Below are 57671 nucleotides of genomic sequence, written 5' to 3' on the forward strand. Positions count from 1 at the left end.
CGCGCCAGGGCCTCGCCGCCGCCGTCACGGCCGGCGCGGCGGCCTACGGCCCCGCCTTCGCCCGCAAGGCTGACGCCTTCGCGCAGGCGCTCGACGGCCTGGACGCGCAGCGCAACGCCGTCGACGCGCTGAAGCCGACGGCGCCCCAGGCGGCCGCCGCCTATACCGGTCTGATCGGCGAAGGCCTCGGGCTGGTCCGCGCCCTGTCGGGCGTGATCGGCCCCGTCGGGATCGCCAACCACGCCGCCTCCTACGCCGCCTTCCTGACGATGAAGGAATATGCCGGCCAGGAGCGTGCCGCCGCCTCCGCCGCCTTCGCCGCCGGCAGCCTCGACCTCGCCGGGATCCGCCGCCTCGCCACCCTCCAGGCCGACCAGGCCACCTACGAAGGCCTGTTCCGGACCCGGGCGGAGCCGGCGCAAGGAGCCCTGCTCGATGCCGCGGAGGCCGCCGCCCCGGCGCGGGAGGTGGCGCGCCTGCGCAAGGTCGTTCTCGAGACCATGCCCGGCGAAGCCCTGGCCTTCCGCGACGCCCCGCTTTGGTTCCGACTCGCGACCCAGCGCATCGACGGCCTCAAGGCGGTCGAGGACCACCTCACCGCCGACCTCGCCGCGGAGGCCGGCGGCGTTCGCGCGACGGCCGAACGGGCGCTCGCGATCTGGTCGGGGGCGGCGCTCGCGATCTTCCTGCTGTCGGGCGCCCTCGCCTTCGGCCTCGGCACCGCGGTGGCCCGGCCGCTGATCCGGATGTCGCGGGCGCTCACCGCCATCGGCCGCGGCGACGACGACGTGGCGATTCCCCAGGGCGGCCCGATCGAGGTCCGCGCCATCGCCGCCGCGGCGATCGAGTTCCGCGACAACGTCGCCGAGCGCCGCCGCAGCCGCGCGGCGCAGGAGCGGATGTCGGCCGACGCCGAGCTGGCCCGGCGCGCGGCGGCGCTCGAGCTCGCCGACGGGTTCGAGGATCGGGTCGGCGGCATCGTCGAGGCGGTCTCGGCGGCGGCGATCCAGCTCGAGGCGGCGGCCCACGGCATGACGCGGGCGGCCGGGGATGCCTCGTCGCTGAGCCTTCAGGTCGCCCGCGCGTCGCACGAGGCGGCGCTCTCGGCCGACACGGTGGCGGCGGCGACCGAGGAGCTTTCGGCCTCGGTCGCCGAGATCGGCACCCAGGTCACGGCCTCGGCCGACCTCGCGGCGGCGGCCGAGCGCGACGCCGAGGGCATGGCCGGCGAGGTCCGGCGGCTCGCCACAGCGGCCGGCAGCATCGCCCAGATCGTCGGGCTGATCTCGCAGATCGCCGACCAGACCAACCTGCTCGCCCTCAACGCCACCATCGAGGCGGCCCGTGCGGGCGAGGCGGGACGCGGCTTCGCGGTGGTGGCGCAGGAGGTGAAATCGCTGGCCGGCCAGACCGCCCGGGCGACCGAGGAGATCACGGCCAAGGTCGTCGAGATCAGCGCCTCCACCGACGCCTCGGTCCGGGCGATCAGCGGGATCACCGACGTGATCCGGCGCTTGGCCCAGATCGGCGGCGACATCGCCGCCGCGGTCGAGGAGCAGGGGGCCGCGACCGGCGAGATCGCCCGCACCACGGCCCAGACCTCGCAGGGCACCCGCGCGGTGTCGGAGCATATCGGGGGCGTCAGCGAGGCGGCCGGGACGGCGAGCTCCGGCTCGGCCCAGGTGCTCGCCGCCGCGCGCGCGCTGTCGAGCCAGGCCGGCGACCTGCGCGGCGCGGTCGACCACTTCCTGGCCGGCGTGCGGGCGGCCTGAGGCCGCCCTCCCCCGTCGCCAGACTGCGCCAAAGGAAAAGCCCGCCCCCTCCGCAGGGGACGGGCTTTTTTGGTGTCGCCGGCGATCTCGGGCGCGAGGCTACGGAACGTGGATCACCATCGCGGTGAAGGGATGCACGTAGGCCTGGAGCATCACCAGCCCGCCCACCAGGCAGGCGAGCGCGATCGAGTGCCAGAACACGAAGCGCAGGATCTTGCCCTCCTGGCCGAAATAGCCGGTGGCGGTGGAGGCGACGACGATCGACTGGGCGTCGATCATCTTGCCCATCACGCCGCCCGACGAGTTGGCCGAGGCCATCAGCACGCCCGACAGGCCGAGCTGCTCCGAGGTGATCTTCTGCAGGCCGCCGAAGAGCACGTTGGAGGCCGTGTCGGAGCCGGTCAGCGCGACGCCGAGCCAGCCGAGCAGCGTGCCGAAGAACGGGTAGAGGATGCCGGTTCCGGCGAACGCCAAGCCCAGCGTCGCGTCGACGCCGGCGTAGCGGGTGAGCACGCCGAGCGCGAGCATCGCCGCGATGGTGATCAGCGAGTAGCGCAGCACCCAGATCGTCTCGACGTAGGCGGTGACGAGGCGGACGGGCGAGAACCGCATGATCAGGCCCGAGATCAGCGCCGCGATCAGCACGCCGGTGCCGGTGTAAGACATGTAGGTGAACAGGAAGACGGCGCCCTCGGGATGGGCCTTGGCCACCACCGGCGGCACCTTCATGATCACGTTGTGCAGGCCCGGCACCTCGTATTTCCAGGTGAAGATCGGGTTGACGATGGCCTTGAACCAGCCGGTGCCCCAGATCGCCACGATCACCGACAGGATGATCCACGGCAGCCAGGCCAGCGCGATCTCGGAGGAGGTGGCGGTGCGGCCGGTGGCGGCCGGGGCGCGGGGCAGGTCGGAGGGAACCCCCGCGCCGAGCGCCACCGGCCGCGGCGCGCCATAGCCGATCGACGGGTCGTTGCCGCGCAGCGCCGGCGAGGTCCAGATCGTGGCCGGCTTCCAGACCTTCAGGAACAGCACCAGGGCGCCCATCGCCGCGATCGAGGCGCCGATGTCGACGATCCACGGGTTGACGTAGTTCGAGATGCCGAACTGGGCCGCGGCGAAGGCGCCGCCGCAGATCAGGATCGCCGGCCAGACCTGGACCATGCCGCGGAAGCCCGCGAACACCCAGATCAGCCAGAACGGCACGAGCAGCGAGAACACCGGCAGCTGCCGGCCGATCATCGCGCCGAGCACGTAGGGGTCGTAGCCCGTCACCGAGGCGAGGCCCTGGATCGGCGCGCCGAGCGCGCCGAAGGCCACCGGCGCGGTGTTGGCGATGAGCGACAGGCCGGAGGCCGCCAGCGGCGAGAAGCCGAGCCCGATCAGGATCGCGCCGGTGACCGCCACCGGCGTGCCGAACCCGCCCGCGCCCTCGAAGAACGCGCCGAAGGCGAAGGCGACGAGCAGCAGCTGCAGCCGCCGGTCGGTGGTGATGCCGGCCACCGATTGCTGGAGGATGGCGAACCACCCCTTCTCCACCGTCAGCCGGTAGAGGAAGATGACGTTGAGGATGATCCAGCCGATCGGGAAGAACCCGGTCACCATCCCGAGCAGCGAGGCGCGGGTCGCGAGGCCGAGCGGCATGCCGAAGGCGCCGACGGCGAGGGCGAAGGCCAGCACCAGGGCGAGCACGGCCGCGATGTGGGCCTTGACCCGGCCGCTGGCGATCATGGCGAGCAGCGCGATCACCGGCACGGAGGCGGCCAGCGTCGACAGCCACGGGTTGCCGAACGGATCGTAGACCTGGTTCCAGGTTTGGACGGGTTCCACGGGCGCATTCCTCCGATGGCCCGGGTTGATCCGCGGGCCGTTGGAGGCGGTGCTAGCAGAGCGGCGAATCCGGCTCAACGCCGAGAGATAATGTATTCAGAAGGTGTTGCGCGCCGACCGCTCCGGCACTTATCGCGAAAGCGGCCGGCGGCTCGGCTCGGCACGACGCGGTCTCGCCGCGCCGCGCGACCGGCCCGTCGTCAGACCAGCATCCCCATCGGGCTCTCGATCAGGCCCTTGAAGGCCGCGATCAGCTCGGCGCCGAGCGCGCCGTCGAGCACGCGGTGGTCGCAGGAGAGGGTCGCGGTCATCACCTGGGCGACGGCGGGCGCGCCGTCCTTGACCACGACCCGCTTCTCGCCGGCGCCGACCGCCAGGATCGAGGATTGCGGCGGGTTGATCACCGCGGTGAAGTGCTTGATCCCGAACATGCCGAGGTTCGACACCGAGGTGACGCCGCCCTGGTACTCCTCCGGCTTCAGCTTCTTGGCGCGCGCACGGGCCGCGAAGTCCTTCATCTCGTTGGAGATGGTGGACAGCGTCTTCTCGTCGGCCCGGCGGATGACCGGGGTGAACAGGCCGCCGTCGATCGCCACGGCGACGCCGACCTCGGCGTTCCTGAAGCGCAGCACCCGGTCCTCGGCCCAGACGGCGTTGGCCATCGGCACCCGGGTCAGGGCGAGGCCCATCGCCTTGATGACGAAGTCGTTGACCGAGAGCTTGAACAGCGGCTTGCCGTCCTTGTCCTTGCCGGCGCTCCGGTTGAGCTGCTCGCGAAGCGCCATCAGCGCGTCGATCTCGCAATCGACGGTCAGGTAGAAGTGCGGCGCCACCTGCATCGCCTCGGTGAGGCGCTTGGCGATGGTCTTGCGCATGCCGTCGAGCGGCACCTCCTCGTAGCTGTCCTTGGCGTAGAAGCCGCGGACCTGATCGGTGGTGAGGCCGGCGGCCCTGGCCGCGGGGGCGGGCGCGGCGGCTTGCGCCGGCGGTGCCGCCTCGGGCGCCTTCGGGGCCGCCTTGGGGGCGGGCGCGGCCTTGCCGGTGCCGGCCTCCTTGGCGGCGCGGACGTCGCGCTCGATCACCCGGCCACGCGGGCCCGACCCCTGCACGGCCGAGAGGTCGATGCCCTCCTGCTTCGCGATGCGGCGGGCCAGCGGCGAGGCGAAGACGCGCTCGCCCGCCCCGCTCGGCGGATGAGCGGCGCCATCGGACTTGGTTCTGTCGGGCTCGGCGGAGGGCCGCGCCCCGTCGGGGGCCTCGTTGACCCGCTCGTAGGACATGTGGCCGCCGCCGGGCGTGGTGTTCTCGTTCGCCGACGACGCGTCGGCCTTCGACGCCTGGGCCGGCGCCGGCGCCGCGCCGCCCGCCTGGACCCCGGCCGGATCCTCGCCGTCCACGGCGATCACCGCGATCAGGTCGTTGACCGGCACGTCGGCGGTGCCCTCGGGCACGACGATCCGGGCGAGCACGCCCTCGTCGATCGCCTCGACCTCCATGGTCGCCTTGTCGGTCTCGATCTCGGCGAGCACGTCGCCGGACTTGATCGCGTCGCCCTCCTTCTTGAGCCACTTGGCGAGGTTGCCCTTCTCCATGGTCGGCGAGAGGGCGGGCATCAGGACGTTGACGGGCATGGTTCAGGTCTCGTCCGAGGGCAGGGAGGGGGCGTCGGGTTCGGCGCGGGGATCGGCGAAGGGAAACAGGTCGTCCAGCGGAAACGGGACGGCGTCGAAAGGCGGCAGGGCCACGGTCTCGCGGCGCGTCACCGTCCCGAGCAGCAGCCATCGGGACGCGGTCAGCGCGAAGGCCTCCAGCACGCCGTCGGCGGGATCGAGCAGCCAGAGGTGCCCGACGCCGGCCTCCGCGTAGATGCGCCGCTTCGGGCCGCGGTCGAGACGCACCGTGGACGGCGACAGGATCTCGCAGACCCAGTCCGGCGGCGTCTCGACGAAGGCGGTCTCCGGCTCGGCCGGCAGCCGCTCGCGGCGCCAGCCGGCGAGATCGGGCACCACGACCTGCGCTCCGAGATGGAGCTCGGGTTCAATCATGAAGATCCAGCCGCCCGGTCCGCCGCGCCCGCGTCCGAAGGGCGCGTTCAGCTCCGCGGCCAATCCCGCCGCCGCCATCGCATGCCGCGGCCGCGGTCGCGGATGCGTCTCCAGCGCCCCGTCGATGATCTCGGCGACGAGGTGGTCGGGGACCGCTTCGAGGTCGGCGTAGGTGGCGTGCCGGAGCGCGGGTTCGGCCATGGCCAGAATCCCGTCAGTTCAGGCCGCCGGGATCGAGGCCCTCGGCCTCCCACCCCGCGCGAATGCGCTCGAACGCCTCCTCCTCCGACAGGTCGGTCTCCAGGGCGTAGGCGCGGGCGGCCTGCCGGGCGAGGTCGACCATCAGGCGGCCCCACGTGGCGGGGTCGTCGAAGGACCGGCGCAACGCCACGCTCACCGCCCCGTCGACCACGGCCGCGCGCAGCACCTCGATGCCGCCCTGCTCCAGGGCGTCGGGGGGAATCTCGAGGGCTTGGAAGGATTCACTCATACGACGTCATGACCCATCGATCGGCCCCGTTCCCGCCGGTCAGGCACGAAGGCGGATCGCATTCACCGGTAGCAGACGGCCTTGGCCGCCTCGACGACCTCGGCGACGTTGGGCAGCGCCAGCTTCTCGAGGTTGGCGGCGTAGGGCATCGGCACGTCCTTGCCGGTGACGCGCAGCACCGGCGCGTCGAGGTAGTCGAACGCGTCGACCATCAGGCGGGCCGAGATCTCGGCGCCGATGCCCGATTGCGGGAAGCCCTCCTCCACCGTGACGCAGCGGCCGGTCTTCTTGACCGACGCGAGCACGGTCTCGGTGTCCATCGGCCGGATCGTGCGCAGGTCGATCACCTCGGCCTCGATGCCCTGGTCGGCCAGGATCTGCGCCGCCTTCAGGGCGTAGGTCATGCCGATGGCGAAGGAGACGATGGTCACGTCCTTGCCGGTGCGGTGGATCCGCGCCTTGCCGATCGGCAGCACGAAGTCGTCGAGCTTCGGCACCGGGAAGGTCTGGCCGTACAGGATCTCGTTCTCGAGGAAGATCACCGGGTTCGGGTCGCGGATCGCGGCCTTGAGCAGGCCCTTGGCGTCCGACGCCGTGTAGGGGGCGATCACCTTCAGGCCCGGCACGTTGGAGTACCAGGCGGCGTAGTCGTGGCTGTGCTGGGCGCCGACGCGGGCGGCGGCGCCGTTGGGGCCGCGGAACACGATCGGGCAGCCGAGCTGGCCGCCGGACATGTACAGGGTCTTGGCCGCCGAGTTGATGATGTGGTCGATCGCCTGCATGGCGAAGTTGAAGGTCATGAACTCGACGATCGGCTTCAGGCCCGACAGGGCCGCGCCGACGCCGATGCCGGCGAAGCCGTGCTCGGTGATCGGGGTGTCGACCACGCGGCGGGCGCCGAATTCCTGCAGCAGGTTCTGCGTGACCTTGTAGGCGCCCTGGTACTCGGCGACCTCCTCGCCCATCACGAAGACGTCCTCGTCCCGGCGCATCTCCTCGGCCATGGCGTCGCGCAGCGCCTCGCGGACGGTCATCGTCACCATCTCGGTGCCGGCCGGGAACTCCTCCATCACCGGCTCGGCGGCCTTGTTGGTGATGGTGGCGGGCGCGGCCGGCGCCGCGGGCTTGTCGTCGCCGGTCTTGGCGGTGGCCGACGGGCCGGAGGCCATGCCCTCGGCCTGCATCGTCGGCGTCGGGGCGGGCTGCCCGCCCGTGTCCGCACCGTTCGGCTTCGACGAGGCCCCTCCGGCGGCGGCGGCCGCGACGTCCTCGCCCTCGCCCGCGATGATCGCGATCGGGGTGTTGACGGCGACGCCCTCGGTGCCCTCGGCGACCAGGATCTTGGCGAGCGTGCCCTCGTCGATCGCCTCGACCTCCATGGTCGCCTTGTCGGTCTCGATCTCGGCGAGCACGTCGCCGGACTTGATCGCGTCGCCCTCCTTCTTGAGCCATTTGGAGAGCTTGCCCTCCTCCATGGTCGGAGACAGGGCGGGCATCAGGATGTCGGTCGCCATGGAGGGTCTCTGATCGGTGAGGCGGGCGGGGCGGCCTGGCAGGGGATCGTCGCGGGGCGGCGGCGCGCCCTCAGGCGCGCGCTTCCAGGAGGATGTCGGTCCACAGCTCGGACGGATCCGGCTCGGGATCGTGCGTCGCGAACTCGGCGGCGTCGTTGACGGTCTCGCGGACCTTGGCGTCGGTGGCCTTGAGCTCGGCCTCGGCGACGCCGTGCAGCTCGATCAGGCGCTTGCGCACCATCTCGATCGGGTCGTGCTCGTCGCGCATCTTCGAGACTTCGTCCTTCGTGCGGTACTTCGCCGGGTCGGACATCGAGTGGCCGCGATAGCGGTAGGTCTGCATCTCGAGGATGTAGGGCCCCTCCCCGGTGCGGGCATGCGCGATCGCCCGGCCCGCCGCCTCGCGGACCGTGCGCACGTCCATGCCGTCGACCTGCTCGCCGGGGATGCCGAACGAGATGCCGCGGCGGGAGAAGTCCGTCTGCGCCGAGGCGCGGGCGACCGAGGTGCCCATGGCGTAGCGGTTGTTCTCGATCACGTAGACCACGGGCAGCTTCCAAAGCTGCGCCATGTTGAAGCTCTCGTAGACCTGGCCCTGGTTGGCCGCGCCGTCGCCCATGTAGGTCAGGCTGACCTTGCCGTTCTTGCGGTAGGCGTCGGCGAAGCCGAGGCCGGTGCCGAGCGAGACCTGCGCGCCGACGATGCCGTGCCCGCCGAAGAACTGCTTCTCGCGGCTGAACATGTGCATCGAGCCGCCCTTGCCGCGGCTGTAGCCGCCGCGGCGGCCGGTGAGCTCGGCCATCACCCCCTTCGGGTCCATGCCGCAGGCGAGCATGTGGCCGTGGTCGCGGTAGCCGGTGATGACCTGGTCGCCGTCGACCGAGGCCATCTGCATGCCGATGACGACCGCCTCCTGGCCGATGTAGAGGTGGCAGAACCCGCCGATCAGGCCCATTCCGTAGAGTTGCCCCGCCTTCTCCTCGAAGCGGCGGATCAGCAGCATCTGATGGTAGGCGTGGAGGTCTTCCTCGCGGGTGAATTGCGGCGCGTTCGGTGCGGGCTGGTGCTCGGCCGCCACGGCCTCCGGCGTCTCCGCGGCAGGGTTGGGCTGCCCCGCATCTTTCGCGGCATCCATCGGCGTGCTCCCGTGCTGGCGTCTGTTCCCTCCCGGTTTAGGACACGCGCTCCGGGAATGCGAGGGCCGACGCTCTGACAGGTGTTTGTGGTTGTCATACCCGATCCGCATGCCCGATCCGCACGCCCGATCGGCATGATCCCCTCGGGACGGCGGATGCGGGCCGCGTTCAAGCCGGGACGCGCGCGCGGGACTGGAGGCGGTGCCCGCTCACGGGTCGATGACGACCACGTCGTTGGCGTGCACCCGGCCGAGGACGACCCGGGCGCGCTCCTCCAGCAGGTCGCGGTCGATCTGCTCGCTGCGCAGCAGCGCGACGCGGTGCTCCCAGGTCGCCCGCTCGGCCTTGGCCGCCGCGAGCTCCCGGGTGAGCCCGAAGGCCTGGATCTTGAGGGCGCGCTTGGCCTCCAGGCCCCGGTTGCCGTTCTCGGCCTGGTACACGAAGTAGCCGACGACCAGCCCGGACAGGGTCCAGAGGCTGAGAGGCAAAACGACCATTCTGACGCGGCGACGGACGACCATGGCGCGACCATCGTCCGGGTCGGTTAACAAAGCCTTTGCCGCGGCCGCCGATCGTGCGCTCGGCGGTGGACGGCGGCGCCCGGATGGGTTGAACCGCGCCCCGCGGTGATGGACAGTCGGAACAAAGATCGAACATCGAGGCGGCCGCCCTGCGGTGCGGCGGTCTCGCGGAACGGGACAGCGCAGTGACCGCCCCGGTGCGGAAAGTCATCCACATCGACATGGACGCGTTCTACGCCTCCGTCGAGCAGCGCGACGACCCGGCCCTGCGCGGCCGGCCGGTCGCGGTCGGCGGCTCGCGCGAGCGCGGCGTGGTGGCCGCCGCGAGCTACGAGGCGCGGGCCTTCGGGGTGCGCTCGGCGATGCCCTCGGTGACGGCGCGCCGGCTCTGCCCGGACCTGGTGTTCGTGCGCCCGCGCTTCGAGGTCTACCGCGGCATCTCTGAGGAGATCCGGACGGTGTTCTCCGAGCACACGCCGGTGATCGAGCCGCTCTCCCTCGACGAGGCCTACCTCGACGTCACCGAGAACCTGCAGGGCCTGCCGACCGCCACCGCCGTCGCCCGGGCGATCCGCACCACGATCCGCACGCGCACCGGACTCGTCGCCTCGGCCGGCGTCTCGTACAACAAGTTCCTCGCCAAGGTCGCCTCGGACTACCGCAAGCCCGACGCGCTGTTCGTGATCACCCCCGAGATGGGCCCGGCCTTCGTCGAGGACCTCGCCATCGGCCGCTTCCACGGCATCGGCCCGGTGACGGAGGCGAAGATGCGCCGCCTCGGCATCCACACCGGCCGCGACCTCAAGGCCCGCTCGCTGGAGGATCTGACCGCCATCCTCGGCAGCGCCGCCCCCTACTATCACGGGGTGGCCCGCGGCATCGACGAGCGCCCGGTGCGGGCGCACCGCATCCGCAAGTCGATCGGTGCCGAGAACACCTTCTCCGACGACAGCGCCGACCTCGAAATCCTCGCCGAGCGCCTCGCGCCGATCCTCGACAAGGTCGCGGCGGCCTGCGCCGCCAAGGGTCTGCGCGGCCGGACCGTGACGCTGAAGGTGAAATTCTCCGACTTCGCGCAGGTCACGCGGGCGCGCTCCCTGGCGGCCCCCGTCGGCGACCGCGCCAGCCTGGAGGCGATCAGCCTGGGCCTGCTGCGCGACCTCCGCCCGCTCCGGCGCAGCGTGCGGCTGCTCGGCGTCTCGCTCTCGGCCCTCGACCACGGCGACGCCGCGGAACCGCTGCAGCTCGGCCTGGCGATCTGAGGCGTCGCCGCGATCGTTCGATCGGGATCGCCGGCGCCGCGGTCATCGGGTCGCGCCTGCGTCCGCGGCGCCGCGCCCTATCTCGATGGGAAGCGACACCGGGAGCAGCCAACCATGACCGACGATCCCCGCGAGGCCGGAGCCCGGCCCCCCTTCCCCGGCGACCAGCAGCAGGAGCGGCCGGGATTGTCGTCGCGGATGACCCCCGCCCCCGATCACGGCGAGCACAGCTACGTCGGCAAGGGGCTGCTGACGGATCAGGTCGCGCTGATTACCGGCGGCGATTCCGGGATCGGCCGCGCGGTGGCGATCGCCTACGCCCGCGAGGGCGCCGACGTGGCGATCTCCTACCTGCCGGTCGAGCAGTCCGATGCCGAGGAGACGGCGCGCTGGGTCGAGCAGGCCGGGCGCCGCGTCCTGCTGCTGCCGGGAGACCTGCGCGAGGAGGCCCATTGCCGCGACCTCGTCGCCCGCACGGTGGCCGCGTTCGGGCGCCTCGACGTCCTGGTCAACAACGCGGCCGCGCAGACGATCAACGAAGGGCTCGACGACGTAACGGCGAAGGACCTCGAGGGCTCGTTCCGCGCCAACGTCTTCGCGATGTACTACCTCGCCCAGGCGGCGGTGCCGCACATGAAGCCGGGCTCGGCGATTGTGAACTCGACGAGCCAGCAGGCCAAGGTCGCCGACAAGACGATGCTGATCTACGCCGCCACCAAGGGCGCGATCGCGAGCCTGACGATCGGGCTGTCGAACCTGCTGGCGCCGAAGGGCATCCGGGTGAACTGCGTCGCGCCCGGCCCCGTGTGGACCCCGATCCAGCCGATCGTGAAGAGCCCCGAGCAGATCGAGCAGCTCGGGGCCGACACGCCCCTCGGCCGCGCCGGGCAGCCGGCCGAGCTCGCCCCGGCCTACGTGCTGCTGGCCTCGCGCGAGGGCAGCTACATGTCCGGCGCCCTAGTGCCCGTCACCGGCGGCACGCCGATGTACTGACGCACGAGGCGCGGCGATCCGGAACGGAGCGCCGCGCCTGCGATTGACGGCGGAACCCCCGCGGGGCCGGACCGCCCCGCCATCGGAGCCAGATCCATGTCGAAGATCATCGCCGCCACGTTCGAGACCCGCCGCGACGCCGAGATGGCGGTCGAGCACCTCGTCCAGGAGCACAAGATCGACCGCAAGGCCGTGACCATCGCGCCGGTCTCGGACGAGAACAGCGCCGGCACCGAGACCGCGGGCGCCGACATCGAGGACGGCCGCGTCGAGAAGACCCACACCGACGGCGAGCCGAAGCTCGCCGGGCGCCTCAAGGTCTCGGCCGAGGTCGAGCCGGCGCTCGCCGACAAGGTCGAGTCCTCGTTCGCGACCTACGGCGGCCAGGCCGCCTGAGCCGGAACGACGCACCATGCAGCCCCCTTCGACCGCCCGGGCGACCGCACCGCGCACCGTCGAGGGCGTGAGTCCCCCACCCGTTCGGAAAGGGACAGGGTTTTCCGGAAAGGCATCTCATCGGAGCGGAACGCGATCGGCCCCCACCGGCCCCGCCCCGTCATTCCGGGCTCTGCTGCGCAGCCCCGGGATGACGGGGCAGGGCCGGATGAGTTTGGCTCGAGGCCGGGACGATGCGTGAAGACGATCGGCCTCCGTAGCGAGAAGTGGCGCTACCCGTGCGTGAACTTCGGCGCGCGCTTCTCGACGAAGGCGGCCATGCCCTCCTTCTGGTCCTGGGTGGCGAACATCGCGTGGAACACCCGCCGCTCGAAGCGCACGCCTTCCGCGAGCGTGGTCTCGTAGGCGCGGTTGACCGCCTCCTTGGTCATCATCGCGATCGGTTTGGACATGCCGGCGATGGTCTCGGCGACCCGCATCGCCTCCGCGACGAGCCCGTCGGCGGGCACGACCCGCGAGACCAGCCCGGCCCGCTCGGCCTCGGCCGCATCCATCATCCGGCCGGTCAGGCACATCTCCATCGCCTTGGCCTTGCCGACGAACCGGGTCAGCCGCTGGCTGCCGCCGATGCCGGGCATCACCCCGAGCTTGATCTCCGGCTGGCCGAACTGCGCGGTGTCGGCGGCCAGGATCAGGTCGCACATCATCGCGAGCTCGCAGCCGCCGCCGAGCGCGAAGCCGGCCACGGCCGCGACGATCGGGGTCCGCAGGGCCGTGAAGCGCTCCCAGTCGGCGAAGCGGTCGCCGGCATACATCTCGGCATAGGTCGCCGCCTGCATCTCCTTGATGTCGGCGCCGGCGGCGAAGGCCTTGGCCGACCCGGTGATCACGATGCAGCCGATCCCCGGATCGGCATCGGCGGCGGTCGCCGCCGCGATCAACGCTCTGGTGAGCTGCGCGTTGATCGCGTTCAAGGCCTTGGGCCGGTTCAGGGTGATGAGCCGGACGCGCCCGCGCGTCTCGATGAGGATCGTCTCGTCCCCGGTCAGATTCTCCGGCATGGTCAAACCTCCTCGCGCGGTCCGCGCAGCATCTGGACGATCGCCGAGAAATCCTGCCCGCCGTGGCCTTGCGCGTCGAACCGGGCATAGAGGCGCTCGGCCTCGGCGCCGAGGGGCGTCGCGGCGCCGGCGGTGCCGGCGGCTTCTTGCGCGAGGCGCAGGTCCTTCAGCATCAGGGCGGCAGCGAAGCCCGGCCGGTAGCCGGTGTTGGCGGGCGAGGTCGGCACCGGCCCCGGCACCGGGCAATAGGTGGTGAGCGACCAGCACTGCCCGGACGAGACCGAGGCCACGTCGAACAGGGCCTGCTGCGAGAGCCCGAGCTTCTCGCCGAGCGCGAAGGCCTCGCACACGCCGATCATCGAGATGCCGAGGATCATGTTGTTGCAGATCTTGGCGGCCTGGCCGGAGCCGGCCGCGCCGCAATGGAACACGCTCCGGCCCATCCGCTTCAGGATCGGCTCGGCGGCGGCGAAGGCCTGTTCCGAGCCGCCGGCCATGAAGGTCAGCGTCCCGGCCTTGGCGCCCCCGGTGCCGCCGGAGACCGGCGCGTCGATCGCGGGGCAGGAGCGCGCCTCGGCCAGGGCGTGGGCCTGGCGGGCGCTCGCGACGTCGACCGTCGAGGAATCGATCAGCAGGGTGCCGGCGGGGACCGCTCCGGCGACCTGCGACCAGACCTCGACCACGTGCCGGCCGGCCGGCAGCATCGTCACCACCGCGGACGCGCCCTCGACCGCCTCCAGCACCGAGCCGGCGACGGCGACGCCCTCGGCCCGCGCCGCCTCCAGCGAGGCCGGGGCGAGGTCGAACCCGCGGACCGCGTGCCCGGCGCGGACGAGGTTGGCCGCCATCGGGCCGCCCATGTTGCCGAGCCCGATGAAGGCGATGGTCTGGGGCCGCGTCGTCATGGGTTCCTCCCGTATGTCTCTCACGGCGGCGCTCTGCGTGGAGCACGACCGATCCTTGTTCCTTGCTCCCATCCACCCCCTCATCCTGAGGTGCCGGAGCGAAGCGGAGGCCTCGAAGGAGACATCCAGGTCGCGCTGCGATCCCTGGAGCCCTCCTTCGAGGCCCGCTGGCGCGGGCGCCTCAGGATGAGGGAGCAGGGGGGACAAGACGTCGTCCGGCACCGAAAAGACCGGGGCCGCCCGCGGCGCGAGCCAGCCGGCGATCCGTTCGGGGTCGACCGCGTCGAGGGTCGGCGGCGACCAGCGCGGCGCCTTGTCCTTGTCGATCACCGCCGCGCGGATGCCCTCGCGAAAATCCCCCTCCGCCAGCAGGGCGAGGGACGCGTGGAACTCGCGCTCCAGGCAGGCCTCCAGCGTCGTCGCCGCGCGGCCGAGACGCAGCAGGCGCAGCGTCAGCACGAGGCTCGACGGCGACTTCTCCAGCAGCGTCGCGCGCGTCCGCCCGGCGAATTCGGAGCCTTCGGCGGCGAGCGCGGCCAGGATGTCCTCGACGCGATCGTGCGCGAAGCAGCGGTCGATGACGGCTTGCGCCGCGGCGAGCGGGGCCGGCCCCGGCGTGACGGCGCGCGCGTCGATCGCCGCCCGGACGGTGGCGTGGCCGGCCTCCGGGGCGAGGGCGGCGAGCGCATCGATCAGGGCGGGCAGCGTCGCTGCGGGCACGCAGGCGTCGGCGAACCCCGCGAAGATCGCGTCGGCCGCGCCCATGGGCTCGCCGGTCAGCCCGAGATAGGTCCCGGTCTCGCCGGGCGCGCGCGGCAGCAGCCAGGTGCCGCCGACGTCGGGCAGGTAGCCGATGCCGGTCTCCGGCATGGCGATGCGGGAGCGCCCGGTGACGACGCGGTGGCCGGCATGGCCCGACAGCCCGACGCCGCCGCCCATGGTGATCCCGTCCAGGATCGCCACGAACGGTTTTTCGTAATGCGCGATCCGCGCATCGAGGCGATACTCGTCGCGCCAGAAGTCCTCGGCGGACCTTGAACCCGCGCTCTCGTAGAGCGAGCGCAGGTCGCCGCCGGCGCACAGGCCGCGCTCGCCCTCGCCGGTGAGCAGGATCGCGGCGACGCCTTCGTCGGCGGCGAAAAGATCGAGGGCGGCATCGATCGCGCCGACCATGCCGTGGGTCAGCGCGTTCAAGGCCTTCGGCCGGTTCAGGCGGATGCGCCCGAGCGTGCCGACGCGCTCGACGAGGATGTCGGGCATCAGCGCTCCCCGAGCAGCGCGCGGGCGATGATCACCCGCATGATCTCGTTGGTGCCCTCCAGGATCTGGTGGACGCGCAGATCCCGGACGATCTTCTCGATGCCGTACTCGGCGAGATACCCGTAGCCGCCGTGGAGCTGCAGCGCCTCGTTGGCGACGTGGAACGCGGCGTCCGTCACGTGGCGCTTGGCCATGGCGCAGAGCTTGGTCGCCTCCGGCGCCCTGGCGTCGAGGGCGGCGGCCGCGTGGCGCAGGAACGCGCGGGCGACCTCGAGCTCGGTCGCCATGTCGGCCAGCCGGAACTGCAGCGCCTGGAAGTCCGAGAGCTTCTGGCCGAAGGCGCGGCGGTCGCCCATGTAGGCGAGCGTCCGGTCGAGGGCCGATTGCGCGCCGCCCAGCGCGCAGGCGGCGATGTTGAGGCGGCCGCCGTCGAGCCCGGCCATGGCGTAGCGGAAGCCGTCGCCCTCGGCGCCCAGCCGGTTCTCGACGGGCACCCGGCACTGGTCGAAGCGCACCGCGCGGGTCGGCTGGGCGTTCCAGCCCATCTTGCGCTCGTCGGCGCCGAAGGAGAGGCCGGGCGTGCCCTTCTCGACGACGATCGCCGAGACGCCCTTCGCGCCCTCGCCTCCGGTCCGGGCCATGACGAGGTAGAGGTCGCTGGCGCCGGCGCCCGAGATGAACTGCTTCTCGCCGGTCAGCACGTAGGCGTCGCCGTCGCGGACCGCGCGGGTTCGGAGCGCCGCGGCATCCGAGCCCGAGCCGGCCTCGGTCAGGCAATAGCTGGCGATCCTGTCCATCCGCGTCAGCGACGGCAGCCAGCGCCGGCGCTGCGCCTCGCTGCCGAAGGCGTCGATGATCCAGGACGACAGGTTGTGGATCGAGAGGAAGGCCGCCACCGTCGGGCAGCCTTCGCCCAGAGCCTCGAAGATCAGGCTGGCGTCGACGCGGCTCAGGGCCGATCCGCCGACATCCTCGCGGATGGTGATCGCGGCCATGCCGAGAGCTGCCGCCGCGCGAAGAGTCTCGACGGGGAAGTGCTTGCGCGCGTCCCAGTCGAGGGCGTGCGGCGCGATGTGCTCGCGCGCGAAGTTCTGGGCCATCTCCCGGATGGCCACCTGATCCTCGTCGAGCCCGAAGCGCATGGCATCAAGTCCTTGGCTGGACGGTTCTCCCTCCCCCGCAGAGGGGGGAGGGTCGGTTCACCGCATCGTCGGGATCGAGAACTCCGCGCCGCTCTTGATGCCCGAGGGCCAGCGCTGCGTCACGGTCTTGGTCTTGGTGTAGAAGCGGATCGCGTCGGGCCCGTGCTGGTTCAGGTCGCCGAAGCCCGAGCGCTTCCAGCCGCCGAAGGTGTGGTAGGCGATCGGCACCGGGATCGGCACGTTGACGCCGACCATGCCGACGTTGACCCGGGCGGTGAAGTCGCGCGCCGCGTCGCCGTCCTGGGTGAAGATCGCGACGCCGTTGCCGTACTGGTGGGTGGAGGGCAGCGCCAGCGCCTCCTCGTAGTCCTTGGCCCTCACGACCGAGAGGACCGGGCCGAAGATCTCCTCCTTGTAGATCGTCATATCGGCGGTGACGCGGTCGAACAGGCAGCCGCCCATGTAGAAGCCGTTCTCGTAGCCCTGCAGGGTGAAGCCGCGGCCGTCGACGGCGAGCTCGGCGCCCTCCTGGAGGCCGGTCTCGATGTAGCCCTTCACCCGCGCCACCGCCTCGGCGGTGACCATCGGGCCGTAATCGGCCGAGCCGTCGTGCGAGGGGCCGATCTTGAGGCTCTCCACCCGCGGCACCAGGCGCTCCATCAGCCGGTCGGCGGTGCCCTCGCCGACGGGGACGGCGACCGAGATCGCCATGCAGCGCTCGCCGGCCGAGCCGTAGCCGGCGCCGATCAGCGCGTCGACGGCCTGGCCCATGTCGGCGTCGGGCATGATGATCATGTGGTTCTTGGCGCCGCCGAAGCACTGGGCGCGCTTCCCCGTCTGCGCGGAGCGGACATAGATGTACTCGGCGATCTGCGAGGAGCCGACGAAGCCCACCGCCTTGATGTCCGCGTCGTCGAGGATCGCGTCGACCGCCTCCTTGTCGCCGTTGACGACGTTGAGGATGCCCGGCGGCAGGCCGGCCTCCAGGAAGATCTCGGCGATGCGCATCGGCACGCCGGGGTCGCGCTCGGACGGCTTGAGGATGAAGGCGTTGCCGCAGGCGATGGCCGGGGCGCATTTCCAGAGCGGGATCATCGCGGGGAAGTTGAACGGCGTGATGCCGGCGACCACGCCCAGCGGCTGGCGCAGGGAGTAGACGTCGATGCCGGGGCCGGCGCCTTCCGTGAACTCGCCCTTCAGCAGGTGCGGGATGCCGCAGGCGAACTCCACCACCTCGACGCCGCGCTGGATGTCGCCCTTGGCGTCGGGCACGGTCTTGCCGTGCTCGGAGGCCAGCAGCTCGGCGAGCGAATCCGTCTCGCCGCGGATCAGCTCGAGGAAGCGCATCATCACGCGGGCGCGCTTCTGCGGGTTGGTCGCGGCCCAGGCGGCTTGCGCGTCGCGGGCGTTCTCGACCGCCGCGCGAAGCTCGGCGCGGCTCGCCAGTGCGACGCGGGCCTGGACCTCGCCGGTCGAGGGAAGGAACACGTCGGCGAAGCGGCCGCTGGTGCCCGCGACGGTCTTGCCGCCGATGAAATGCCCGATCGTGCGCATGTGCGCCTCTCCTGTGCTCGTTTCCTCAGGTCCGGCCGGCGCGACGGCCAGCCGATTTTGAGCGGACCATAGCAGCGTCGATCGGGCGATAAAGCTGGACCTGCTCGCAGCCGGTGTGCATCGATGCACAGCGCCATCCCCGTCGGACCCAAGCCCGTGACCCTCAAGAAGACCCGCAACTGGGACGACCTGCGCTTCTTCCTCGCCGTCGCCCGCACCGGCACGCTGACGGCCGCGGCGGCGCAGACCGGCACCGAGCACACCACCGTGGCCCGGCGCATCCTGGCCCTGGAGGAGGGGCTCGACCGCCGGCTCTTCCACAAGAGCAACCTCGGCTACGCGCTGACCGAGGCCGGCGAGGCGCTGCTCGGGACGGCGGAGGCGATGGAGAGCGCCTTCGTCTCGGGCTCGGCGGCCGGCGGCACCGGGCGGAGCGTCGCGGGCACGGTGCGGATCGGCGCGCCGGACGGGTTCGGCAGCGTGTTCCTCGCGCCACGGATGCACCGCCTGACCGAGGCCCATCCCGGGCTCGAGATCGAGATCATGGCGACCGCGCGGATCTTCAGCCTGTCGAAGCGCGAGGCGGACATCGTCGTCAGCCTGTCGGCGCCGCAACAGGCGCGGGTGGTGACGCGGCGGCTCACCGACTACCGGCTCTTCGTCTACGGGTCGAAGGCCTACCTCGACGCGGCCGAGCCGATCCGGACGGCGGCCGACCTCGGGCGGCACCCGTTCGTCAGCTACATCGAGGACATGCTGTTTGCGCGGGAGCTCAACTACCTCAACGTGATCGGGCCGGGCGCCAGCGCGCGGCTGCGCTCGACGAACCTGCTCGCCCAGGTGCACGCCACCCTCGCCGGTGCCGGCCTGTGCATCGTGCCGGCCTTCATCGCGGCCGCCCATCCCGGCCTCGTGCCGGTGCTGCCGGACGCGCTGTCGCTGACGCGGGCCTTCCACATGCACATCCACGAGGACCACCGGAAGGCCGCCCACATCCGCGAGGTGGCGGCCTTCATCGTCGGCGCGGTCGAGGCGGCGCAGGCGCTGTTCTCGCGGGCGGGATAGTGCGTCGCACCGGCAAGCTCAGGCAGGATACTGCGCGCCGGATGTCGCGCGACGGGCGCCGACCGGGCTTGTCCTCGCGCCCGCGCAGCCGCTAGCCTGCCTTTCGTATTCTGCGTTCATTCGCGCGCGTCCCCTCGGCGCGTCCCTTTGGAAAGACGGATCCAACGCCATGATCAGCGCCATCGCCCTGCCGCGGCTGATGCGGATCGGAGCCGGTGCGTGCGGGCTGCTGCCGGAGGTGCTGGGGCAGCTCGGGCTGTCCCGGCCGTTCGTCGTCACCGATCCCTACCTCGCCGACAGCGGCCGGGCGGGGCGGCTCGTCGAGCGCCTAGCGGCGGCCGGCATCCGGGCCGGGCTGTTCTCGCAGACCGTGCCGGACCCGACCGTGGCCTCGGTGGAGGCGGCTTTGGCCGCGCTCAAGGCCGGCGACCACGATTGCGTCGTCGGCTTCGGCGGCGGCAGCCCGATGGACACGGCCAAGGCCGTCGCGGTGCTGGCCCGCCACGGCGGCCACATGCGCGACTACAAGGCGCCTCACAGCCAGGACGCGCCCGGTCTGCCGATCCTGGCGATCCCCACCACCGCCGGCACCGGCTCGGAGGCGACGCGCTTCACCATCGTCACCGACGGGGCCACCGACGAGAAGATGCTGTGCGCCGGCCTCGCCTACCTGCCGGTGGCGGCGCTGGTCGATTACGAGCTGACCCTGAGCAAGCCCGCGCGGCTCACCGCCGATACCGGGATCGACGCGCTGACCCACGCGATCGAGGCCTACGTCTCGCGGAAATCCAACCCGTTCTCGGACGGGTTCGCGCTCGCCGCGATGCGGGCGATCGCGCCGAACCTGCGCCGGGTCTGGACCGATCCGGGCGACCGGGCTGCGCGGGAGGCGATGATGTTCGGCGCGACGCAAGCAGGCATCGCCTTCTCCAACAGCTCGGTGGCCCTCGTCCACGGGATGAGCCGGCCGATCGGCGCGCATTTCCATGTGCCGCACGGGCTCTCGAACGCGATGCTGCTGCCGGCCGTCACCGCCTTCTCGGCGCCGGGCGCGCCCGGGCGCTACGCCGCCTGCGCCCGGGCGATGGGCGTGGCGCGGGAGGGCGACGACGAGCGCAACGCGGTCTCCCGCCTGATCGCCGAGCTGCAGAACCTCAACGACGACCTGCAGGTGCCGACGCCGGGCGACTACGGCATCGACGAGGCCCGGTGGAACGGCCTGATCCCGACCATGGCGGCGCAGGCCCTGGCCTCGGGCTCGCCCGGCAACAACCCGGTGGTGCCGGACGCGGAGGCGATCGCGACGCTGTACCGCCAGGTCTGGGCCGCCTGAGCGGGACGGGACGCGCGGGCAGGCGCCTTTCCCGAACGGGCTGCCGGCTTCACGAAGCTCACAATCCCGGTTTTCGCACCCGTCCCGTCATCCCGGGGCACCGCAGGCGAGCCCGGCGATCCAGAGCCGCAGGTTGTGCTCCAGCTTGCACTGTCGGCGGCACTGGATCCCCACATCACCCTTGACCCTGAAGACAGTCGCCGGGCTCGCCTCCGGCGCTGCGGGAGGACGGTGGGGGTTTTCGAACCGAAACGCGCGAGCCGGGCGGACGTGATAGCCCCCGCAGAGGGGAAAGAGGATCCGCCGAAGCTTCAGTTCAGCAAAAGACTGATCGAACACAAGACAACGGAAAAGCCACCGAAAACCAGGGAGAACGCCGATGCCGAGCTTTCGCGAGTCCCGCGACTTTCTTCTGGCCCACCGCACCGACTACGCGGCGGCCTATGCGGGCTTCCGATGGCCGGACGCGGCGGCGTTCAACTGGGCGCTCGACTGGTTCGACGCGGACCTCGCGACCCGCCCGGAGACCCGCGACCGCCCTGCCCTGTGGATCGTCGACGCGGCCTCGGGGGCGGAGACGAAGGTTTCGTTCTCGCAGATGAGCCGGCGCTCGAACCAGGTCGCCAACCACCTGCGGTCGCTGGGCCTGCGACGCGGCGACACCCTGCTGCTGCTGCTCGGCAACGTGCCGGCCCTGTGGGAGACGATGCTGGCGGCGATGAAGCTCGGGGCGATCGTGATCCCGGCGACCACGCTGCTGACCGACGGCGAGCTCGCCGACCGGCTCGACCGCGGGCGGCCGCGGCTGATCGTGGCCGGGGCCGATCAGGTGCCGAAGTTCGAGGGCCTCGACCTGGGGCCGGTGGTGCGCCTGACGACCGGGCCGGCCGCGCCCGGCTGGCAGCCCTACGCGGCCGCATTCTCGGCCTCCGACGCGTTCGCGCCCGACGCGGCGACCGGCGCCGACGACCCGTTCCTGCTGTACTTCACCTCCGGCACCACGGCGAAGCCCAAGCTCGTGCGGCACAGCCACCGCTCGTATCCGGTCGGCAGCCTGTCGACGATGTACTGGCTCGGGCTGCAGCCCGGCGACGTCCATTGCAACGTCTCCTCTCCCGGCTGGGCCAAGCACGCCTGGTCCTCGGTCTTCGCCCCCTGGAACGCCGGCGCCACGGTGTTCGTGGTCAACCAGGCGCCGTTCTCGGCCCCGGCCCTGCTCGCGGTGCTCGGCCGCTGCCGCGTCACCACCCTGTGCGCGCCGCCGACGGTGTGGCGGCTGATGATCCAGGAGGACCTGACCGGGCACGACCTGGCGCTGCGCGAGGTCTGCGCCGCCGGCGAGCCGCTGAACCCGGAGGTGATCGAGCGGGTGCGCGACGCCTGGGGCCTGACCATCCGCGACGGCTACGGCCAGACCGAGACCACGGCCCAGGTCGCCAACACCCCGGGCCAGACGGTGAAGCCCGGCGCCATGGGCCGGCCGCTGCCGGGCTACACGGTCCGCATCCTCGACATCGACGATCAGCCGGCGAGCGAGGGCGAGGTCTGCCTCGCCCTCGGCGAGCACCGCCCGGCCGGCCTGATGCAGGGCTACGACGACGGCGCCGGCCACCTTTCCGGCGCGGACGGGCCGCTCTACCGCACCGGCGACGTCGCCTTCGTCGAGCCGGACGGAACCCTGACCTTCGTCGGGCGCGCCGACGACGTGTTCAAGTCCTCCGGCTACCGCATCAGCCCGTTCGAGCTGGAGAGCGTGCTGATCGCGCATGCGGCGGTGGCCGAGGCGGCGGTGGTGCCGGCGCCCGACGCGATCCGCTACACGATCCCGAAGGCCTTCGTGTCGCTCGTCGGCGGCGCGGAGGCGACGCGGGAGACCGCCCTCGACATCTTCCGCTTCACCAACGCGCGGCTCGCGACGTTCAAGCGGCTGCGGGCGATCGAGTTCGTCGCGGAGCTGCCCAAGACCATCTCCGGCAAGATCCGCCGGGTCCAGCTCCGGCGCCTGGAGCACGACGGCACCACCGACGACCCGTTCCGGGGCTTGACCTTCGCCCAGTCGGACTTCCTGGAGCTGAAGTCCGACGAGCGGAAACCGGGCTGAGCGGTCCGGCTCAGCCGGCCGCCCGGGGAAGCCGCCCGCCGCGGGGCGTGCGCGGCGGATCGTCGGCGAGCGCCGCGTGCGCGGGCGACGGATGGCGGACCTTGGAGGGCCGGCCGGTCTCGCGCATCCGCCGGTCGGCTTCGGGCCAGTCCGGCAGGCCCGGCGCGATCCAGTGGGCGACGGAGGCCTCGTCGCACCAGCGGCTGAGCTTGCCCATCGCCGCGCGGTGGTCGCCGGCCAGCACGTAGGCGCGCATCGCCGCCTCGTCGGCCCAGGCGGTGACGGTCCAGAAGGTCAGCTTGGCGTCGTCGAGCAGCGCGCCGTCGCGGTAGCCCGCAGCGTTGCGCGCCTGCAGGCCCGAGCGGACGCCGTACCACGCGAACCCGGGCACGAAGCGCCAGGAGCGCAGCCGCAACCGGGTGAGGCTGATCCAAAGCATGGACGGCATCTCGCGTGACGGCTGCCGCGCCCTCGCACACGCCGTGCCGTGCCATGCTCCGGCCGCGCGTCCTCAGCCGCGGCTGTCGAGGCGTGGACCGCCGAGGCTGATCCGGCTGCCCTGCGAACGGTGGCTGCCGTAGCTCGGGGCGGCGTAGGGGCGGCGCGACAGGTCGTAGAGGGTGTTGCCGACGAGGCCGGCGGCGCGGCGCAGCACCGCGCCGTCGCAGGTGGCCGCGATCCGGATGCCGAGCTCGTGGGTGTGGCTGCGGCCGTAGAGGTAGACCGCCAGCCGCGCGCGGGTCGCCTCGGGGATCTCGCAGACCATCGCCGACACGGTCTCCGGGTCGGCGCGGGAGATCCGGCCGAGCGCGTCGGGCGGCAGCGGGCACTCGGCGGTGGGGTCGTCGAAGCTGAGGGTCAGGGTCTGGGTCACCACGGTCGCTCCCGGCTTGAAGGCCACAGGATGGCGAGCGGATGGTTAACGAAGCGTAACGGCGCGTATCCGATCGTGTCCGGAGCGACGCCTTGCTGGGGCGCGCGCGTCTACGGCGCGCGGGCCTGCTCGCGCAGCACGAACTTCTGGATCTTGCCCGTGGCGGTCTTCGGCAGGGGGCCGAACACGATCCGCTTCGGCACCTTGAAGCGGGCGAGGCCGGCCCGGCAGAAGGCGACGATCTCGGCCTCGCTCGGCGGGGTCGCGCCGGCCTTGAGCTCCAGGAAGGCGCAGGGGCTCTCGCCCCATTTGGCGTCGGGCTGCGCCACCACGGCGGCGAGCATCACCGCGGGGTGGCGGGTCAGGACCTCCTCGATCTCCAGGCTGGAGATGTTCTCGCCGCCGGAGATGATGATGTCCTTGGCGCGGTCCTTGATCTCGATCTGCCCGTCGGGGTGCTGCACCGCGAGGTCGCCCGAGAGGTACCAGCCGTCGCGAAGCGTCGCGGCCGTCGCCTCGGGGTTCTTGAGGTAGCCCTTCATCACGGTGTTGCCGCGCAGGGCGATCTCGCCGACCGTGGCGCCGTCCCGCGGCACCGCCGCCAGCGTTCCGGGATCGACGACGCGCACCGCCTCGACCGTCGGCAGCGCCACGCCCTGGCGGGCCATGCGGCGGTGGCGCTCGCCGGGCTCCAACCGGTCCCAGTCGGGGCCGGGCACGCAGATCGTCGCCGGGCCGTAGCTTTCGGTGGCGCCGTAGAGGTGGGTCACCGCGAAGCCGGCCGCCTCCATCGCGGCGATCACGGTCGAGGGCGGCGCGGCGCCGCCCGTCGCGCAGCGCACCCGCTGCGGGAACGGCCTGCGCACGTCCGCGGGGGCGTTGACGATCATCGACAGCACGATCGGCGCGCCGCACAGATGCGTGACGCCGTGCTCGGCGATCGCCCGATAGATCGCAGCCGGCTCGACCCGGCGCAGGCAGACCTGGGTGCCGCCGGCCGCCACCACCGCCCAGGGGTAGGACCAGCCGCTGCAATGGAACATCGGCAGCGTCCAGAGATAGACGCTGCCCGGCGAGAGCCCGAAGGTGAGCGCGTTGCCGAGGGCCTGGAGGTAGGCGCCGCGGTGGCTGTAGACCGCGCCCTTCGGGTCGCCGGTGGTGCCCGAGGTGTAGAGCAGGCAGAGCGACTGCCACTCGTCGTCCGGCCCCGGCCCGACGAAGTCCGGGTCGCCCTCCGCGACGAGGTCCTCGTAGGCGAGGCCGCCGCCCCCGGGGTCGTCCACGGCGATCACCAGGATCGGGTTCGGGACGGCCTCCAGCGCCTCGGCGGCGAGCGCCCGGAACGGCGCGTCGACGATCAGCGCCCGCGCCCCGCCATGGGTCAGCGAGGCGGCGAGCGTGGCGGCGTCGAGGCGGGTGTTGAGCGGGTTCAGCACCGCGCCGAGCATCGGCACGGCAAAGTGCGCCTCGATCATCGCGGGCACGTTGCCGGCCAGGATCGCCACCGTGTCGAGCCGGCCGATCCCGCGCCCCCCCAGCGCCGCGGCGAGGCGGCGGCAGCGGGCGTCGAGCGCGCGGTAGGTCAGGCGCCGGTCGCCGTCGATCACCGCCAAGCGGTCGGCGAAGGCGTCGGCGGCGCGCGCCAGGAAGCTCACGGGCGTCAGCGCCGCGCAGTTCGCGGCCGAGCGGTCGAGCCCGCTTTCGAACGGGCTCATGCGCCCACCCTCCCCGCGCCTCCGCCGGCCCGGGTCACAGCGGACGCCGGGTGATCCGCGCGATCAGGCCGACGATGCCCTCGCGGAACAGCAGCACGCAGAGCACGAAGACCACGCCCTGGATGATCGTCACCCAGGCGCCGAACTGCGCAAGGTAGGTCTCCATCGTGACGATCACCAGCGCGCCGATGATCGGCCCGAACACCGTGCCCATGCCGCCGACCAGCGTCATCAGCACCACCTCGCCCGACATCGCCCAGTGCACGTCGGTGAGGGAGGCGAGCTGGAACACGATCGCCTTGGTGGAGCCGGCGAGCCCCGCGAGCGTCGCCGAGAGCACGAACACCGCGAGCTTGTACTGGTTCACCCGGTAGCCGAGCGAGATCGCGCGGGGCTCGTTGTCGCGGATCGCCTTCAGCACCTGCCCGAACGGCGAGTGGATGATGCGGTAGATCAGCAGCAGGCCGCCCATGAACACCAAAGCCACGAGGCCGTAGAGCGCGCGGTCGTCGGCGAGGCTGATCGTGCCGAACAGGGCGCCGCGCGGCACCGCCTGGATCCCGTCCTCGCCGCCGGTGAACTTGGCCTGAAGCGAGAAGAAGAACGCCATCTGCGCGAGCGCCAGCGTGATCATCGAGAAGTAGATGCCCTGGCGCCGGATCGCGAGCGCCCCGAAGACCAGCCCGAGCAGCGCCGCCGTCAGCGTGCCGCAGAGGATCGCGAGTTCCGGGCTCAGGCCCCAGACCTTGGCCGCGTAGGCGCAGAGATAGCTCGCCATCCCGAAATACGCGGCGTGCCCGAAGGAGAGCAGGCCGCCGTAGCCGAGCAGCAGGTTGAACGCGAGCGCGAACAGCCCGAAGCACAGCACCTTCATCAGGAACACGGGGTAGAGCACGAACGGCGCCACCGCGAGGAACACGGCGATGCCGAGCATGATCCTGCGATGCAGGGCGCGGTCGTCCCTGCCTTCGGAAATGACCGGGGCGATGGCGGCGTCCGCGGGAGCGAGGGCGGCGGTGTCGGCCATGTCAGAATCCGTCTGTCTGGATGGCCATCGACCGTGAACGGCCGATGGCGTCCGCCGCACCTGCGGCGACGCGCGGTCGCGCTTGCCGCCGACCGCGCGTGGGCGGGCCGGCCTCGGCGCTCGTCGGCGTGGGCTGGCGCATCAGGCCGTCCGCCCGAACAGGCCGGCGGGCTTCACCAGCAGCACCAGCACCATGATCACGAAGATCACGGTGGCCGAGGCCTCGGGATAGAACACCTTGGTCAGCCCCTCGATCAGCCCGAGGCCGAACCCGGTGATCACCGAGCCGAGGATCGAGCCCATGCCGCCGATCACCACCACGGCGAAGACCACGATGATGATGTCGGCGCCCATGTTCGGGTTGACCGAGTAGATCGGCGCGGCGAGCACCCCGGCGAAGCCCGCGAGCGCGACGCCGAAGCCGTAGGTCAGGGTCAGGAACAGGGGCACGTTGACGCCGAAGGCCTGGACCAGGGTCGGGTTCTCGGTCGCCGCGCGCAGGTACGAGCCGAGCTTGGTCTTCTCGATGACGAGCCAGGTGGCCAGGCACACGGCCAGCGACGCGACCACGACCCAGGCGCGGTAGTTCGGCAGGAACATGAACGGCAGGCGCTGCCCGCCGGACAGTTCCGGCGGGATCGCGTAGGGCAGGCCCGAGACGCCGTAGTAGTTGCGGAACAGCCCCTGGATGATCAGCGCCATGCCGAAGGTCAGCAGCAGGCCGTAGAGGTGGTCGAGCTTGTACAGCCGCGCGATCAGCACCCGCTCGAGCACGATGCCGAAGGCGCCGACGAGGAGCGGTGCCAGGGCCAGCGCCCACCAGTAGTTGACCCCGAGGTAGTTGAGCAGCATCCAGGCGACGAAGGCGCCCATCATGTACAGCGCCCCGTGGGCGAAGTTGATGATGTTCAGAAGCCCGAAGATGATCGCCAGCCCCAGGCTGAGGATCGCGTAGAACGAGCCGTTGATCAGCCCGAGCAGGAGCTGGCCGAACAGCGCCTGCATCGGCACGCCGAAGATCGTGGTCATCGCAACCCAGCCATCGTCTGCCCCGACGCCGCGGCGCGCCGTGCGCCGCGGGAGAACGCCAACCGCTCAGCCCTTTACGAGGGGGCAGCCGCCCTCGTTCAGCGGGCGGAACACCTCGTTGCCGGGGATGGTGGCCAGCAGCTTGTAGAGGTCCCACTCGCCCTTGGACTCGGCGGGCTTCTTGACCTCGAACAGGTACATGTCGTGGATCTTGCGCCCGTCGACGCGGATCGTGCCCTTGCCGAACAGCGGGTCGTCGGTCGGCATGTCCTTCATCCTGGCGACGACCTTGGCGCCGTCGGAGGCCGCCTTCAGCGCCTCGACCGCCTTGAGGTAGTGGAGCGTGCCTGCGTAGACGCCGGCATGGTTGGCGGTGGGCTTCTTGCCGCCCATCTGCTTGGCGAAGCGGTCCGAGAAGGCGCGGGTGGCGTCGGTGAGGTCCCAGTAGAACGGCTCGGTCAGGACGAGCCCCTGGGCCACCTTGGTGCCGAGCGAATGCACGTCGGAGGAGAAGACGAGGAGGCCGGCCAGCGCCTGCCCGCCCTCGGTGATGCCGAACTCGCCGGCCTGCTTGATCGCGTTGATGGTGTCGCCGCCGGCGTTGGCGAGCCCGATCACCTTGGCGCCCGACCCCTGCGCCTGCAGCAGGAACGAGGAGAAGTCGGCGGTCGGGAACGGGGTCTTGACCGAGCCGACGACCTTGCCGCCGTTCTTGGTGACGACCGCGGTGGTGTCGCGCTGGAGCGTCTGGCCGAAGACGTAGTCGGCGGTGAGGAAGAACCAGGTGTCGCCGCCGCGCTTGACCATGGCGCCGCCGGTGCCGTTGGCGAGCGCCACCGTGTCGTAGACCCAGTGCACGGTGTTGGGGGTGCATTGCACGCCGGTGAGGTCGGCGGTGCCGGCGCCGGTGTCGATGAAGGTCCTGTTCTTCTCCTTGGTGACCTGGTTGATCGCCAGGGCCACGGAGGAGGTCACGCCGTCGATGATCATGTCGACGCCGTCGCGGTCGTACCATTGCCGCGCGATCGCCGAGCCGACGTCGGGCTTGTTCTGGTGGTCGGCCGAGATGACCTCGACCTTGAGGCCCTTGTCGGCGGCCTTGAAGTCCTCGACCGCCATCCGGGCGGCCACGAGCGAGCCCTCGCCCGCGATGTCGGCGTAGACGCCGGAGCGGTCGGTGAGCACGCCGATCTTGACCGGCGTCTGACCCTGCGCGGCCGCCGCCGTCAGGGTCCCCAGCGCGGCGGCAAGCAGCATTCGTCTCAGCATCCGGTCCGTCCTCCTCGGTGCGCCGGCCGTTTTACGCGTCGGGGCCAAGTGCCCGTCCGTCGTCGGCCTCGTGCGTCGCGTTTCTCTTCGTATGAGGACTCTAGAAGTCCGTCGATGCCCGAGGTCTTCAGACCCCGAGATAGGCGTGGAGCTTGTCGATATTGGCGTCAAGCGCGTCGTTGGCGATCTCGTCGACCACCCGCCCCTGCTCGATCACCACGTGGCGGTCGGCGAGCGTCTGGGCGAAGCGGAAGTTCTGCTCGACGAGAACGATGGTGTAGCCGCGGCCCTTCAGCTCCCGGATCGTCCGGCCGATCTGCTGGACGATGACGGGGGCGAGCCCCTCGGTCGGCTCGTCCAGCAGGATCAGCTTGGCGCCGGTGCGCAGGATGCGGCCGATGGCCAGCATCTGCTGCTCGCCGCCCGAGAGCTTGGTGCCCTGGCTGCCGGCCCGCTCCTTGAGGTTCGGGAACAGGGTGTGGATCTCGGCCACCGACATGCCGCCCGGCTTCACGATCGGCGGCAGCATCAGGTTCTCGGCCACCGTGAGGCTCGCGAAGATTCCGCGCTCCTCCGGCACGTAGCCGAGGCCGAGCCGGGCGATGTTGCGCGAGGCCATCCCGATCGTCTCGATGCCCTCGTAGGTGATCGAGCCGGCGCGGCGCGCCAGGATGCCGATGATGGCGCGCAGCGTCGTGGTCTTGCCCGCGCCGTTGCGGCCGAGCAGCGTCACCACCTCGCCGGCCCGCACGTCGAGGTCGATCCCGTGCAGGACGTGGCTCTCGCCGTACCAGCCCTCCAGGCCGCGCACCGCCAGCAGGGCGTCCGAGCTCGCGCGCGGAACGGTCTTCAGCGCCGCCTCAGCCATGCCCGGCCCCGATATACGCCTCGATCACGCGCGGATCCTTCGACACGGTGGCGTAGTCGCCCTCCGCCAGCACCTGGCCGCGGGCCAGCACGGTGATCCGGTCGGAGAGCGAGGCGACCACCGACAGGTTGTGCTCGACCATCAGGATGGTGCGGTCCTTGCCGACCCGGCGGATCAGGGCCGCGGTGCGCTCGACGTCCTCGTGGCCCATCCCGGCCATCGGCTCGTCGAGCAGCAGCATCTCGGGATCGAGCGCCAGGGTGGTGGCGATCTCGAGCGCGCGCTTGCGGCCGTAGGACAGCTCCACCGCCTGGTGGCCGGCGAATTCCGACAGGCCGACCTGGTCGACGAGGTCCAGGGCCTCGGCATCGAGGCGGCGCAGCACCGTCTCGGCGCGCCAGAAGTCGAAGGAGTCGCCGTGCTTGCGCCGCTGCAGCGCGATGCGGACGTTCTCCATCACCGTGAGGTGGGGGAACACCGCCGAGATCTGGAACGAGCGCACCAGCCCGAGCCGGGCGACGTCGGCCGGCTGCAGGCGGCTGATGTCGCGGCCCTTGTAATGGATCGCGCCGGCCGTGGGGCTGAGGAACTTGGTGAGAAGGTTGAAGCAGGTGGTCTTGCCAGCGCCGTTCGGGCCGATCAGCGCGTGGATGGTGCCGCGCACAACCTCGAGCGTCACGCCGTTCACGGCGCGGAACCCCTTGAACTCCTTGGTCAACCCGGTCGTGGACAGGATGATGTCCTGTGCCAAACGCAACCCTCCCCTGCATCTTTAGCAGGATGTATCGCTGGAAGCGCCGGCGGCGTCCATCGCGTTTTCGAAGGCGGTGCGAACATTCCCCGGCCGATGACACCCCTTCCGGCAGCGGAAAGCGTGACAGTCGGGGGCAGGTTGTCCGGCCGGCGCTTGCCGGCCGCATCGCAGAATGCCAGTCTGGCCGCGTCCGCATAAAGCGATACGGGAGAGCCCAGATCGGTCCGACGACCGATCATGGCGCCGACGGAGCAACCACCCCCGGAAACTCTCAGGCACAATCACCGTATCGTTGGACGATCTGGAGAGAGGCGCCACCTGGCGCCCACCGAAGGAGAAACCTCGGAGACCGCCGACGCGGCGTCCGGGGGAAGCTCTCAGGTAACCGCGACAGATGGGGGCATCCGAGGAACGCATCCGCGTTCTTCGGCGGCTCGTCGTCGTGGAAACACCAGATGCATGCGGACCCCCTCGCGACCGTCGACACCCCCCGCGCTTCCGGCCTGCTGCGCACCCCGCTGCACGCCCTGCATCTGCGCCGCGGCGCGCGGATGGTGCCGTTCTCCGGCTACGACATGCCGTTGCACTATCCCGCCGGGCTGCTGAAGGAGCACCTTCACACCCGCGCGAACGCCGGCCTGTTCGACGTGTCCCATATGGGCCAGATCGCGCTCGCGGCGGACGACCCGGCCGAGGTCGCCCGCGCCCTCGAGGCCCTGATCCCGGCCGACATCGTCGGGCTGAAGCCCGGCCGGCAGCGCTACGGCCTGCTGACCGACGCCGCCGGCGGCATCCGCGACGACCTGATGGTGGGCAATCTCGGCGACCGGCTGGTGCTGGTGGTCAACGCCGCCAACAAGGCGGCCGACCTCGCCCATCTCCGGGCCTATCTTCCCGCCGCGGTGACGGCGACGGCGCTCGACCGCGCGCTGATCGCGCTCCAGGGCCCGAAGGCGGAAGCCGCCCTGGCGCGCATCGCCCCGCAGGTCGCGGCGATGCGCTTCATGGATGCGGCGGAGGTTCCGATCCTCGGGCATGCCTGCCTCGTGACCCGCTCCGGCTACACCGGCGAGGACGGCTTCGAGATCTCGCTGCCGGACGTCGCCGCCGAGGCCGTCGCCGAGGCCCTGCTCGCGGACGCGGCGGTGATGCCGATCGGGCTCGGCGCCCGCGATTCGCTTCGGCTCGAAGCCGGCCTGTGCCTGCACGGCGCCGATATCGGCCCCGACACCTCGCCGGTCGAAGCCGGCCTGGCCTGGGCGATCCCGTCCGTGCGCCGCATCGGCGGCGCACGCGCCGGCGGCTTCCCGGGCGACGCCCGGATCCTCGCCGAGATCGCCGCCGGCCCGTCCCGCCGCCGCGTCGGCCTGCGCCCGGAGGGGCGCAGCCCGGTGCGGGCGGGGGCACCGCTGTTTGCCGAGGAGGCCGGCACCGAGCCCGTCGGCACCGTCACCTCCGGCGGCTTCGGCCCGAGCCTCGGCGCGCCGGCGGCGATGGCGATGCTGCCCGTCGCGCTCGGGACCGACGGCACCCGCGTCTTCGCCGAGGTCCGCGGCCAGCGCCTGCCGGTTCGGGTCGTCCCCCTCCCCTTCGTCCCGGCCGGGTTCAAGCGCGGCCGGATCTGAAACATCCCGTCAGGAGCAAGACCATGCTGCGATTCACCGACGCGCACGAGTGGCTGAGGGCGGAGGGCGAGGTCGTCACCGTCGGCATCACGGCGCATGCCGCCGAGCAGCTCGGCGACCTCGTCTTCATCGAGCTGCCGAAGGTCGGCGCCAAGCTGTCGAAGGGCGAGGCGGCGGCCGTCGTCGAATCGGTCAAGGCGGCCTCGGACGTCTACGCGCCGCTCTCGGGCGAGGTCGTCGCGGTCAACGACGCGGCGGCGGGCGACCCGGCCGCCGTCGGCACCGATCCGCAAGGGGCCGGCTGGCTCTACCGCCTGCGCCTCGACGACCCGTCCGAGATGGACGGGTTGATGGACGAGGCCGCCTACGCCGCCCTGCCGAAGTAGCCGCCTCCGCCGCTCCGCCGCCGGCGCCGACGCGCCGGCGGCCTTATCGCCCTTCCAAGCCGGGATGCCGCCATGACCGCGCATTACGACCCCTACGACTTCGCCAACCGCCGCCACATCGGCCCGACCCATGCCGAGATCGACGCGATGCTCTCGGTGGTCGCGGCCCCGAGCCTGGAGGCGCTGATCGACGACACCCTGCCACCCGACATCCGGCAGGCGCGGCCGCTCGCGGACGACCTCGCCTTCGGCCCCGCGCTGACCGAGCGCCGGGCGATCGAGCGGATGCGCGAGATCGCCGACCGCAACCGGGTCCTCGTCTCGCTGATCGGCCAGGGCTACCACGGCACAACGATGCCGCCGGCGATCCAGCGCAACATCTTCGAGAACCCGGCCTGGTACACCGCCTACTCGCCCTACCAGCCGGAGATCAGCCAGGGACGGCTCGAGGCGCTGATCAACTTCCAGACGCTGGTCTGCGACCTCACCGGCCTCGACGTCGCCAACGCCTCGCTGCTGGACGAGGCCACAGCCGCCGCCGAGGCGATGGGCATGGCCCGCCGCGTCGCCAGCTCGAAGGCCGAGGCCTTCTTCGTCGACCGCGACTGCCTGCCCCAGACCATCGCGGTGCTGCGGACGCGCGCCGCGCCGATGGGCTGGCGCATCGTCGTCGGCGATCCCCTCGCCGACCTCGACCCGGAAGCGGTCTTCGGGGCGATCTTCCAGTATCCCGGCGTCTGCGGCGCGATCCACGACGTCTCGGGGCCGATCGCGGCCCTGCACGCGGCCGGCGCCATCGCCGCGGTCGCGGCCGATCCGCTGGCCCTGACACTGCTGAGGTCGCCCGGCGAGATGGGCGCCGACATCGCGATCGGCTCGATGCAGCGCTACGGCGTGCCGATGGGGTTCGGCGGACCGCACGCCGCCTACATGGCGACCCGCGACGCGCACAAGCGCGCGCTGCCCGGGCGCCTCGTCGGCGTCTCGGTCGACGCCCACGGACACCGTGCCTACCGCCTCGCGCTGCAGACCCGCGAGCAGCACATCCGCCGGGAGAAGGCGACCTCGAACATCTGCACCGCGCAGGTGCTGCTCGCGGTCATCGCCTCGATGTACGCGGTGTTCCACGGCCCCGCCGGGCTGAAGGCCATCGCCCAGCGCGTCCACCGCGACGCGGTGCGCCTCGCCCAGGGGCTCGCGGCGTTGGGCTTCACGGTCGAGCCCGAGCACTTCTTCGACACGATCACCGTCCGGGTCGGGGCGTTCCAGGGCGTGATCCTGGCCCAGGCGGTTGCCAACGGGGTGAACCTGCGCAAGGTCGGCGACGACCGGATCGGCATCACGGTGGACGAGCGCACCCGCCCCGACATCCTGCAGGCGGTCTGGCGCGCCTTCGGGGCGACGGATCCGATCTACGACGAGGCCTGGCCCGCGTCCCGGCTGCCGGACGGCTTGGTCCGCACCTCCGCCTACCTCACGCACCCGATCTTCCACATGAACCGGGCCGAGAGCGAGATGACGCGCTACATGCGCCGCCTCGCCGACCGCGACCTGGCGCTCGACCGGGCGATGATCCCGCTCGGCTCCTGCACGATGAAGCTCAACGCCACCGCCGAGATGCTGCCGATCTCCTGGCCGGAATTCTCGGAGATCCATCCGTTCGTGCCGGCCGATCAGGCCGCCGGGTATCACGAGCTCATCGGCGACCTGTCCGGGAAGCTGTGCGCGATCACCGGCTACGACGCGATCTCGATGCAGCCGAATTCCGGCGCGCAGGGCGAGTATGCCGGGCTGCTCGCGATCCGGCGCTACCACCTCTCCCGCGGCGCGGCGCACCGGACGATCTGCCTGATCCCGTCCTCGGCCCACGGCACCAACCCGGCCTCGGCGCAGATGTGCGGGATGAGCGTGGTGGTCGTCGGCGCCGACGCGAACGGCAACATCGACGTCGCGGATTTCCGCGCCAAGGCCGAGCGGCATTCCGATAACCTCGCGGCCTGCATGATCACCTACCCCTCGACCCACGGGGTGTTCGAGGTGCGGGTGCGCGAGCTCTGCGACGTCGTCCACGCCCATGGCGGCCAGGTCTACCTCGACGGCGCCAACCTCAACGCGCTGGTCGGGCTGGCCCGGCCCGGCGACATCGGCGCCGACGTCAGCCACCTCAACCTGCACAAGACCTTCTGCATCCCGCACGGCGGCGGCGGGCCCGGCATGGGGCCGATCGGCGTCAAGGCGCACCTGATCCCGTTCCTGCCCTCCGATCCGCGCTCGGGCGAGGAGGGGGCGGTCTCGGCGGCCCCCTACGGCTCGGCCTCGATCCTGCCGATCTCCTGGAGCTACTGCCTGATGATGGGCGGGCGCGGCCTCGCCCAGGCGACCCGCGTCGCGATCCTCAACGCCAACTACATCGCCGCCCGGCTCGGCCGCGCCTACCCGATCCTCTACGCCGGCGCCAACGGCCGGGTCGCGCACGAGTGCATCGTCGACGTGCGCCCCTTCCAGAAGAGCGCCGGCATCACGGTCGAGGACATCGCCAAGCGCCTGATCGATTGCGGCTTCCACCCGCCGACCATGAGCTGGCCGGTGGCCGGCACGCTGATGATCGAGCCGACCGAATCCGAGACCCAGGCCGAGATCGATCGCTTCTGCGACGCGATGCTGGCGATCCGCGCCGAGATCCGCTCCATCGAGGAGGGCCGCGCGGACCGGGCGGACAACCCCCTCAAGCACGCGCCGCACACGGTCCAGGGACTGATCGGCGCCTGGGAGCGGCCCTATTCGCGGGAGGCGGCCTGCTTCCCGTCGGGCGCGCGCGGCATCGACAAGTACTGGCCGCCGGTCAACCGCGTCGACAACGCCTACGGCGACCGCAACCTGATGTGCTCCTGCCCGGCCCCCGACAGCTACGAGGCCGCGGCGGAGTGAACCGACGCCCGCCGCGCCTCGGCGACGACGCGTTCCGGCCGCCGGCCGGCACGCACCCGACGTTTCGGGAGCCTCGAATGACGGTTCCGCGCCATTTGCCGACTCTTTGAGCGCCGAATGCCCGTTCCGACACTTCCGCATGAGGAACATTCACCTCTACCGGTATTTGGAAAGTCTTTCCTCCTCGCGGCGGAGCGCCCCATGAAGATCCGGACCGGCTACACGATCGGCTACGACACGTTCGGCCCGACGGCGCTCACCTACCAGCTCAACGTCCACCCCTCGCGGGCGATCGACCTGCTCACCTCCGACGCGATGCGGGTCGATCCGCCGGTGCCGATGCGGACCTACACCGACGGGTTCGGCAACACCTGCGTGCGGCTGCTGTCGCCGGGCGGGCGCATCACGGTGTCGGCCGACTTCCTGATCGTCGACAGCGGCGAGCTCGACGCCTACGAGCCGACCGCGCAGCAATTCGCGGTGCCGGACCTGCCCGACGACGTGCTCGTGTTCCTGCTGGGCTCGCGCTATTGCGAGACCGACAAGCTCTCCGGCATCGCGTGGTCGCTGTTCGGCAACACGCAAGAGGGCTGGGCCCGGGTGCAGGCGATCGTCACCTGGGTGCACCAGCGCATCCGCTTCGACTACCAGCTCGCCGACGCCACCCGCTCGGCCTTCGACGGCTACAACCAGCAGGTCGGCGTCTGCCGCGACTACGCGCACCTCGCCGTCGCCCTGTGCCGCTGCATGAACATTCCGGCGCGCTACTGCACCGGCTATCTCGGCGACATCGGCGTGCCGGTCGACATCAACCCGATGGACTTCTCCGCCTGGTTCGAGGTCTACCTGAACGGCCCGAACGGCGGCCGCTGGTACACCTTCGACGCCCGCCACGACGCGCGCCGGATCGGCCGCATCGTCATCGCGCGCGGCCGCGACGCCACCGACGTCGCGATCTCCACCAGCTTCGGCACGGCGCTGCTGGCGCAGTTCGACGTCCACACCGACGCGGTGCCCGACGACTTCGTGCTGATGCAGGCCGCCTGAGCGTCCGCCCGCGCCAGGGCATCCCGCCGCAGCGACGGATCGCGGGATGGCCGCGCGGGACCACCCCCGGTATCCGCCCGCCATGGATCCGACCGCGCTCGCCCTGATGGCCACCGCCCTCACCTATTCCGGCTACCTCGTGCTGCTCGGGTGGCGCTGACGGGCGTGTTCCGTCTCGCCGCGGCGAAGACGGGTTTGGATGCCTGGGCCGGCTCGAGCCCGTGAAGCTGCATCGTCGGGCACTTCGGGCCGCGTGGGCAGTGGTTCGAGTCCTGGGACGATGCCGGCGATGGGCTTCGCGCAGGCGATCCCTGTCCCAGGCCGCATCGGCCGTGACGATGTCGACCCGAAGGTCGGTGATCAGGCTCTCGGCCTGAGGCGCACCGCCCCTCCGGCCCGCGCCGAGGGTGAAGCACAACCGGGCAGCCTGGGCCGTGCAAGGCGAAATGGATCCGACTGCTCCGCCGGCCGCGCGAACGTCCGAGCGCCGGGTCGGACGCGGCTCGATCGCCGGCCCCCGGCGCCGACCGAAGGCCGGCGGGCGCGCGCGATGGTGGCATCCACGATCGGGTCTTCGAAGCCGGGATCGTCCGACAGCGCCCCGGAGATCTGCCGCCACCCCCCTCTCCGGTTCCGGCAGCCGAACCGACGAAGCACGCCGTTCCGCTCGGAGCCTCCGGCGGATCGCGTCGAGGCCAGCCGCGGCGCTGGATCCAGAGGACGCCCCCGACGAACGTCCGGTCGTCGCACCCGGCCGCGCCCTTCAGGTCCGGCCCCCCGATGATCAGCGGCGCCCGGCGCTTCCACGGCCCGTCGCCGAGAACCAATAAATATAATTTTTCTAAGTAACTTCTTCAGTAATCGATAACAGACTTGTATATCGCAATAAATCAAGGTAATTCATGAGGCGCATGACTTTTGCTTCAGTAAATAGCCTGGATTTTTCCCTCATCCCGGCTGCGTCGTGAAGTCGTCTCTTAGACTTGCAAGACTGCAAATTTACGCAATTCTATGTTGTTGATGTCGAAAATAAGGACGTGCTATAAAATATATACTCGAAAGACGATTGCAAGACGACGGCCTTGCAGGGCGTAACTTAACTGTTTATCGGAATTTACGTAAGCCATCCTTCCCCGAAGGCCAAGCAGAATCGGCTGCCTACGGGGCTCTTTGGCCTTGCGGAGCCAGTCAGGCCATGAAAACCAAACGGTTTCCGCCCTGCCTCCCGCCGTTTGACCTGTGTTGCGGCATTCATCAATTGCATCCATCAAACGCATGATGTAACGAGGCCAAGCGATTCCTAGCATCACACGTGTGGTATACATGGAGTGGCAGATGTCGGATCTGGCAAAAGTCGGATTATATTGCGATGAAGCAAGGAATATTATTGCGCGCGCAGAGGAAACTTTTCTTTGCTTGAACGAGGGCGGCGCTTGCTTGGGACATAAATTGATGGCCGCCCAGAATTTCGCGGCGCTGAAGCGGCTCGGTCAAATCATCGATCGGCATGATTGTCTTATAAGCTCGAGATCGCCTATCAACGCTGTTGAGATTCCCGTTGTCATCAAGCGGCGCTGGTGGGCAATCGTGCTGAGGCGCAACAAAGGCAATGATCGCACCTTCGAGACGCCGACCTCGGCCGCCTTCATCCCGTCCGAAATCGAAACGCATGGGAATTCGTCGACGATGACGGGTTCCGACAAATAGGTCCTGGTCTCCGGTCCCGGCCTGTCGCAGGACCGTTGTGCTCGTCATCGAGGCGCCGGCATGTTCAAGCCCCTGCTGATCTGGCCGGCGGTGCTGGCCTTAAGCGCGAGGATCCTTGTCGCCGAGATGATCAATCCTCCATCGTCGAGCCAGGCGGTGGACATCGAGGCGCTCGTTGATGAGGCGGCCCGGATTCTGGAAACGCACGGTGCGGAAGCATTCGGAGATTTTCGCAAGAAGAATACGTTCTGGCGTCATGGGGACGTATACCTGTTCGTCGTCGACATGCAGGGCACCGTCCTGTTCAACGCCGCTCATCCGGATCGCGAGGGACGGGATCTGTTCAACGAGCGCGATGCCGACGGGAACCGATTTCACAAAGACTTCATCGACGTCGTCAATAGGTTCGGCGCCGGCTGGGTCGACTACATGTTTCCCAAGCCCGGTTCATCGATACCGTCCGTCAAGTGGAGCTATGTCTGCGGAACGCGCGTCGGAGGCGTCGCTGCGCTCGTGGGCGCCGGCGTCTATGTCGATTGACCGCGTTGCAGCGACGCCCGTGGCGGACGGCTCGGGCGCTTCGCAAGGCGCGATGGGAGAGCTTCTCGGCCTGGACGCAGGTCTTCAGCCCCGCCCAGAGCGTCACGCCTCGGATCGCAGGCAGGATGCGGTGCATGGTGTCCGTTCCGTTCGCCTCCCCCCGCGGCGCGGGATGCCGCTGCGATCGGTCGCTTTTAGGTCGAGCCGTCGGCCGATCGCTGACGGGCGACACGGACGCGACCGCGCTCGCCGTTTCGACTTCCGCCTTGGTTCTCCGGCTTCGTCGTGCGGCTCGGGTCGGTTTGACCAGCAGGCCGGTCGTGATGCGTCCGTGTCGTACGGAACGGCGGACGACGGATCGTCAAGCGTCGCAATCCCATGTCCTTCAGCGAGGCGTGTTGCAGGTCCCCGCAACACCGAGAGCTTGATCCCAGGCCATAAAGAATGCGCCAAATCATTAACTGGGCTAAAATGGTGGTGAGCGCGTTGGGGCTCGAACCCAAGACCTACGGATCAAAAGCTTGCAAAAAGCCGTGCTGCCGATGCCGCAAAATTGTTTTGACGAGCGCGTATGGTCTATATGTGAGGCGCTCTGGGTTGATGGCTTTTAATTTAATGATCGATAATAGGCATGCGATACAGCTCATTTCCCTCAGAATTTTTGATTACGAGTTCCCATAAGCTGTCCACATCCACCAGCTCTCCGCCACTGCGTAGTTCCTCGATCGCAATGCCGGCCTGCTCGATGGCTTCCGCGAGGTCTGCCGCATCGACGCCCTGTGCATCGGATATCGTGTTCGGGCCATCGGTGAGATCAAAGTAAAAATGCATGAGAGAGGCGCTTCGTTGAAGTTTGGAGTCGGAAAGGCGCTCATCGCTCACGTCATCCGGCGTGCCACGCGGTCTTCCGAGCATTTGCGACTCCCTAGGCGGCAGTGAATTCTATTGAATAATATCTTTGAATGTCTTATTAATATAACTAGGCACTATTATGTTGCATGGGTTCCAATTATTATTGATTTTTACAAATAGCCTATCATATAGATTATGTAATTTTCTTATTCATGTATTGATACATTTAGTTCAATCGCCTCAATTATTTTCGCGATGTGGCGTCGTCGATTGAGCGGCGTGATTGATAAATGGTAAGCTTCGAGGAGTGCCGGGCCGCTGCAAGACCAATTTAACGCTTGTTCGCATGTCAAAAATACCATGTCACAGTCAAGATTTTGTTAAATTACTGTAAGATAGCGAGAAGAGATGGCGGTGATAACTATGGAGCGATGAAGCGCGTTTGCTCTAGATCAATCAATGTTTGCTAAGACGATCATCGGCTCGCGTGAGCGCAAGGTCCGGCATGATCCCGGGTATGGCGCCAGCCCGACTCCGATGGTGTGAAGCCGTTTCACCGTTCCTTCCAGGCTTTTGCGATTTGGTCGGAGAGGGGCTTGACGAGGTAGCTCATCACCGAGCGGTCTCCGAGTTGCATGAAGCTCTCCACGGGCATGCCGGGCACAAGGCGGGCGGCGCCGAGGCGCTGCTTTTGGTCCTCAGGCACGCGGATGCGGGCCACGTAGTAGCTCAGGCCGGTCTTGGGGTCGGAGGTCACGTCCGCCGAGACGAGACTGACAATCCCGTCGATCTCTGGGGTGACCCGTTGGTTGAAGGCGGGAAAGCGTAAGGTCGCCGGCTGGTCGAGCCGCACGTTGTCGATGTCCTGGGGGGCGATCTTGACCTCGACTGCGAGTTGGTCGGCCTCCGGCACGATCAGCATGGCGGGCTCGGCGGGGGTGACCAGCCCGCCCACCGTGTGCACGGTCATCTGGTGGATGATGCCGGCCTGCGGGCTGCGCATCTCGACACGCTTCAACTGGTCCTCGGCCGCCACGCGCTTCTCGCGGTACTCCGACCACCGGCCCCGGATCTCGGCGAGATCCTTGCCCGTCTCGGTTCGCATGTCGCCGTCGATTTGCAGGATTTGCAATTCGGTCTCGGCGATTTTGCCGCGCGCCGAGGCGATGGCGGCGATGAGCTGGCCGCGCTCGCCGTCGAGACGGGCGGCGTCGCGCTCCAGGGCGTTGACGCGGGCCAGCGGCACTAGGTTCTTCGCGTAGAGCCCACGCACGCCGTCGAGCTCGCCCGTGATGAAGCCGACCTCGCGCACCTTGGCAGCGACCTGCTCGGTAAGCCCCTTGATCTCCTCGCGCACCTGCAGGACGCGCTCTCGCAGCTGCGCCTTCTGGCCCACGCGTCCCATCACGCGCGAGGCGAACAGCCGGGTCTCGCCCTCGATGAGGTGGGCCACGGCCGGGTCGCTTTCCTTCTGCGCTAGGAGGTCGGGCAGGAAGGCGACGACCGCTGCCCCGTCGCGCTCGGCCTCGTTGCGGGCGCGGCGCGCGGCCAACTCGTCCATGGCCTTCAGGACGATATCGAGGTTGGCCCGCACCTGGGTCTCGTCGAGGCGGATGAGCACGTCGCCCGCCTGCACGCGGGCGCCTTCGCGCACGAGGAGCTGGCCGACCACCCCGCCGGTGGGGTGCTGCACCTTCTTGACGTCTGATTCCACCACGAGCTGGCCCGGCGCGATGACCGCGCCGGAGATCTGGGTGAAGGTGGCCCAGCCGCCCACCCCCACGACCAGGAAGGCGCAGAAGGCCGCGCTGAGCGCGAGATGGCAGCGGATCGAGCCCTGCGCGCGCGGGCCGGTGCGGGCGGGCGTGACGTGGTGAGAATTGAGGGTGCGAGGAGTGAAGGTGGCGGCCATCAGGCGCTCTCCTGCAGGGGGCCGGGCGCGGCGCGGCTTCCGATGGGGCGGGTCTCGACAGGAACCGAGGCCGGGCGCAGCACGCGCTTCAGGACCTCGTCCTTCGGTCCGAAGGCCTGGGCCCGGCCCTCGCTCATCATCAGGATGAGGTCGACGGCCGCCAGCGCGCTGGGCCGGTGCGCGATGACCACGCAGATGCTGCCCCGCCGGCGCACGCCGAGGATCGCCTGGGTCAGGGCGTTCTCGCCCTCGGCGTCTAGGTTGGCGTTGGGCTCATCGAGGATGACGAGGAAGGGTTCGCCGTAGAGGGCGCGAGCGAGGCCCACGCGCTGGCGCTGGCCGGCGGACAGGCCCGCCCCGCCCTCGCCGATGCGGGTGTCGTAGCCCTCCGGCAGGCGCAAGACGAGCTCGTGCACGCCGGCCGCCTGCGCGGCCGCGATCACGGCCTCCGCGCGCGCTTCCGGATCGAAACGCGCGATGTTCTCCGCCACGGTGCCGGCGAAGAGCTCGACCTCTTGGGGCAAGAAGCCAAGATGCGGCCCGAGATCGTCGGCCGACCACTGGTCGAGGGCCGCCCCGTCGAGGCGGACCTTGCCGCGGATGGCCGGCCAGACGCCGACCAGCGCCCGCACCAGGCTCGACTTGCCCGACGCCGAGGGGCCGATGATGCCGAGGCCCTGCCCCGCCCGGAGGCTGAAGCCGACATCCTGCACCGCGAGGCGGGGCGTGCCGGGGGGCGCGACGCTCAGGCCCTCGACCCGGAGGGAGAGGCGTGGCGCAGGGAGCAGGTGTTTTTGGGCGCCTGCCGGCATGCGGGCGAAAAGCTCGGATAGGCGTCCCCAGCTCTGCTGAGCCTGGACGAAGCCCTTCCAGTTGGCGATGGCGAGCTCGGCCGGGGCCAGCGCGCGCGCCACCAGAATGGAGCTCGCGATGATGATGCCGGCACTTGCCTGTCCGTTGATGACTAGGTAGGCGCCGAGCGCCAGCACGCCCGATTGCAGGGCCATGCGGAAGGCCTTCGAGGTTGCGCCGAAGCCCCCTGCGATGTCGGAGGCGCGCTGCTGAGCCTGCATGTAATCGCCGTTGGCCCCCGCCCAGCGGATGGAAAAGCGCCTCTGCATGCCAAGTGCCGCCAGCACCTCGGCGTTGCGGCGCCCGGCCTCGGCGAGACCGTTGCGGTGTAGGCCGTGGCCGGTGGCCGTCTGGGCGGGCTGACGCGTGGCCCGATCCGTGAGCAGGCCGAGCGTCGCAAGCACGGCCGCGCCGGCGAGCGCCGCGACCCCGATGAGCGGATGGAACAGGAAGCAGATCAAAAGGTAGACCGGCATCCAGGGCAGATCGAAGAACGCAGAGGGACCCGAGCTGCCGAGGAAGCTACGCAAAGCGTCGAGATCGCGCAGGGGCAGGAGGCCGTCGCCGGAGGCCGCGCCCTTGAGGGGGGCGCGCACCACGATGTCGAAGACGCGCCCGCTCAAGGATTCGTCCAGCGCCGCGCCGACGCGGGCGAGCACCCGCACGCGCAAGGTCTCGAGCACCCCTTGAAAGCCGTAGAGTACCAGCGCCAGCACGAAGAGGCCAATCAGTGTGGGAACGGAGTGGCTGGGGATGACCCGGTCGTAGACCTCGAGCATGAAGAACGAGCCCGTCAGATAGAGCACGTTCACCAGCCCGCTCATCGCCGCCACCCCGATGAACGCCGTGCGGCACTGCGCAAGCGCCGAGATCAACTCGGCCGGATCCCGGGCTTTCATGGCGTTGCCCTTTCTGCTCTATGGCTCCGCGCTCGACAGCGTCGAGTCCGGCGGCTCAGGGCAGCAAGTCTAGAGTGAGGGACTTGTGTCATCGAAACAATCGGCCGTTTGGCCATCTCCGTTATCAATCGGTCATATCTTTGATCGATCGACCACTTCTTTGACCAATTGGCTAAGTCCGATGTTATTGGGGGGGTGTTTGATGCGCGACCGGGAGGAGGGCCGCGCGCCCCGGCCGCGCGTCGTCTCGTCCGCCCGGCATCGATGACGATGCCGGGCTGCCCCGTGGCGGCCTCCCCCTTCACGGGGCTTCCGAAAAGGTCGTTGGGCCGGCCTCAGGCGAAATGCGCCCAGTCGGCGGTCACCGCATGGAGATGGACACCCTCGAGCAAGATGGTCTCGCCCGGCAGTTGGAGCGTCGTGCCCGCACTACTTTCCGTCAGGGTCGCCTCCGCCGCGTGGTAGCCGTGGAAGTCCAGGGTGTCGGTCCCGAGGACGAAGTCGTGGATGACGTCCTGGCCGCCCGCGCCTTTGGTGAAGCCGAAGACGTCCCGGCCCGCACCGCCCGTGAGTTCGTCGTTGCCCGCCCCGCCATCGATGCGATTGTTGCCCGCATTGCCCATCAGGATGTTGTCGAGGGCGTTGCCGGTCGCGAAATTGTCGCTCGATCCGGTGAGGATCAGGTTCTCGACATTGTCGCCGAGCTTGTAGCTCGTGGCGCTTTCGACCGTGTCGTTGCCCTCCCCCGTCAGTTCCACCACGCGGTCGCGCGCGATGTCGACGACATAGGTGTCGTCGCCGGTCCCGCCGGTCATGTCGTCGGCATTGCTGCCGCCGTCGAGGCGGTCGTTGCCCGCGCCGCCGATGAGAACGTCGTGGCTCGCCCCGCCCTCAAGGGCGTCGTCGCCGTCGCCGCCGTCGAGGGTGTCGCTGCCGTTGCCGCCAACGAGGTGGTCGTTGCCCGCGCCGCCGTTGAGCCGATCGTCGCCGGTGCCGCCCGACAAAGTGTCGTTGCCGGCATCCCCGAACAGGGTGTCGCGGCCGTCCCCGCCGATCAGGATGTCATTGCCGTCATGGCCGTGGACCAGATCGTGCCCCTGCAGGGCGTCGATGTGGTCGTCGCTGGCCGTGCCGTCGAGAACATCAGCGGAGCGCGTGCCGAGATGCGCGGGCGTGGTCTCGACCGGCGCGGACGGTGCGGGCGGCGTGGCCGGCGGCGTCACCACCGGGTCGGGTGCCGTCGGCGCGGATGTTACGGGGGCGGGCAACACCGGAAGCGGCGTCGCGGCGCCGAGATGCCCGACGCCCGCCTGCGCCCGGTCGAGGTCGGGGACGCTCGCCGCGGCGTCGAGGGTGTAGGCGTAGGGTACGTCGTAGGACGCGGTGGAGAGGCCGTTCTCGGCGGTGGCCTCGTGGCTGCCGGGCTTGCTCCAGGTTACGTCGGTCAGGAGGTTTCCGCTGAGGTCCCAGTAGCCGATCTTGGCGCTGTCCAGGCTGACGATCGGGTTGTGGACGTTCTCGAAGACGTTATTCTCGATCAGGCCGACAGCGTCCATCCGTAGATTGATGCCTGATGTTTCGATGTTCTTGTAGTAGTTGTCGTAGATATGTACATCTCCGTCCCGGACGCTGGGGGTACGCGAGCCAATATTCTCGAAGACGTTGTGGTCAAAAGTAATGTACCGTCCACCGGTATCAGCGTCCGAGTAACCTACAAGCGACGTCTTGTGATGATCATGCAGGTAATTATTTGAGATCGTAATGTATTCAGCCCCGCGCTTAATATCGAGGAGACCGTCGTAGTAGTCCTTGTTGGCAGTCAAACTGCTGTATAGCTCGTTGTGGTCGATCCAGATGTTCTTTGAGGCGCCCTCGATCCCAATCGCATCCTTCGGGCCGGTCGCGACGTTATGTACCTTCAGGTTCTGGATGATCAGGTTCGACGAACCGCCGCTGACGCGGATGCCGATGCCGTCAAAATCAGCGTTGCTGCCGACGCCGATCACCGAGAGGTTGCTCTTGCTCGCGATGCTGATCGCGTCGACGCCGCTGTTGCCCGGCGTGATCTTACCGTCGACATAGATCGTCAGCGGTCCCGTGGCTTTGTCGATCGCCGCCTGAAGCGCCGCGCCGGTCGAGACCGTTACGCTCGGTCCGCCGCTGCCGCCAGTCGTGCCGCCGTTCATCGAGGCGAAGCCGTGAGCCAAGTTGTCAGCCATGAATATAGTCCCCTTTCCGCATTTCCATGCGGTGATTCTGTTGTTTGATTGAAAGATATGTTTGATATGTACTTATAATTTCGGTCATTATTAGCATAGTTATTATCCGCAACGCAGGATTTTTCATTGCCCGATGCTGAAAAAATTCGGCCTTTGGGCTGTCACGCGCTGTTCCGCGGACATGTCTGCTGAGGAAGTCCGGTTTTCGGCGAGCGTCAGCCGATGGCTTCGCCACGTGGATTCCGGCGTCGTTCTTCTGCCGTTCCTGGCCCGCGGAATCAGCCGCGCCCTGGCCCGGGCAACGGGGCCGCCATCCTAACGGTCATGAAGATGTCCTCGTTCTGATCGGACCCTCGCCAAAGGACGCGAGGCCGCGAAAGTGGGGCATGCCTGAACACAGGCGAGACACCGTACCGAATCAGCGCTTGCAGAACCCGCAGGCAGTCACGCCGAGAGAAAAACTCGCAGGTTCTCCGCCGCTCTCGCGCTGACGGCCATGTCATGCAGCAATACGGCTGAGTTGTGAACCCCAAAATCCCATCAGGCGCGCCGAATGCTTGCGCAGATGGCGGCATCCGCGTGCTCAAAATGGCATCATGCCGGATAATTATTCACGGGACCGATTTTTATGTTACTTTGAAGCGACACAATTTCATCGCTGCGGCGACGATGTCTGGTGCTCGAGCGTATCCAGCAGGGACAGGGCGAGCTGCGCGATGAGGCGGCCAGCCTCCGATTTGTGATCCGCGCGGGCACCCTCTTCGGGCGAGATGAAGACCTCCCCGGCGAGGCCGCCCAGCGCAGTGCGGAAACTGAAGCGGTAGCGCCCGCGATGGCCGCGCTTCAGAACCAGGTGCGGCACCGGCTCGCCCGGTCCCTGGAAGCCGCCAGCGGCGGATCCACGGACGGGTGCGGCCGCCTCTTCCGGGGCGATGGGAGGAGGACGGATCAACGGGCTCGCCTCTCGCCGAGATCGGCCAGAATCTTATGCGCGGCCTGGCTGGTCGGATCGCGGGCGAGGGCCTGCCGGGCAGCGTCGCGGGCCTCGTCGTAGCTCTTCATCAGCCGCAGGCAGCGGCCGAGCTTGATCCAATGGGCGGCGACGTCCGACTGCACCACGGTGAGGCGGCGCAGGAGATGGGCGGCCTCATCGAACCGGCCGCTGGTGAGCCGCGCCTTCGAGAGGACGCGTAGGGCCTCGAAGCGCTCGGGATCGATGCGCAGGAGTTGCGTCGCGAGAGCTTCCTGTCGGACGTCGTCGCCCTCGGCCACCGCTTGGCGCAGGGCGGAGGCAATCTGCGCGCCGCCCCGCCGCAGCAGCCGGGTGCAGATCGGGTCCTGGGGATTGTCGGCCAGTACAATGGCGGCCGCGCGGACGGCCCCGTCGATGTCCCCGGCTGCTTCTTGCGCGCGGGCCTGCTTGGCGAGGCGGCGCGACAGGGATTCGGCCGAGGCCAGGGCCTTGGCGTTGGCGGGATCGGCCCGGGCGGCGCGGCGATAGAAGCCGAGGGCCGGCTCCGGGCGCCCGGCGAGGTCGGCGGCGCGGGCGGCGCGCACGAGGGTTGCGGCATCGCTGTCGCCGGCACGCTCGACCTGGTCCCAGAGATCGGCCGCCCGCGTCCAGTCGGCGCGCTTCTCTGCCGCGGAGGCCGCCTCGCGCAGGATCTTCACCCCCTCGGGGTCGATGTGCAGGACGAGGTCGTAGGCCTGGGCCGCCGCCCGGAGATCCCCCGACTGCACCGCCGAACGGGCGGGCTTGAGCCAGTGGGTGGTGAGCTTCGTGAGGGTGCGGGCGACCGTGCGGTCGCCGGGATGGAAGACCAAGTAGGCACGCAGGGCCTCGGCGCCGGTGGCCCAGAATTCCTGGGCCAGCGCGTGCTCGCCCGCCGCCTTCAACTGGCGGCAGATGTCATCGCGATGCGCCTCCGGCACGCCCTGCGGCGCGGCGCAGACCCGGCGCGCCACGCGGGTCAGGCCCTCGACCCGGCCGGCCGCGATCATCCACTGCATGATGGCGAGGGCGGCCTCCGGGTTCGCCTCGGCGAGCGCCTCGGCCACGGCGGCGAGTTCGGCGTAACGACCGAGCAGGCGCAGGGCCTCGGCCTTGACCGCCAGTGCCACGGTGTCAGCGGGCTCGCGCTCCAGCACCTCGTCGGCGAGAGCAAGGCCCGCATCGGCCTGCTTGGCGCGTAGGTGGCATCGGGCGGCCTCGATCAGCGGCCAGGTCGCCTCGCGGCGGCAGCCGGCCATCTCGCGCCACATCACGGCCGCCTCCTCGAAGCGCTTCAGCTTGGTCAGCGCTTTGGCCGCCGTGACCACCGAGGAGGAATTGCGCGGGTTGGCGGCGCGCCCCCGCAGGGCGAAGTCGAGGGCCGTCTCGGGTTCGCCCCGGCGTAGGGCTACCTGAGCGATCACCGAGATGCCGGGCGCGCAGGGCGGGTCGGCGGCGATGGCCGAGCGCGCCACCGCCGCGGCGGCGTCGAGGTCGCCCGCTCGCATCGCGGCCGCCGCGCGCAGGTGCATCGGAGGCTCGCCGGGCTCGGCCGGCGCCGGCATGGCGCGGCGCAGGACCGGCATCGGAGATTCGGGCACGAACCCGTGCGTGGTACGCGGCAGGGAGGCAGCGGCGAGCCGGACCTCGTGGAGGAGTTCTTCCTGGAGGATTGCCTCGAAGGCGGGGGCGTAATGGGCCCGGCTGGCGCCGCCCTCGGCCATCGCGGCCTCGACCCCGAAGGCAAGGACGTGCGGGGTCGGGTCGAACACCCGCATGCCGTGGCTCCGGGCGAGTTCGGCCATCCAGGTGCTGATCCGCGCCCGGCTCTCGATCTCCCGGCCCTGTGCGTCGACCAGGTTACAATGGGTCACGAACACGACGGGGCGCGGCAGCCGGGCGACGATCTCGAGGACGTCGCGCTCCAGCGTCTCCCGCGTTGTGGTGGCGACATGCGATTCGGCGAGCACGTGGCGCTCGAAGGGCGCCAAGGCGGCGAAGTCCGCGTGCGCCGCGAGGTCGAGAATGCGGCGGTCGCGCTGGTCCTCGCCGAGTTCGGCGTAGAGCACCTTCAGGAGGTTGGGATGGCCCCGGAAGCGCTCGGTGAAGTAATTGAGCTGCAGCACCCACTCGCCAAGCATCACGCTCTTGAGCGAGGAGATCTCCACGAGGTAGACGCACGTCTCTTCGGGCTTGGCGCGGGTGGGCAGCCCGCGCGGGCCGGCGAGGTAGGGCACGATCTCGGGGGGCAGCGCCAGCCCATCGCGAAAATCGAGGAATTGCAGCACCTCGCGCACCGTGTGGAGGTAGCCGTAGACATCCGCGTTGGCGAGGTCGATCAGGCAGGCCTGCGCGGCGTTCCGCATCGGGTTGACGATGCGGCAACTGCCCAGAGCCGTGACGCTCAGCCGCTTGAACATGGCACTCTCCTCCCCAGCCTTCCGCTGGCCCCGTCTCGCATTGCGGCCCCCGAATGGGGTCCGGCCCGTCACATCCGCCACAGGGAGACGCCCTCCGGGATCCGGTTCCGGTCGAGGCAGGCCCGCACGTCGAGGACATCGCCGCCGTGCCCTTTCAGGCAGCGCCGCACGAGGTCCCAGCCCGCCGCCACGAACTGGTGGTGTGAGACGGCGAGAATCACCGCGTCGCAATCCTGCAGGCTCGCAAGCGGCCGCAGGGTGATGCCGTACTCGTGGCGGGTCGCCCCGGCATCGGCCTGCGGATCGTGCACCTGCACCTCGCAGCCGTGCATCTCCAGGGTCCGGATGACGTCCGCCACCTTGGAGTTGCGGATATCGGGGACGTTTTCCTTGAATGTCAGGCCGAGCACCCCGACCCGGCCATGTGTGACGCCGCGGGCGGTGAGCCGCCGGATGCATTCGTGGGCGACTACCTTGGCCATGCCGTCGTTGATGCGCCGGCCCGCCAGGATGACCTCGGGCTGGTAATCGGACATCTGCGCCAGGTGGGTGAGGTAGTAGGGGTCGACGCCGATGCAGTGGCCTCCGACCAGCCCGGGGGCGAAGGGCAGGAAGTTCCACTTGGTCCGGGCGGCGTCAAGCACGTCGGCGGTGTCGATGCCGATGCGGTGACAGATGATCGCGAGCTCGTTCATCAGCGCGATGTTGAGGTCGCGCTGGGTGTTCTCGATGACCTTAGCGGCCTCCGCGACTCGGATCGAGGGCGCGCGATGGATGCCCGCGCAGACCACCGAGCCGTAGACTTCGGCGATCATGTCCAAAGTGGCCGGGTCCTGGCCCGCCACCACCTTGGTCACGGTCTCAAACCGGTGGACGATGTCGCCCGGATTGATCCGCTCCGGGCTGTAGCCGATCGTGAAGTCCCGTCCGCAGACGAGGCCGGACGCGGCCTCGAGCACGGGGACGCAGACCTCCTCGGTGGCGCCCGGATAGACCGTGGATTCGTAGACCACGATGGCGCCGGGCGCGATGGCCGCTCCGACGCAGCGGGAGGCCGCGATCAAGGCCGAGAGGTCCGGCCGGCAGGCGGCGTCGATGGGGGTCGGCACCGCCACGATGAAGAAGTCGGCGCCCCGCAGGGGGGCGGCCTCCGCCGTGTAGCGGATCGGTGCATCCTCGAGGTCGCGGCGGTCAATGACGTTGCAGCGATCGAGACCCCGGCGCAGCTCCGCGATGCGCAGGGGATCGACGTCGAAGCCGATGGTGGGCGCACCGGAGGCCGCGAATGCGGCGGCCACCGGCAGGCCGACATAGCCGAGGCCAATAACCGCGATACGCCTGCCGTGCCCGGCTCGGACACGGCGCCGCGTTCTGGGAAGGAGATCAAGCACGGACCGCCTCCGGCGCGAGCGAGTCGGTGTAGCTGGCCGAGACCGGAAGCTCGCGGCGCCCGCCGATTCCGGCGTAGCGGAAGCCATGGCGGGTGGCTTCGTCGACCTTGTAGACGTTTCGCAGGTCGATCATGACGGGGGCGGCCATGACGGTGGCGAGGCGGGGGAAGTCGAGGGCGCGGAAGGCGTTCCACTCGGTCACGATCACCACCGCATCGGCACCTTGGGCGCAATCGTAGGCGTCGCCCGCGTAGGTCACGTTGGTGAGCATCGGGCGGGCGGCTTCCATGCCCTCGGGGTCGTAGGCCCGGATCTGCGCACCGCCGTCCTGCAGGCCGGTGATGATGGACAGGGCCGGCGCGTCGCGCATGTCGTCGGTGTTGGGCTTGAACGTCAGCCCGAGGATTGCGATCGTCTTGCCCCGCACCGAGCCTCCGCAGGCCAGGATCACCTTGCGGGCCATGGCGCGCTTCCTCTGGTCGTTGACCGAGACCACCGTCTCGACCAGCCGCACCGGGGTGCCCGCATCCTGAGCCGTCTTGACGAGGGCCAGCGTGTCTTTAGGAAAGCACGAGCCGCCGTAGCCCGGGCCCGCGTGCAGGAACTTGGCGCCGATGCGGTTGTCGAGCCCGATCCCGCGGGCGACTTCCTGCACGTTGGCGCCCACCTGCTCGCACAGATCCGCGATCTCGTTGATGAAGGTGATCTTGGTGGCCAGGAACGCGTTGGCGGCGTACTTGGTCAGCTCGGCGGTGCGCCGGTCGGTGTAGAGGATGGGCGCGGCGTTAAGGTAGAGCGGGCGGTAGACCTCGCCCATCACGGCGGCCCCGCGCGCGTCCTCTGCGCCGATGACGATGCGGTCGGGGCGCTTGAAGTCCTCGATGGCTGCTCCCTCGCGCAGGAACTCGGGGTTGGAGACCACCGCCACCTGCGCCTGCGGGTTGGTCTCGCGGATGATGCGCTCCACCTCATCGCCGGTGCCCACCGGCACGGTGGACTTCGTCACCACGACGGTGAAGCCGGTGAGCGCGGCGGCGATCTCGCGGGCGGCGGCGAAGACGTAGGAGAGGTCGGCAAAGCCGTCGCCGCGCCGCGAGGGCGTGCCCACCGCGATGAACACTGCCTCGGCCCCGCGGACCGCCGGGGCGAAGTCGGTGGTGAAGCTGAGTCGCTCCTGGCGCACGTTCTCGGCCACCAGGGCGTCGAGACCCGGCTCGTAGATCGGCATGCGCCCAGCGTTCAGCGCCGCGATCTTGGCCGGATCCTTGTCGACGCAGACCACGTCGTGACCGAAATCCGCAAAGCAGGTGCCTGAGACGAGGCCCACATAACCGGACCCGATGACCGCGATTTTCATGATGCCATTCCCATCTTGAGTGGATCAGTTTCGCCGAAGACAGCGAGGGTCTCGCGGATCATCCGCTCGATTCCGAAGCGCTGCTCGATGAAGACAGGCGCGCCCACGCGGGCGCGGTGACGGAGGCCGCGCGAGCGGATCACGGCGGTAAGGGCGGCGGCGAGGTTGGCCGGCGCGTCGTCCTCGACGAGGCGGCCGGTGACGCCGTCGAGCAGCGCCTCGCCCGAGCCGCCGGCCCGGGTGGTGACAACAGGCACGCCGAGGGATTCGGCCTCCAGGAGCACGTTGGGCAGGCCCTCGACCTCCGAGGCCAGGAGAAGCACGTCCATGGCGGCCATCCAGGGTTCAACCGGGCTCTGGCGGCCGGCGAGCGTTATGCGGCTGGAGAGGCCGCGCGCGGCAATGGCCTCCGCGATCTCGGCCCGCATGGCGCCGTCGCCGACGATGACGCCGTGGGTGCGGGGATCGGCTTCCGCCACGCGCGCGACCACGTCGAGCCAAAGATGCGGCCGCTTGGCGGGGGCGAGGCGGAAGACGCCGCCGACGAGCAGGGCGTCGGGCGACAGGTTCAGGCGCTCGCGCACGCCGAGGCGCTCCGCTTCCGGCGCACGCGCCCGCAGGCTCTTTACGTCGACGCCATTGCGCAGGACCCGGATGCGCCCGCGCTCGAAGCCGAGCCATGCCTCGTAATCCTGCGCGCCGGCGGCGGAATTCGCCGTGAACCGCACCTCGGGGCGTTCGGCCAGCGCCCGGTACATGGTGGCGAGATAGGCCCGGTAGCGGCGGCGGTCGTTCTCGCCCGCCACCACGTTGCGCATGGAGCAAACGATGGTAGGCACGCCCGCCAGGAACGCCGCCACCGAGCCCGTGGAGATCACCCCGTCCTGCCAGAGATGGACGCAGGACGGGCGGTGGCGCCTGAAGCAGTCGTAGAACTTGAGGATGTCGCGGGCGAGGTTGGGTGGGAAGGCCGCCATCAGGCGCAGGGCCTCGCGCAGGCATGGGTCCTCGGCCGTCAGCGCGCGCAGCACGTGGGTGTCGTTGACGTGCGCGAGATCCTCGATGACGAGGTGCTCGGTCTCCGCGAGGTTGCGCATCATCGCGCGACCCCGTGCGGGCGTGAGGTCGAGGCCCGCGAGTACGGTGCGGCCGCGGCCCGCGCGAGCCCGCGAGACGCCGGCCGCCGTGAGCGCGACTTGGCGCTCGGCGCCGCCCGCCCCGAGCGAGGACGTACACAGGATCACTGTATCTGTCGGGGGCAGGATGGTGCGGGCGGGCGGAGCCTCGAAGACCCGCAGGAACAGTGCGCCGGGGAAGACCGGAACGTGCTCCCGCCCCGGGGCGGCCACCGCGAAGGCGGCCCGGCAGCGGGCGGCGGCGCGCTGAAGCTCGGGCTCGACGTTTGGATCCTGGAGCGCGGCGGCCAGATGCGTCCAGGCCTCCGCATAGGCCCCGACCTCCATCAGCGCCTCGGCGAGCACGGGCCGGACGCGGCGCCGCAGGATCGGGTTGGCCATTGCGCGCCGGGCGGCCTGGATCGCCTGCGGCGCGTCGCCCGCCGCGAGTTCGACGCGGGCGATCGCGAGGAAGCCCTCGGCGCCTTCGTGGGCGAAGAGCTGTCGGGCCTGGTGGACGAGTTCGGCAATGCGCTCGTCGCGCTCCAAGGCGCCGTAGGCGCGCAGGGCGCCCTCCCAGTGCGAGACCTCGCCCCGGTCGCGCTCCAGGGCGGCTTCGTAGGCCGCCGCCGCGCCGGCCCAGTCGTTGAAGCGCTTCAGGATGCGCCCGAGCAGAGCTCGGTACGCAGCGGCGTTCGGCTCGGCTTCGATCAGGCTGCGCGCCACCGCGACGCTGTGCTCCTTGCTGGATCCCGCCCCCTGCATCAGCCGCAGGCGTGCCTTGGCCGCCTGGGGCGCCTGCGCCTCTGGTCCTGTGAGGCTGTCGAGGAGCGCCAGCGCCCGGGCGCCGTCGCCGATCTGCTCGTAGGCCCGGGCGAGGCGCAGGCGCAGCGGTCCCTGATCGGCGCTCCCCGCTTGCGCTTGAACGGCTGCCCGTCCTCGGAGATCCGCGCGAGCCGGGCCCAGCTCTGGCTCGCCTTGAACCAGTCGCCGGCCTTTTCGTGGATCAAGCTGAGTTCGCGCAGGATGCGCGCCCCGTCATTTTGGATCACCAGGGCGGCCTCGTAGGCCGCTACCGCGCCGGGGATGTCGTTCTCTGCTGCCCTGGCGCGGGCCGCAGCTACGAGAGGGGTGAACAGCCGGCGCAGGCCGGCCGCGGCGCGGGCGCTGTCAGGGTCGATGAGAAGGATCGCCTTCCAGGCCGCGGCAGCGGCGGGCGTGTCGCCGCGCTCGGTGGCGACCTTGCCGCGTCGCTCCAGGGTGCGGATCAGGGCGGCGCGCATCACCGTGTCGATGTCGATCTCGCCGGTCTCGCGGGCGGTGGCGACGATGCTGGCCGCCTCCTCCGGGTGCAGGGACGAGATCAGGGCCGGCACGGCCGCCATGGCGGCCTTGGGCTCGATGGCGGCGAGTTCGAGGGAGACCTCCGCCAGCTCGCGCATGCGCTTGAGCTTGAGCAGAGCGTCGCTCTTGATCACCAGGGCGCCCGCCTCGCGGGGGTCGCGCCGGAGGGCCGCGTTGGCTGCGGCGAGGGCCGCCTCGTAGTTGCGCACCTTCATCTCGCAGCGGGCCATCTCGATGAGCGGGAGCACCAGCTCCGGGCGCATGATAGAGACCCGCTGCCAGATCTCGGTGGCGGCGGCGAACTGCTTGGCCCGCATCATGGCCTTGGCCGCCACCAGCAGAACGCGCAGGTCGTCCGGCGCGCGCCGGACGAGGTCGCCTGCGATAGCGCAGGCCTCCTCCAGCTTGCCCACCCGCAGGGCGCTCTTGACTAACATCAGGCGCGGCTCGGACGCGGCCGGATCGATCTCCACCGCCTCGCGGAACTCGGCGGTGGCCGCCGTGGTATCCCCGCGGTGGAACGCGACAGTTCCCAGCAGGGTGTGGACCACTGCGTGGCGGCCATCCTCGGCCGAGAGCCCGTGCAGGATGGACTCGGCCTCGTCGAGATCGCCGTCGGCGATGCGTCGCTTGGCTTCGTTGAGCGCGGCCTGCATCGAGGCGTGAACCAGGGCAGGGCGGGCCGCTGGGCGCGGGGCCGGCTCCGCCTCGGCGGCTTTCGTCGGGGTCGCCTCGGCCGTTGCCAGGGCGGTTTCCGCTTCACCGCTGGCCGCGACGCGGCTGAGCACGCCGTCGAACAGGATGCTGCCGATAATCGGCTTGAATGGGTTGGCGTAGTGGTTGAGGTCGCGACCCTCTTCCGCCATCGCCTCCGGCACGCCGTAGCCGGCGACGTGCGGCGAGGGGTCGAAGTGGCGGTAGCCCTTGGCGGTGCAGATCTCGGCGATCCAGCCGCACAAGCGGTTGCGCGAGGCGACGAGCGAGCCGGCGGTATTCGGCACGTTGATGTGGTTCACGAAGACCACGTCGGCCGGCAGGCGCCGGACGATCTCGGCCATATGGGCCTCGAGCTCGTCGCGGGTGGTGCTGCGGATGTAGCCTTCGGTGAGGACGCGGCGCTCCAGCGCATCGGTCTCGGCAAAGTCCGGCAGGGCCTCGAAGTGCCGGCGGCGCACTTCCGGGTCGCGCTCGCCCTTCAGGCCAAAGAAGGTCTCGAGCAGGCCTTCCCGATCGCGGAAAGTGCGCTCGAGGTAGTTGATCTGGAGATACCAGGTATCGAAGACGATCTCTTTGACCGTCGAGATCTCGACTACGAACACATCGGTCGGCTGGCGCGGGTTGCGCACCAGGACGCCGTCCGGGGTCAGGAAGCGCCCGAGCTCGGCGGGAAACTCACGCCCTTCGAGGTAGTCGATCTGCTGCAAGGCCTCCGGCGCGGTGTGAACGTAACCATAGATGTTTGCGCTGTTCCGGCGGAGATTCCGCAATTGGGTCGCAGCTCCGAGAGGTTCCGCGACCCGGCACGTGCCAATTGACGTGTAGACGAGATGTTTCTTCGTCAATTTCCGGCTCCTTGAAGCTGCGGGAAGGTTCGATACAGATGGCGCGCAGTCTTTCCAGCCGTTTGTTCTGTTTTGTGTGTTAACGATTTAGAAACTATATGGATTTCAGACTTCCACAAACCCGCCATTGTCGGTAGCTGATGCGCGCCCTGCGAGGGATCGCCTCCGCCATAAGGATGGGGTCCGGCGCGTCGGGACAGGCAGCCCTGCTCCCGCCCTACTCCGATTGGCCATCGCACTTGGCTCCGTGGGGGGGGCCGCGTCCCGGCTACCGGCGCTAGGGTCAGCGAGCCCGACCTAATCGCGCATCTCGCTGGTATCGCCTGACCTGCTGCATTTTGACCGTCTGCTGGGACGCAGTGATGGGTTTTGACCGGTGCGCAGGCAGCGCATCCGGGCCAGTTTCTGGCCATGGGCACCGCGCCCGACCCCGTCGATCTCATTTGGACTGCTGTCGACCGCGATGCGGCGTGCGAGCGCTGCCGTGAGGCTGCTCGCGCATCCGCGATGGCCTCAGCCCCCCAGTTCGCGGCCGCCGGCCTCGATGAGGTTTCCCTAGCACAGTACGCCGACTGCATCGAGGCGGACTGGCTGAAGGCGTTCGACGCCGACATCGCCCGTGCGGCCACGATCATGCGCTCGCCCGAGGCTGTCGGCCGCGAGGCCTTGGCGCGGCGCCTCGTGGTCGAGACGAAGCACGGCCCGGTCGCGGCGGCCATCATCCTCGCCGAGGCGTCGGCCGGTGTCACGATGCTGCCGGCCGGATCGGCGCGCGCGGAGCGCATCGCCCCGATGCGTCGCCTCGGCGAGAAGCTCCGGCGCGAAGGCCTCGGCGTGAACCACGTCTCGGCGTTCTACCATACGAGCGAGCACGACCGGGGCGCACCGATGCGCTCGGTCTCGACCACGGCGACGCTGCCGGAGGCCACGAACAACACGCTCGCTCTGATCAAGGCAGTGCGGCTCGGCGTGGCGAGGACTTAGCGCGAGCCCGGCGCCCACCCTGGCCGGCGCAAGCCGTATCAATTCGGACGCCGGCACGCTGACGCTGTCGGGCGGCATCAGTGGGGCTGGCCAGAACCTGACCGTGGGCGGCGCGGGCACGACAGCAATCTCCGGAGGTATTGCCACGGGAACGGGCACTCTCACAAAGGACGGCACGGGCAACCGCACGAACACGATCAATCTTGGCGGCATAGCCGGCGTCCAGCTCCGGGCCGGCGGCGCGGTCCTCAACCAAGCCGGTGGAACGATCCGGAGCGGCGGGGATCGCGGCATCACGTCGAACGCCGCGCTGACGCTGACCAATCTGGGCACGATCAGCGGGATCAACGACGGCGTCGGCGTCTTGGGCGGGGCCTCGACCGTGCTGAACGCCGGCACGATCAGCAGCAGCACGAACTCCGGCGTCGCGGTGGGCGGCGCTGGGGCGACGCTGAGCGTCACCAATGTCACGGGCGGTACGATCACCGGCGGCTCGAACGCTACCTTCGGCTACGGCCTTGGGTCCAACGGCCAAGCGATGACGGTGGACAACTATGGCTCGATCGGCAGCGGGGCGCGTGGGCTCACCGCCTTCAACAACGGGACGCTGAATGCGAACCTCTACGCCGGATCGTCGACGGGCTCGATCCTCGGCTCCGGTGGGAACGACACCGTCTCGCTTTACACGGGTACGGTGAACGCGACGGCGCTGACCCGCGCCTATACCGACCCGGTCACGAACGCACAGTCGACCGTCACGCTTCAGAACGCGGGAACGGTGGCTGCGGCGTCCTTTGGTGCCATCGATCTCGGCGGCGGCACCAACACGCTGAACCTGCGTGGCACGGGCGATGGTACTGCCGCCAACGGAGCAGCCGGTGCCGATGGTGCCGTCATCTCGGGCTCGACCTCAGTCAACAAGCTCGACACTGGCACCTTTGTGCTCAGTGGCGCCAACACCTACAGCGGCGCCACGACGATCTCGGGCGGCATCCTCAACATCCAGAACGCAACCGCGCTCGGCACGACGGCGGCCGGTACGACCGTACAATCGGGCGGCACGCTTCAGCTTCAGAATGGTATCACGGTGACTGGAGAGGCTTTGAGCCTCGCAGGCAACGGCTCCACCGGCAGCAACGGCGCACTCCAGAACGTGTCCGGCGCCAACACCTATGCCGGTGCGATCACCCTGGCCGGCGCAAGCCGTATCAATTCGGACGCCGGCACGCTGACGCTGTCGGGTGGCATCGGCGGCGTGAACCAGAACCTGACCGTGGGCGGCGCAGGCGCGACTGCGATTTCGGGAGCCATCGCCACGGGCACGGGCACGTTCACCAAGGACGGCGCGGGCACGGTTACGCTCACGGGCGTCAACACCTACACCGGCGCGACGACGATCAATGCCGGCACCCTCACGCTGAACAACGCCGCCGGTACCGCCCTCGCGGACACCAGCCGGGTGACGTTCGGTAACGCCGTGGGTACGGCGGCGACGCTGCAAGAGCAGACCAGCGAGACGATCGGCTCGCTGTCGGGCGGAAACATCAGCAGCACCGTCAACATCACTCCCGGCACCACGCTGAAGGTGGGCGGCGACAACACCACGGACGGCACCTACGCCGGC

At 69.9% G+C, this 57671-nt stretch carries 43 protein-coding genes, 2 pseudogenes and 1 riboswitch (2 of these 46 cut by a window edge); of the genes and pseudogenes, 15 read left to right on the forward strand and 30 right to left on the reverse strand.

Annotation, left to right across the window (positions count from 1 at the left end; genetic code table 11):
- Nucleotides 1-1772, forward strand: the 3' portion of a protein-coding gene (locus MKK60_RS12010) for a methyl-accepting chemotaxis protein (RefSeq protein ID WP_409567392.1). Its footprint begins 262 nt before the window's first position; 1772 of the gene's 2034 nt are visible here — the last part of the coding sequence; its start codon lies off the left edge, out of view; it ends in the stop codon at nucleotides 1770-1772.
- Between the two features lie 99 nt (nucleotides 1773-1871).
- On the opposite strand, the gene MKK60_RS12015 is transcribed toward MKK60_RS12010, so the two are convergent.
- From MKK60_RS12015 to MKK60_RS12045, 7 genes are all read right to left on the reverse strand, one after another.
- Entirely contained in the window at nucleotides 1872-3602 is a 1731-nt protein-coding gene (locus MKK60_RS12015; protein ID WP_243986019.1) for an L-lactate permease, read from the reverse strand.
- A gap of 200 nt (nucleotides 3603-3802) precedes the next feature.
- The gene (locus MKK60_RS12020) at nucleotides 3803-5233 is read right to left on the reverse strand and encodes a pyruvate dehydrogenase complex dihydrolipoamide acetyltransferase (RefSeq protein WP_243986021.1); all 1431 of its coding nucleotides are present in this window, start codon (nucleotides 5231-5233) and stop codon (nucleotides 3803-3805) included.
- Nucleotides 5234-5236: 3 nt separating this feature from the next.
- The gene (locus MKK60_RS12025; RefSeq protein ID WP_243948821.1) at nucleotides 5237-5848 is read right to left on the reverse strand and encodes a Uma2 family endonuclease; all 612 of its coding nucleotides are present in this window, start codon (nucleotides 5846-5848) and stop codon (nucleotides 5237-5239) included.
- A 13-nt stretch (nucleotides 5849-5861) separates the two neighbouring features.
- Entirely contained in the window at nucleotides 5862-6137 is a 276-nt protein-coding gene (locus MKK60_RS12030; RefSeq protein WP_147728755.1) for a DUF5076 domain-containing protein, read from the reverse strand.
- A 62-nt stretch (nucleotides 6138-6199) separates the two neighbouring features.
- Nucleotides 6200-7651, reverse strand: a complete 1452-nt coding sequence (locus MKK60_RS12035) for a pyruvate dehydrogenase complex E1 component subunit beta (RefSeq protein ID WP_243948819.1) — start codon at nucleotides 7649-7651, stop codon at nucleotides 6200-6202.
- 70 nt (nucleotides 7652-7721) lie between these two features.
- Nucleotides 7722-8786 (reverse strand): pyruvate dehydrogenase (acetyl-transferring) E1 component subunit alpha, encoded by a 1065-nt coding sequence (pdhA, locus tag MKK60_RS12040; protein WP_147728757.1) that lies wholly within the window; start codon nucleotides 8784-8786, stop codon nucleotides 7722-7724.
- Between the two features lie 210 nt (nucleotides 8787-8996).
- A complete protein-coding gene (locus MKK60_RS12045) occupies nucleotides 8997-9308 on the reverse strand; it encodes an FtsB family cell division protein (protein ID WP_147728758.1) in 312 nt (103 codons plus the stop codon).
- Nucleotides 9309-9529: 221 nt separating this feature from the next.
- Between MKK60_RS12045 and dinB the strand changes: the two genes are divergently transcribed.
- The 3 genes from dinB to MKK60_RS12060 all read left to right on the forward strand — a co-directional run bounded on the left by dinB (nucleotide 9530) and on the right by MKK60_RS12060 (nucleotide 11959).
- Entirely contained in the window at nucleotides 9530-10570 is a 1041-nt protein-coding gene (gene dinB / locus MKK60_RS12050) for a DNA polymerase IV (RefSeq protein ID WP_243986090.1), read from the forward strand.
- A gap of 114 nt (nucleotides 10571-10684) precedes the next feature.
- A complete protein-coding gene (locus MKK60_RS12055) occupies nucleotides 10685-11563 on the forward strand; it encodes an SDR family oxidoreductase (protein WP_243986024.1) in 879 nt (292 codons plus the stop codon).
- Between the two features lie 96 nt (nucleotides 11564-11659).
- Nucleotides 11660-11959 carry a hypothetical protein gene (locus MKK60_RS12060; RefSeq protein WP_147727705.1) on the forward strand — a complete coding sequence of 100 codons (300 nt, stop codon included), beginning with the start codon at nucleotides 11660-11662 and terminating at the stop codon, nucleotides 11957-11959.
- Nucleotides 11960-12231: 272 nt separating this feature from the next.
- On the opposite strand, the gene MKK60_RS12065 is transcribed toward MKK60_RS12060, so the two are convergent.
- From MKK60_RS12065 to MKK60_RS12085, 5 genes and pseudogenes are all read right to left on the reverse strand, one after another.
- Nucleotides 12232-13020, reverse strand: a complete 789-nt coding sequence (locus MKK60_RS12065; RefSeq protein ID WP_243986027.1) for an enoyl-CoA hydratase — start codon at nucleotides 13018-13020, stop codon at nucleotides 12232-12234.
- Nucleotides 13021-13022: 2 nt separating this feature from the next.
- A complete protein-coding gene (gene mmsB / locus MKK60_RS12070) occupies nucleotides 13023-13925 on the reverse strand; it encodes a 3-hydroxyisobutyrate dehydrogenase (RefSeq protein WP_243986098.1) in 903 nt (300 codons plus the stop codon).
- Nucleotides 13926-14180: 255 nt separating this feature from the next.
- Nucleotides 14181-15185: pseudogene (locus MKK60_RS12075) on the reverse strand (enoyl-CoA hydratase/isomerase family protein); the annotation flags it as partial.
- Nucleotides 15185-16327, reverse strand: a complete 1143-nt coding sequence (locus MKK60_RS12080) for an acyl-CoA dehydrogenase family protein (protein WP_243986037.1) — start codon at nucleotides 16325-16327, stop codon at nucleotides 15185-15187. The gene MKK60_RS12080 and the pseudogene MKK60_RS12075, both read right to left, overlap by 1 nt.
- 57 nt (nucleotides 16328-16384) lie before the next feature.
- Nucleotides 16385-17881 carry a CoA-acylating methylmalonate-semialdehyde dehydrogenase gene (locus MKK60_RS12085; RefSeq protein WP_147842730.1) on the reverse strand — a complete coding sequence of 499 codons (1497 nt, stop codon included), beginning with the start codon at nucleotides 17879-17881 and terminating at the stop codon, nucleotides 16385-16387.
- A 156-nt stretch (nucleotides 17882-18037) separates the two neighbouring features.
- On the opposite strand from MKK60_RS12085, the gene MKK60_RS12090 reads away from it, so the two are divergent.
- The 3 genes from MKK60_RS12090 (at nucleotide 18038) to MKK60_RS12100 (ending at nucleotide 22380) form a co-directional block, all read left to right on the forward strand.
- A complete protein-coding gene (locus MKK60_RS12090) occupies nucleotides 18038-18946 on the forward strand; it encodes a LysR family transcriptional regulator (protein WP_243986039.1) in 909 nt (302 codons plus the stop codon).
- Nucleotides 18947-19115: 169 nt separating this feature from the next.
- Nucleotides 19116-20279, forward strand: coding sequence for an iron-containing alcohol dehydrogenase (locus MKK60_RS12095; RefSeq protein WP_243948816.1), 1164 nt, complete (start codon nucleotides 19116-19118; stop codon nucleotides 20277-20279).
- Nucleotides 20280-20658: 379 nt separating this feature from the next.
- Nucleotides 20659-22380, forward strand: coding sequence for an AMP-binding protein (locus tag MKK60_RS12100; RefSeq protein WP_243986042.1), 1722 nt, complete (start codon nucleotides 20659-20661; stop codon nucleotides 22378-22380).
- 10 nt (nucleotides 22381-22390) lie between these two features.
- Here the strand turns inward: MKK60_RS12100 and MKK60_RS12105 are convergent, their stop codons facing one another.
- From MKK60_RS12105 to MKK60_RS12140, 8 genes are all read right to left on the reverse strand, one after another.
- A complete protein-coding gene (locus MKK60_RS12105; protein ID WP_243986044.1) occupies nucleotides 22391-22819 on the reverse strand; it encodes a DUF3291 domain-containing protein in 429 nt (142 codons plus the stop codon).
- Nucleotides 22820-22891: 72 nt separating this feature from the next.
- Nucleotides 22892-23254, reverse strand: a complete 363-nt coding sequence (locus tag MKK60_RS12110) for a hypothetical protein (protein ID WP_243986046.1) — start codon at nucleotides 23252-23254, stop codon at nucleotides 22892-22894.
- A 110-nt stretch (nucleotides 23255-23364) separates the two neighbouring features.
- Entirely contained in the window at nucleotides 23365-24969 is a 1605-nt protein-coding gene (locus MKK60_RS12115) for an AMP-binding protein (RefSeq protein WP_243986054.1), read from the reverse strand.
- A 34-nt stretch (nucleotides 24970-25003) separates the two neighbouring features.
- Nucleotides 25004-25996 (reverse strand): branched-chain amino acid ABC transporter permease, encoded by a 993-nt coding sequence (locus tag MKK60_RS12120; RefSeq protein ID WP_147728195.1) that lies wholly within the window; start codon nucleotides 25994-25996, stop codon nucleotides 25004-25006.
- A 141-nt stretch (nucleotides 25997-26137) separates the two neighbouring features.
- On the reverse strand, nucleotides 26138-27025 hold the full coding sequence (locus tag MKK60_RS12125; RefSeq protein ID WP_147842724.1) for a branched-chain amino acid ABC transporter permease: 888 nt from the start codon (nucleotides 27023-27025) through the stop codon (nucleotides 26138-26140).
- 66 nt (nucleotides 27026-27091) lie between these two features.
- Nucleotides 27092-28294 (reverse strand): ABC transporter substrate-binding protein, encoded by a 1203-nt coding sequence (locus MKK60_RS12130; protein WP_147842723.1) that lies wholly within the window; start codon nucleotides 28292-28294, stop codon nucleotides 27092-27094.
- A 127-nt stretch (nucleotides 28295-28421) separates the two neighbouring features.
- The gene (locus MKK60_RS12135; RefSeq protein WP_243986056.1) at nucleotides 28422-29162 is read right to left on the reverse strand and encodes an ABC transporter ATP-binding protein; all 741 of its coding nucleotides are present in this window, start codon (nucleotides 29160-29162) and stop codon (nucleotides 28422-28424) included.
- Nucleotides 29155-29913, reverse strand: coding sequence for an ABC transporter ATP-binding protein (locus MKK60_RS12140; protein ID WP_243933215.1), 759 nt, complete (start codon nucleotides 29911-29913; stop codon nucleotides 29155-29157). Before MKK60_RS12140 ends, MKK60_RS12135 begins: the two co-directional genes overlap by 8 nt.
- 198 nt (nucleotides 29914-30111) lie before the next feature.
- Nucleotides 30112-30213, forward strand: a riboswitch (glycine riboswitch).
- A gap of 158 nt (nucleotides 30214-30371) precedes the next feature.
- Here MKK60_RS12140 and gcvT point away from each other — a divergent pair.
- The 6 genes from gcvT to MKK60_RS12170 all read left to right on the forward strand — a co-directional run bounded on the left by gcvT (nucleotide 30372) and on the right by MKK60_RS12170 (nucleotide 38149).
- Complete coding sequence (gcvT, locus tag MKK60_RS12145) at nucleotides 30372-31541, forward strand: glycine cleavage system aminomethyltransferase GcvT (protein WP_243986057.1); 1170 nt, start codon at nucleotides 30372-30374, stop codon at nucleotides 31539-31541.
- 23 nt (nucleotides 31542-31564) lie between these two features.
- Nucleotides 31565-31927 carry a glycine cleavage system protein GcvH gene (gcvH, locus tag MKK60_RS12150; RefSeq protein WP_147725808.1) on the forward strand — a complete coding sequence of 121 codons (363 nt, stop codon included), beginning with the start codon at nucleotides 31565-31567 and terminating at the stop codon, nucleotides 31925-31927.
- A gap of 72 nt (nucleotides 31928-31999) precedes the next feature.
- Nucleotides 32000-34855, forward strand: a complete 2856-nt coding sequence (gene gcvP, locus MKK60_RS12155) for an aminomethyl-transferring glycine dehydrogenase (protein WP_243986058.1) — start codon at nucleotides 32000-32002, stop codon at nucleotides 34853-34855.
- Between the two features lie 201 nt (nucleotides 34856-35056).
- Nucleotides 35057-35902, forward strand: coding sequence for a transglutaminase-like domain-containing protein (locus MKK60_RS12160; protein WP_147725810.1), 846 nt, complete (start codon nucleotides 35057-35059; stop codon nucleotides 35900-35902).
- Between the two features lie 1335 nt (nucleotides 35903-37237).
- A complete protein-coding gene (locus MKK60_RS12165; protein ID WP_243933221.1) occupies nucleotides 37238-37609 on the forward strand; it encodes a hypothetical protein in 372 nt (123 codons plus the stop codon).
- 60 nt (nucleotides 37610-37669) lie between these two features.
- Nucleotides 37670-38149, forward strand: a complete 480-nt coding sequence (locus MKK60_RS12170) for a cache domain-containing protein (RefSeq protein ID WP_147725812.1) — start codon at nucleotides 37670-37672, stop codon at nucleotides 38147-38149.
- Nucleotides 38150-38761: 612 nt separating this feature from the next.
- On the opposite strand, the gene MKK60_RS12175 is transcribed toward MKK60_RS12170, so the two are convergent.
- The 10 genes from MKK60_RS12175 to MKK60_RS12220 form a co-directional block, all read right to left on the reverse strand.
- Nucleotides 38762-39031 carry a DUF6894 family protein gene (locus MKK60_RS12175; RefSeq protein WP_243986059.1) on the reverse strand — a complete coding sequence of 90 codons (270 nt, stop codon included), beginning with the start codon at nucleotides 39029-39031 and terminating at the stop codon, nucleotides 38762-38764.
- 523 nt (nucleotides 39032-39554) lie between these two features.
- Nucleotides 39555-40913, reverse strand: coding sequence for an HlyD family type I secretion periplasmic adaptor subunit (locus tag MKK60_RS12180; protein ID WP_243986062.1), 1359 nt, complete (start codon nucleotides 40911-40913; stop codon nucleotides 39555-39557).
- A complete protein-coding gene (locus MKK60_RS12185) occupies nucleotides 40913-42664 on the reverse strand; it encodes a type I secretion system permease/ATPase (RefSeq protein ID WP_243986064.1) in 1752 nt (583 codons plus the stop codon). The genes MKK60_RS12180 and MKK60_RS12185 overlap by 1 nt, the downstream gene beginning before the upstream one ends.
- 335 nt (nucleotides 42665-42999) lie before the next feature.
- A complete protein-coding gene (locus tag MKK60_RS12190; RefSeq protein WP_243986066.1) occupies nucleotides 43000-44883 on the reverse strand; it encodes a hypothetical protein in 1884 nt (627 codons plus the stop codon).
- Between the two features lie 652 nt (nucleotides 44884-45535).
- Entirely contained in the window at nucleotides 45536-45835 is a 300-nt protein-coding gene (locus tag MKK60_RS12195; protein WP_243986068.1) for a hypothetical protein, read from the reverse strand.
- Nucleotides 45832-48294, reverse strand: a complete 2463-nt coding sequence (locus tag MKK60_RS12200) for a tetratricopeptide repeat protein (RefSeq protein ID WP_243986070.1) — start codon at nucleotides 48292-48294, stop codon at nucleotides 45832-45834. The genes MKK60_RS12195 and MKK60_RS12200 overlap by 4 nt, the downstream gene beginning before the upstream one ends.
- Nucleotides 48295-48362: 68 nt before the next feature.
- On the reverse strand, nucleotides 48363-49685 hold the full coding sequence (locus MKK60_RS12205; protein ID WP_313901123.1) for a nucleotide sugar dehydrogenase: 1323 nt from the start codon (nucleotides 49683-49685) through the stop codon (nucleotides 48363-48365).
- Nucleotides 49678-51042 carry a UDP-glucose dehydrogenase family protein gene (locus MKK60_RS12210; RefSeq protein ID WP_243936010.1) on the reverse strand — a complete coding sequence of 455 codons (1365 nt, stop codon included), beginning with the start codon at nucleotides 51040-51042 and terminating at the stop codon, nucleotides 49678-49680. Before MKK60_RS12210 ends, MKK60_RS12205 begins: the two co-directional genes overlap by 8 nt.
- Complete coding sequence (locus MKK60_RS12215; protein ID WP_243986080.1) at nucleotides 51039-52922, reverse strand: glycosyltransferase; 1884 nt, start codon at nucleotides 52920-52922, stop codon at nucleotides 51039-51041. The genes MKK60_RS12210 and MKK60_RS12215 overlap by 4 nt, the downstream gene beginning before the upstream one ends.
- Nucleotides 52922-54925, reverse strand: a complete 2004-nt coding sequence (locus MKK60_RS12220) for a tetratricopeptide repeat protein (protein ID WP_243986081.1) — start codon at nucleotides 54923-54925, stop codon at nucleotides 52922-52924. The genes MKK60_RS12215 and MKK60_RS12220 overlap by 1 nt, the downstream gene beginning before the upstream one ends.
- Before the next feature lie 936 nt (nucleotides 54926-55861).
- Here MKK60_RS12220 and MKK60_RS12225 point away from each other — a divergent pair.
- Together MKK60_RS12225 and MKK60_RS12230 are read left to right on the forward strand one after the other, a co-directional pair.
- A pseudogene (locus tag MKK60_RS12225) lies at nucleotides 55862-56044 on the forward strand (Y-family DNA polymerase); the annotation flags it as partial.
- A gap of 106 nt (nucleotides 56045-56150) precedes the next feature.
- On the forward strand, nucleotides 56151-57671 hold part of the coding region annotated (locus MKK60_RS12230; RefSeq protein ID WP_243986086.1) for a beta strand repeat-containing protein (this coding region is incomplete at its 3' end). Its footprint extends 6588 nt past the window's final position; 1521 of 8109 annotated nt are visible.

This window comes from Methylobacterium sp. J-092 (assembly GCF_022829325.1).
Taxonomy (GTDB): domain Bacteria; phylum Pseudomonadota; class Alphaproteobacteria; order Rhizobiales; family Beijerinckiaceae; genus Methylobacterium.

Coding starts and splice junctions, on each gene's coding strand:
- MKK60_RS12105 (WP_243986044.1), bottom strand. CDS start 22,819: ATGCTTTGGATCAGCCTCACCCGGTTGCGGCTGCGCTCCTGGCGCTTC.
- MKK60_RS12065 (WP_243986027.1), bottom strand. CDS start 13,020: ATGCCGGAGAATCTGACCGGGGACGAGACGATCCTCATCGAGACGCGC.
- MKK60_RS12100 (WP_243986042.1), top strand. CDS start 20,659: ATGCCGAGCTTTCGCGAGTCCCGCGACTTTCTTCTGGCCCACCGCACC.
- MKK60_RS12190 (WP_243986066.1), bottom strand. CDS start 44,883: ATGGCTGACAACTTGGCTCACGGCTTCGCCTCGATGAACGGCGGCACG.
- gcvP (WP_243986058.1), top strand. CDS start 32,000: ATGACCGCGCATTACGACCCCTACGACTTCGCCAACCGCCGCCACATC.
- mmsB (WP_243986098.1), bottom strand. CDS start 13,925: ATGACGACGCGGCCCCAGACCATCGCCTTCATCGGGCTCGGCAACATG.
- MKK60_RS12185 (WP_243986064.1), bottom strand. CDS start 42,664: ATGAAAGCCCGGGATCCGGCCGAGTTGATCTCGGCGCTTGCGCAGTGC.
- MKK60_RS12085 (WP_147842730.1), bottom strand. CDS start 17,881: ATGCGCACGATCGGGCATTTCATCGGCGGCAAGACCGTCGCGGGCACC.
- MKK60_RS12055 (WP_243986024.1), top strand. CDS start 10,685: ATGACCGACGATCCCCGCGAGGCCGGAGCCCGGCCCCCCTTCCCCGGC.
- MKK60_RS12020 (WP_243986021.1), bottom strand. CDS start 5,233: ATGCCCGTCAACGTCCTGATGCCCGCCCTCTCGCCGACCATGGAGAAG.
- gcvT (WP_243986057.1), top strand. CDS start 30,372: ATGCATGCGGACCCCCTCGCGACCGTCGACACCCCCCGCGCTTCCGGC.
- MKK60_RS12180 (WP_243986062.1), bottom strand. CDS start 40,913: ATGGCCGCCACCTTCACTCCTCGCACCCTCAATTCTCACCACGTCACG.
- MKK60_RS12165 (WP_243933221.1), top strand. CDS start 37,238: ATGTCGGATCTGGCAAAAGTCGGATTATATTGCGATGAAGCAAGGAAT.
- MKK60_RS12170 (WP_147725812.1), top strand. CDS start 37,670: ATGTTCAAGCCCCTGCTGATCTGGCCGGCGGTGCTGGCCTTAAGCGCG.
- MKK60_RS12035 (WP_243948819.1), bottom strand. CDS start 7,651: ATGGCGACCGACATCCTGATGCCCGCCCTGTCTCCGACCATGGAGGAG.
- MKK60_RS12030 (WP_147728755.1), bottom strand. CDS start 6,137: ATGAGTGAATCCTTCCAAGCCCTCGAGATTCCCCCCGACGCCCTGGAG.
- MKK60_RS12210 (WP_243936010.1), bottom strand. CDS start 51,042: ATGAAAATCGCGGTCATCGGGTCCGGTTATGTGGGCCTCGTCTCAGGC.
- MKK60_RS12125 (WP_147842724.1), bottom strand. CDS start 27,025: ATGACCACGATCTTCGGCGTGCCGATGCAGGCGCTGTTCGGCCAGCTC.
- gcvH (WP_147725808.1), top strand. CDS start 31,565: ATGCTGCGATTCACCGACGCGCACGAGTGGCTGAGGGCGGAGGGCGAG.
- MKK60_RS12060 (WP_147727705.1), top strand. CDS start 11,660: ATGTCGAAGATCATCGCCGCCACGTTCGAGACCCGCCGCGACGCCGAG.
- pdhA (WP_147728757.1), bottom strand. CDS start 8,786: ATGGATGCCGCGAAAGATGCGGGGCAGCCCAACCCTGCCGCGGAGACG.
- MKK60_RS12115 (WP_243986054.1), bottom strand. CDS start 24,969: ATGAGCCCGTTCGAAAGCGGGCTCGACCGCTCGGCCGCGAACTGCGCG.
- MKK60_RS12120 (WP_147728195.1), bottom strand. CDS start 25,996: ATGGCCGACACCGCCGCCCTCGCTCCCGCGGACGCCGCCATCGCCCCG.
- MKK60_RS12045 (WP_147728758.1), bottom strand. CDS start 9,308: ATGGTCGTCCGTCGCCGCGTCAGAATGGTCGTTTTGCCTCTCAGCCTC.
- MKK60_RS12215 (WP_243986080.1), bottom strand. CDS start 52,922: ATGCAGGGGGCGGGATCCAGCAAGGAGCACAGCGTCGCGGTGGCGCGC.
- MKK60_RS12135 (WP_243986056.1), bottom strand. CDS start 29,162: ATGGCTGAGGCGGCGCTGAAGACCGTTCCGCGCGCGAGCTCGGACGCC.
- MKK60_RS12095 (WP_243948816.1), top strand. CDS start 19,116: ATGATCAGCGCCATCGCCCTGCCGCGGCTGATGCGGATCGGAGCCGGT.
- MKK60_RS12160 (WP_147725810.1), top strand. CDS start 35,057: ATGAAGATCCGGACCGGCTACACGATCGGCTACGACACGTTCGGCCCG.
- MKK60_RS12025 (WP_243948821.1), bottom strand. CDS start 5,848: ATGGCCGAACCCGCGCTCCGGCACGCCACCTACGCCGACCTCGAAGCG.
- MKK60_RS12200 (WP_243986070.1), bottom strand. CDS start 48,294: ATGTTCAAGCGGCTGAGCGTCACGGCTCTGGGCAGTTGCCGCATCGTC.
- MKK60_RS12130 (WP_147842723.1), bottom strand. CDS start 28,294: ATGCTGAGACGAATGCTGCTTGCCGCCGCGCTGGGGACCCTGACGGCG.
- MKK60_RS12080 (WP_243986037.1), bottom strand. CDS start 16,327: ATGCGCTTCGGGCTCGACGAGGATCAGGTGGCCATCCGGGAGATGGCC.
- dinB (WP_243986090.1), top strand. CDS start 9,530: ATGGACGCGTTCTACGCCTCCGTCGAGCAGCGCGACGACCCGGCCCTG.